This is a genomic window from Pantoea sp. Tr-811, from assembly GCF_011752535.1.
GTDB lineage: Bacteria > Pseudomonadota > Gammaproteobacteria > Pseudomonadales > Pseudomonadaceae > Aquipseudomonas.
On sequence record NZ_VWXJ01000009.1, the window covers coordinates 1 to 56,919 of the forward strand.

Annotated in this window: 55 protein-coding genes (1 of these 55 only partly in view); 20 read left to right on the plus strand and 35 right to left on the minus strand. The window is 60.1% G+C overall.

The genetic code is table 11. The annotated features are described in order from the left end of the window. Positions 1-103: 103 nt before the first annotated feature. Complete coding sequence (locus F3J44_RS14795; protein ID WP_255456965.1) at positions 104-343, plus strand: DUF3077 domain-containing protein; 240 nt, start codon at positions 104-106, stop codon at positions 341-343. Positions 344-419: 76 nt separating this feature from the next. Here F3J44_RS14795 and F3J44_RS14800 read toward each other — a convergent pair whose 3' ends face one another. The 3 genes from F3J44_RS14800 to F3J44_RS14810 form a co-directional block, all read right to left on the minus strand. Next, a complete protein-coding gene (locus F3J44_RS14800) occupies positions 420-1,412 on the minus strand; it encodes a restriction endonuclease (protein ID WP_240158390.1) in 993 nt (330 codons plus the stop codon). 465 nt (positions 1,413-1,877) lie between these two features. Then, positions 1,878-2,114 (minus strand): helix-turn-helix domain-containing protein, encoded by a 237-nt coding sequence (locus F3J44_RS14805; RefSeq protein WP_167273654.1) that lies wholly within the window; start codon positions 2,112-2,114, stop codon positions 1,878-1,880. A gap of 129 nt (positions 2,115-2,243) precedes the next feature. Then, positions 2,244-3,143 carry a Dam family site-specific DNA-(adenine-N6)-methyltransferase gene (locus F3J44_RS14810; RefSeq protein WP_205299902.1) on the minus strand — a complete coding sequence of 300 codons (900 nt, stop codon included), beginning with the start codon at positions 3,141-3,143 and terminating at the stop codon, positions 2,244-2,246. Positions 3,144-3,210: 67 nt separating this feature from the next. Between F3J44_RS14810 and F3J44_RS30380 the strand changes: the two genes are divergently transcribed. The 3 genes from F3J44_RS30380 (at position 3,211) to F3J44_RS14825 (ending at position 6,040) form a co-directional block, all read left to right on the plus strand. After that, positions 3,211-3,429: a helix-turn-helix transcriptional regulator gene (locus tag F3J44_RS30380; protein WP_167273656.1), complete on the plus strand. Its 219-nt coding sequence runs from the start codon at positions 3,211-3,213 to the stop codon at positions 3,427-3,429. Beyond that, positions 3,419-4,282 carry a hypothetical protein gene (locus F3J44_RS14820; protein ID WP_205299903.1) on the plus strand — a complete coding sequence of 288 codons (864 nt, stop codon included), beginning with the start codon at positions 3,419-3,421 and terminating at the stop codon, positions 4,280-4,282. Before F3J44_RS30380 ends, F3J44_RS14820 begins: the two co-directional genes overlap by 11 nt. A gap of 861 nt (positions 4,283-5,143) precedes the next feature. Then, a complete protein-coding gene (locus tag F3J44_RS14825; RefSeq protein ID WP_167273659.1) occupies positions 5,144-6,040 on the plus strand; it encodes an EcsC family protein in 897 nt (298 codons plus the stop codon). A gap of 83 nt (positions 6,041-6,123) precedes the next feature. Here F3J44_RS14825 and F3J44_RS14830 read toward each other — a convergent pair whose 3' ends face one another. The 3 genes from F3J44_RS14830 to F3J44_RS14840 all read right to left on the minus strand — a co-directional run bounded on the left by F3J44_RS14830 (position 6,124) and on the right by F3J44_RS14840 (position 8,561). Further along, positions 6,124-7,392: a hypothetical protein gene (locus F3J44_RS14830; RefSeq protein WP_167273661.1), complete on the minus strand. Its 1,269-nt coding sequence runs from the start codon at positions 7,390-7,392 to the stop codon at positions 6,124-6,126. 60 nt (positions 7,393-7,452) lie between these two features. Further along, positions 7,453-8,190 carry a hypothetical protein gene (locus F3J44_RS14835; RefSeq protein WP_167273664.1) on the minus strand — a complete coding sequence of 246 codons (738 nt, stop codon included), beginning with the start codon at positions 8,188-8,190 and terminating at the stop codon, positions 7,453-7,455. Between the two features lie 116 nt (positions 8,191-8,306). Continuing rightward, positions 8,307-8,561, minus strand: coding sequence for a hypothetical protein (locus tag F3J44_RS14840; protein ID WP_167273667.1), 255 nt, complete (start codon positions 8,559-8,561; stop codon positions 8,307-8,309). A gap of 493 nt (positions 8,562-9,054) precedes the next feature. On the opposite strand from F3J44_RS14840, the gene F3J44_RS14845 reads away from it, so the two are divergent. Together F3J44_RS14845 and F3J44_RS14850 are read left to right on the plus strand one after the other, a co-directional pair. Then, positions 9,055-9,801, plus strand: coding sequence for a hypothetical protein (locus F3J44_RS14845; RefSeq protein WP_167273670.1), 747 nt, complete (start codon positions 9,055-9,057; stop codon positions 9,799-9,801). A gap of 187 nt (positions 9,802-9,988) precedes the next feature. Further along, the gene (locus F3J44_RS14850; protein WP_167273672.1) at positions 9,989-11,848 is read left to right on the plus strand and encodes a DEAD/DEAH box helicase; all 1,860 of its coding nucleotides are present in this window, start codon (positions 9,989-9,991) and stop codon (positions 11,846-11,848) included. Between the two features lie 207 nt (positions 11,849-12,055). Here the strand turns inward: F3J44_RS14850 and F3J44_RS14855 are convergent, their stop codons facing one another. After that, positions 12,056-14,449 carry a TonB-dependent siderophore receptor gene (locus F3J44_RS14855; protein ID WP_167273675.1) on the minus strand — a complete coding sequence of 798 codons (2,394 nt, stop codon included), beginning with the start codon at positions 14,447-14,449 and terminating at the stop codon, positions 12,056-12,058. 371 nt (positions 14,450-14,820) lie between these two features. On the opposite strand from F3J44_RS14855, the gene F3J44_RS14860 reads away from it, so the two are divergent. The 9 genes from F3J44_RS14860 (at position 14,821) to F3J44_RS14900 (ending at position 22,745) form a co-directional block, all read left to right on the plus strand. Then, entirely contained in the window at positions 14,821-15,339 is a 519-nt protein-coding gene (locus F3J44_RS14860; RefSeq protein WP_167273678.1) for a type IV secretion protein IcmW, read from the plus strand. Continuing rightward, complete coding sequence (locus F3J44_RS14865; RefSeq protein ID WP_167273680.1) at positions 15,332-16,150, plus strand: hypothetical protein; 819 nt, start codon at positions 15,332-15,334, stop codon at positions 16,148-16,150. The genes F3J44_RS14860 and F3J44_RS14865 overlap by 8 nt, the downstream gene beginning before the upstream one ends. A gap of 12 nt (positions 16,151-16,162) precedes the next feature. Further along, the gene (locus F3J44_RS14870; RefSeq protein WP_167273683.1) at positions 16,163-16,918 is read left to right on the plus strand and encodes a hypothetical protein; all 756 of its coding nucleotides are present in this window, start codon (positions 16,163-16,165) and stop codon (positions 16,916-16,918) included. 46 nt (positions 16,919-16,964) lie between these two features. Next, positions 16,965-18,056 carry a hypothetical protein gene (locus tag F3J44_RS14875; protein WP_240158384.1) on the plus strand — a complete coding sequence of 364 codons (1,092 nt, stop codon included), beginning with the start codon at positions 16,965-16,967 and terminating at the stop codon, positions 18,054-18,056. A 7-nt stretch (positions 18,057-18,063) separates the two neighbouring features. After that, on the plus strand, positions 18,064-19,239 hold the full coding sequence (locus tag F3J44_RS14880; RefSeq protein WP_167273688.1) for a hypothetical protein: 1,176 nt from the start codon (positions 18,064-18,066) through the stop codon (positions 19,237-19,239). 13 nt (positions 19,240-19,252) lie between these two features. Beyond that, positions 19,253-20,386 (plus strand): M23 family metallopeptidase, encoded by a 1,134-nt coding sequence (locus F3J44_RS14885; RefSeq protein ID WP_167273691.1) that lies wholly within the window; start codon positions 19,253-19,255, stop codon positions 20,384-20,386. A gap of 27 nt (positions 20,387-20,413) precedes the next feature. Next, on the plus strand, positions 20,414-21,760 hold the full coding sequence (locus F3J44_RS14890) for a hypothetical protein (RefSeq protein ID WP_167273694.1): 1,347 nt from the start codon (positions 20,414-20,416) through the stop codon (positions 21,758-21,760). An 85-nt stretch (positions 21,761-21,845) separates the two neighbouring features. Next, entirely contained in the window at positions 21,846-22,271 is a 426-nt protein-coding gene (locus F3J44_RS14895; protein WP_167273696.1) for a hypothetical protein, read from the plus strand. 15 nt (positions 22,272-22,286) lie between these two features. Continuing rightward, on the plus strand, positions 22,287-22,745 hold the full coding sequence (locus F3J44_RS14900) for a hypothetical protein (RefSeq protein ID WP_167273699.1): 459 nt from the start codon (positions 22,287-22,289) through the stop codon (positions 22,743-22,745). A 39-nt stretch (positions 22,746-22,784) separates the two neighbouring features. On the opposite strand, the gene F3J44_RS14905 is transcribed toward F3J44_RS14900, so the two are convergent. After that, entirely contained in the window at positions 22,785-23,534 is a 750-nt protein-coding gene (locus F3J44_RS14905; RefSeq protein WP_167273701.1) for a hypothetical protein, read from the minus strand. Positions 23,535-23,559: 25 nt separating this feature from the next. After that, entirely contained in the window at positions 23,560-24,171 is a 612-nt protein-coding gene (locus F3J44_RS14910; RefSeq protein ID WP_167273704.1) for a hypothetical protein, read from the minus strand. A 113-nt stretch (positions 24,172-24,284) separates the two neighbouring features. Between F3J44_RS14910 and F3J44_RS14915 the strand changes: the two genes are divergently transcribed. Beyond that, positions 24,285-24,632, plus strand: a complete 348-nt coding sequence (locus F3J44_RS14915) for a hypothetical protein (RefSeq protein ID WP_167273706.1) — start codon at positions 24,285-24,287, stop codon at positions 24,630-24,632. Between the two features lie 21 nt (positions 24,633-24,653). On the opposite strand, the gene F3J44_RS14920 is transcribed toward F3J44_RS14915, so the two are convergent. Continuing rightward, positions 24,654-25,310 carry an OmpA family protein gene (locus F3J44_RS14920; protein ID WP_167273709.1) on the minus strand — a complete coding sequence of 219 codons (657 nt, stop codon included), beginning with the start codon at positions 25,308-25,310 and terminating at the stop codon, positions 24,654-24,656. Further along, positions 25,307-25,798, minus strand: coding sequence for a hypothetical protein (locus F3J44_RS14925; RefSeq protein WP_167273711.1), 492 nt, complete (start codon positions 25,796-25,798; stop codon positions 25,307-25,309). Before F3J44_RS14925 ends, F3J44_RS14920 begins: the two co-directional genes overlap by 4 nt. Before the next feature lie 308 nt (positions 25,799-26,106). Between F3J44_RS14925 and F3J44_RS14930 the strand changes: the two genes are divergently transcribed. Together F3J44_RS14930 and F3J44_RS14935 are read left to right on the plus strand one after the other, a co-directional pair. Beyond that, a complete protein-coding gene (locus F3J44_RS14930) occupies positions 26,107-26,640 on the plus strand; it encodes a hypothetical protein (RefSeq protein WP_167273714.1) in 534 nt (177 codons plus the stop codon). A gap of 38 nt (positions 26,641-26,678) precedes the next feature. After that, on the plus strand, positions 26,679-27,932 hold the full coding sequence (locus F3J44_RS14935; RefSeq protein ID WP_167273717.1) for a DUF6685 family protein: 1,254 nt from the start codon (positions 26,679-26,681) through the stop codon (positions 27,930-27,932). A gap of 16 nt (positions 27,933-27,948) precedes the next feature. Here the strand turns inward: F3J44_RS14935 and F3J44_RS14940 are convergent, their stop codons facing one another. The 5 genes from F3J44_RS14940 to F3J44_RS14960 form a co-directional block, all read right to left on the minus strand. Continuing rightward, entirely contained in the window at positions 27,949-28,383 is a 435-nt protein-coding gene (locus F3J44_RS14940; RefSeq protein WP_167273719.1) for a hypothetical protein, read from the minus strand. Positions 28,384-28,507: 124 nt separating this feature from the next. After that, a complete protein-coding gene (locus tag F3J44_RS14945; protein WP_167273722.1) occupies positions 28,508-30,334 on the minus strand; it encodes a DUF2235 domain-containing protein in 1,827 nt (608 codons plus the stop codon). Between the two features lie 28 nt (positions 30,335-30,362). After that, entirely contained in the window at positions 30,363-30,815 is a 453-nt protein-coding gene (locus F3J44_RS14950) for a hypothetical protein (RefSeq protein ID WP_167273725.1), read from the minus strand. Between the two features lie 43 nt (positions 30,816-30,858). Then, positions 30,859-31,260 (minus strand): hypothetical protein, encoded by a 402-nt coding sequence (locus F3J44_RS14955; RefSeq protein WP_167273727.1) that lies wholly within the window; start codon positions 31,258-31,260, stop codon positions 30,859-30,861. A gap of 170 nt (positions 31,261-31,430) precedes the next feature. Then, entirely contained in the window at positions 31,431-34,379 is a 2,949-nt protein-coding gene (locus tag F3J44_RS14960) for a DotA/TraY family protein (protein WP_167273730.1), read from the minus strand. Between the two features lie 931 nt (positions 34,380-35,310). Between F3J44_RS14960 and F3J44_RS14965 the strand changes: the two genes are divergently transcribed. After that, a complete protein-coding gene (locus tag F3J44_RS14965) occupies positions 35,311-35,856 on the plus strand; it encodes a hypothetical protein (protein ID WP_205299905.1) in 546 nt (181 codons plus the stop codon). Positions 35,857-35,871: 15 nt separating this feature from the next. Further along, positions 35,872-36,225, plus strand: coding sequence for a hypothetical protein (locus tag F3J44_RS14970; RefSeq protein WP_167273734.1), 354 nt, complete (start codon positions 35,872-35,874; stop codon positions 36,223-36,225). A 709-nt stretch (positions 36,226-36,934) separates the two neighbouring features. On the opposite strand, the gene F3J44_RS14975 is transcribed toward F3J44_RS14970, so the two are convergent. From F3J44_RS14975 to F3J44_RS15065, 19 genes are all read right to left on the minus strand, one after another. Beyond that, the gene (locus F3J44_RS14975) at positions 36,935-37,795 is read right to left on the minus strand and encodes a hypothetical protein (RefSeq protein ID WP_167273737.1); all 861 of its coding nucleotides are present in this window, start codon (positions 37,793-37,795) and stop codon (positions 36,935-36,937) included. A gap of 37 nt (positions 37,796-37,832) precedes the next feature. Beyond that, the gene (locus tag F3J44_RS14980) at positions 37,833-38,411 is read right to left on the minus strand and encodes a hypothetical protein (RefSeq protein WP_205299906.1); all 579 of its coding nucleotides are present in this window, start codon (positions 38,409-38,411) and stop codon (positions 37,833-37,835) included. Beyond that, the gene (locus F3J44_RS14985) at positions 38,411-39,337 is read right to left on the minus strand and encodes a hypothetical protein (protein WP_205299907.1); all 927 of its coding nucleotides are present in this window, start codon (positions 39,335-39,337) and stop codon (positions 38,411-38,413) included. The genes F3J44_RS14980 and F3J44_RS14985 overlap by 1 nt, the downstream gene beginning before the upstream one ends. 92 nt (positions 39,338-39,429) lie before the next feature. Beyond that, positions 39,430-40,224 carry a hypothetical protein gene (locus F3J44_RS14990; protein WP_167273740.1) on the minus strand — a complete coding sequence of 265 codons (795 nt, stop codon included), beginning with the start codon at positions 40,222-40,224 and terminating at the stop codon, positions 39,430-39,432. 12 nt (positions 40,225-40,236) lie between these two features. Continuing rightward, entirely contained in the window at positions 40,237-41,205 is a 969-nt protein-coding gene (locus tag F3J44_RS14995) for a hypothetical protein (protein WP_167273742.1), read from the minus strand. 133 nt (positions 41,206-41,338) lie between these two features. Then, on the minus strand, positions 41,339-42,655 hold the full coding sequence (locus tag F3J44_RS15000; RefSeq protein ID WP_167273745.1) for a type IV secretion protein: 1,317 nt from the start codon (positions 42,653-42,655) through the stop codon (positions 41,339-41,341). A 55-nt stretch (positions 42,656-42,710) separates the two neighbouring features. After that, on the minus strand, positions 42,711-42,929 hold the full coding sequence (locus tag F3J44_RS15005) for a hypothetical protein (RefSeq protein WP_167273748.1): 219 nt from the start codon (positions 42,927-42,929) through the stop codon (positions 42,711-42,713). 97 nt (positions 42,930-43,026) lie between these two features. Further along, positions 43,027-44,226, minus strand: coding sequence for an ATPase, T2SS/T4P/T4SS family (locus F3J44_RS15010; RefSeq protein ID WP_167273750.1), 1,200 nt, complete (start codon positions 44,224-44,226; stop codon positions 43,027-43,029). Beyond that, positions 44,223-45,170, minus strand: coding sequence for a type IV secretory system conjugative DNA transfer family protein (locus F3J44_RS15015; protein WP_240158386.1), 948 nt, complete (start codon positions 45,168-45,170; stop codon positions 44,223-44,225). Before F3J44_RS15015 ends, F3J44_RS15010 begins: the two co-directional genes overlap by 4 nt. 2 nt (positions 45,171-45,172) lie before the next feature. After that, a complete protein-coding gene (locus tag F3J44_RS15020; protein ID WP_205299908.1) occupies positions 45,173-45,673 on the minus strand; it encodes a DotD/TraH family lipoprotein in 501 nt (166 codons plus the stop codon). Between the two features lie 83 nt (positions 45,674-45,756). Next, entirely contained in the window at positions 45,757-46,281 is a 525-nt protein-coding gene (locus F3J44_RS15025; RefSeq protein ID WP_167273754.1) for a transglycosylase SLT domain-containing protein, read from the minus strand. A 2-nt stretch (positions 46,282-46,283) separates the two neighbouring features. Beyond that, positions 46,284-46,901 carry a hypothetical protein gene (locus F3J44_RS15030; protein WP_167273757.1) on the minus strand — a complete coding sequence of 206 codons (618 nt, stop codon included), beginning with the start codon at positions 46,899-46,901 and terminating at the stop codon, positions 46,284-46,286. Between the two features lie 116 nt (positions 46,902-47,017). Continuing rightward, positions 47,018-49,954: a type IV secretion protein DotL gene (locus F3J44_RS15035; RefSeq protein ID WP_167273760.1), complete on the minus strand. Its 2,937-nt coding sequence runs from the start codon at positions 49,952-49,954 to the stop codon at positions 47,018-47,020. An 11-nt stretch (positions 49,955-49,965) separates the two neighbouring features. Next, a complete protein-coding gene (locus tag F3J44_RS15040; RefSeq protein WP_167273761.1) occupies positions 49,966-53,028 on the minus strand; it encodes a type IV secretion protein DotO in 3,063 nt (1,020 codons plus the stop codon). A 63-nt stretch (positions 53,029-53,091) separates the two neighbouring features. After that, positions 53,092-53,799, minus strand: a complete 708-nt coding sequence (locus tag F3J44_RS15045) for an HNH endonuclease (protein WP_205299909.1) — start codon at positions 53,797-53,799, stop codon at positions 53,092-53,094. Positions 53,800-53,910: 111 nt separating this feature from the next. Next, positions 53,911-54,291 carry a hypothetical protein gene (locus F3J44_RS15050; protein WP_167273764.1) on the minus strand — a complete coding sequence of 127 codons (381 nt, stop codon included), beginning with the start codon at positions 54,289-54,291 and terminating at the stop codon, positions 53,911-53,913. A gap of 37 nt (positions 54,292-54,328) precedes the next feature. Then, positions 54,329-54,913 carry a type IV secretion protein DotIE gene (locus F3J44_RS15055; protein ID WP_167273766.1) on the minus strand — a complete coding sequence of 195 codons (585 nt, stop codon included), beginning with the start codon at positions 54,911-54,913 and terminating at the stop codon, positions 54,329-54,331. A 14-nt stretch (positions 54,914-54,927) separates the two neighbouring features. Then, the gene (locus F3J44_RS15060) at positions 54,928-55,551 is read right to left on the minus strand and encodes a type IV secretion protein DotF (protein ID WP_167273768.1); all 624 of its coding nucleotides are present in this window, start codon (positions 55,549-55,551) and stop codon (positions 54,928-54,930) included. 10 nt (positions 55,552-55,561) lie between these two features. Beyond that, a protein-coding gene (locus F3J44_RS15065; protein ID WP_167273769.1) for a DotG/IcmE/VirB10 family protein crosses the window boundary here: on the minus strand, positions 55,562-56,919 show its 3' portion. The gene runs 70 nt beyond the window's last position; the window shows 1,358 of its 1,428 coding nt (coding positions 71-1,428); its start codon lies beyond the right edge, outside the window — the gene reads right to left on this strand; it ends in the stop codon at positions 55,562-55,564.

Sequence of the window (56,919 nt, forward strand, 5' to 3'; positions counted from 1 at the left end):
GTAGAGGTAGACTGTTTCGACTTTGGCGTCGGGTCGCATCATGGTCGGCGGGCTCCGGAAAGAAATCGGGAGCACAGCATCCGGGATCAGTTGAGCGCTTTGAATGTGGGGTTCATGGAGCGCTTACCAACTATTCATCGCCAACCCTGGGATAGACGTGATGGTCGCCAAAGAGCATGCGACGAAAATCATGGACTGCGCACGCTATCTCAACCACACCGGAGTGATGCTGGGTGACCATCGCAAGATCGCAGCTTCCTACCACCTTAACGAGATGGTTCGAGTGCTTGTAAGCGAGATGGAGTTGCAATCATCGACGAACGCGCGTTGTCGCCAGAGCTGAGCGGCAGCTTCGAGGGAGCAAGCGTCAGCAGTGGCCATATCTCCACACTGAATCTGGACATGACGCCATCCGAGCTTTACGCGGGCACGTAAAAGTAGCTCAACGGTACCAACCGCTTAGTCTCAGGATCAGTGGCTGGGTAATGCGCCATCAACGTCCGAGCCAGCTCATCTAGCGTCCACATCGTGAGATGGACATTAGCCCTCTCGCCCTCATACAGCGCTTCTTTGGTAAATCCGCCAGTACTGACATACAGCCCACGATCATCTTTGTGCCTACCGCCCAAAAAGCTACGGATTTCGTTACTCCCCATCCGAGCGCTTCGATGCTTCACCTCCACGACAATACGTGGTGGCTCAAATCCAAAACCATCGGGCGAAGCTATGATGTCTTTACCCCGATCAGCACCAGCTGGCGATACGAGCGTCTTGTATCCCATTGCTCGCAAAATTCCAGCTACTAGCTCCTGCATTTCAGCCCAATCCAGGCTGTTGATTTGGTCTTTGATTCGCTCGAATGCGATCTCTTGAACCCCCTTCAGCGGGTCTTCCAGGGCTTCTGGATCCTCAGTCAAGTCTTTCGGAGTAGCTGAGACGCTTTTCCCAGTAGCGAGGGCCAGCAATTCCTTCTGAGCGTCCTCCGCAACATTGAACACGGTCAACGTAGATCCCAGGCTGTTTCTACTCGCGCCGGTGAGCTTGTCGCGATCAACCTCCTGCGGGTACCAGTCAACAGGCCTGGCTAGAGACATCCCATCATCAGCTAGATCAGGGCGAAGCTGGCAGGCTCCGGTGAAGCGGCCGACCAGATAGGTGCGATTCGCAGGTGAGTAAGTAACGACCGAATCACCGATGCTGATTTCGTTAACGAAACGGAATACCTGTGAGGCGCCTGATACGGCGCTTGCGTCTTTTATCCCTGGCTGCAGCTCTTTATAGGCTTGGATCAATGCCTTGCGGGACACACCTGGCTTGGCTTCGAGCGCTAACTGAGCCCACCCAATTGCTGCGATGTTGCGATCTCTGAAATCGTCATAGAGACGGCCACCGTCACCTCGGATCATCCACATCGCTGGCATGCTGACACTCGTTGTTTTCGTGAATTCGAGGCAAGACTTTACCAATGGTGATCGTCTGTGTGAACGAGAACACGGCATCGCTGCAGAACGTGATTGGAGCTGGGCGGTTCTCTGGTAGCCGAAGCGCTAGCCCCCTTGAATTTCGTAAACCTACATGGCAACTGAATTGGTGAACGTCGCCATTTTTCAGCCCGCTATCAGCTTTCAGCCAAAGCCCTCGTGTAGATGAGAGAAGACTCGAAAGTGCTGGTATTCACAGCACCCAGGTGGCCCGCGCCTTCAAGCTGAGATCACTTCCGCGGTAGTTCTCCCTAAAGGGGATTCATATCCGAAGGTCGCCCGATCACCTTCCCTGCGATGGGAACTCTTGAATCTCATAGGCTTCGTGCGCCACCTACACAGACTGCGCTCTAATAACAGTACCCATGTGTGCCCAGGACGTGATGGTGAACTTATTCAGATCAGACCAAATTCCGTAATTTTCTTTCGAAATGTAGCCCTACTAATACCTAACACTTTCGTTGCTAGGCTCTGATTCTCTCCGCAATGCCGAAACACAAAGCTAAACAGTTCACGCTCAACCTCACCAGTAACAACCTTGTAAATTCCACCATTTGGAATCTCACCATCAAGAATATCCAAATAACTAGTAACAGCTATAACAACCGAATTTCTAAGATTCACATTATGCATAATTAACTCATACCTAAACATTACAAGCTAACAGCAATCCATATTTACCACCCAAAACTTAAATGGAGTGCCATTCATTTGACAATATGCTTATAAAAGGCCCCTAAACAATCAGCCCGAGACACTTTCTTAGTACGTTAACAGCAACCGATCTGTGACTAAGTGACCTTCTAAACTCTTTCCATCCATTTGGAATCGCTTCAGCATTGAACGACCAACATTTATGAACACTTCTTGCTCAAACAATCCTTCAGGCACATCCACATCACATAGTTTCTTTCCGGAAAACTTCGTTCCATCAATACTCAACGCAACATAAACACCACGACGTTTACATTCATCTATTTTTTTGAACAAGCGGCTGAGAGAGAAGGACTGAGCACCATATAAAATTGCTTGGCTATCAACATAAGGCGGATCGCAATAAACCAAATCACCTCGTTTGGCTTTATCCATCGACTCTTCAAAGTCACATAAGAAGAACTCAACACCTTTTGTTCTCTCGCTCCACAAGTCAACCCTTTGAGAAAACTTTTCAGGCGGCATAGGGTTGTGAGCCCCGCAAGGGGTGGACATAAAACCATCTTTTTTCCGGAATCTCACTACCCCGCCGTAGCAGGAGCGAAGTATAAAGACGAGATCAGCACCGTTAGGATTGGAATTATAAGAATCCAGAACCTTCTTATATGCTTCTTTTTTTCCTAATGCAGCAATTAACTCATGTCGATCCTGATACCATTTCTTAAGCGACTCTTTGTCACTGTGTAACGCCGTCCAAATTTCTATAAGCGGGGGAAACACGTCACTTGCTATAGCCTTGGCTGGATTTAAAGTTCCAAGGACACCCCCACTCCCCAAAAACGGTTCGAAATATGTGCCGTAACGTTCAGGAAAATAACTAATAATATCTTCAGCTTGCTTTTGCTTATTTCCTACCCATTTCAGTAGTTGGCTCTTGAACGCTTTGGATTTTAGAGGCAGGGGTTTCAGTTCCTCTGCCTCAAAAAAATCTCGCTGTATTTGCCCCAATTTGCCGCTCCCGCACTGATCAATATTCTGATTTTGAATATCCTACCAGATATTTTATATTCCGTAAATGGCCAAAATTCATAGATATCACTTACTTCTTCGCCAATATCGTCTTGAGAGTGGGATTACTCAAGCGCAACTCGCTGAGCGAATCAATGAAACACAATCGTTTGTCAGTAAATACGAAAGCGGCGAACAGCGATTAGATTTGTATGAGCTAGAAAAAATTTGCGATGCTATTGGAGTACCATTAATGGATTTTATAAGGAAATACCTTGAAAGCTGATATCCGTTTTTTGAGCCAGACTAAAGAGTTTTGGGCCAATGTTCGCACTATTAGCCAGGAAGTCGGTTATACAGACAGAGCCAGCAAAACCATTCTTATACCCAACCGACAGCAACTACACCAAGCTTTCAATAAGCTGGATTTATCATTAGCTCATATTGAAGACTCTCACGGAAATTTTACACAATTTGGCAATGTATTGATCGACTACTTCACTTACCGTTCTGAGATATTGAACAACTTTGTTCGTGGCAATTTGATGAACAAAGTACAAGCGGAAGAAGCCTTCAACCAGCTTTATGACCAACTTCGGCCCAATTGCCCATTGCCGCTGAATAAACAGAAGGCCGAAAAGAAAAATTACGCCTTCCTTACTGGCATGGTTAATATGTTGGTTGAGGCAAATATCGGGGCGCACAGTTGCGACTACGACCCAAGAAGCTTGACCACTGTTACTCACAACCGCATGCCTTTGAGAACACTTTCACGTAGGGTAGACGGCGCATTTCCAGCTGTAATTAATCCCATCGCCATATGGGAAATCAAAGAATATTATTACACAACCACTTTCGGCAGCCGTGTTGCTGACGGTGTGTATGAATCTCTATTAGATGGCATGGAACTCACCGAATTAGAACAAGCAGGGCATCAGCGAGTCCATCACATGTTAGTAGTCGATGACTACTTTACGTGGTGGGAATGCGGCCGATCTTACCTGTGTAGAATCATTGATATGCTGCATATGGGGTATATTGATGAAGTGATTTTTGGCCGAGAAGTTCTCCATCGACTTCCTGTTCTTGTTAGAGAGTGGAGAAAAGAACTTGAAGCACGCCAAGTATTCATGCGCTAATATTTCCCCCGCATAAAACCCTTGCCAGATTGCGCAACACTGTTTACTTGGGGCCGCAAAGTGGCTCTGGCGATTTCAAGTGAACAGTATTCCGCAAAATGCCGGGGTTTTTATTGTCAAATAAAACTCAAAGCGCGACAATGTAATGCACCAAAATAGACCACTTTAAAAAAATGGCAGCTCGATTGAGTACCAATTTCAGTTTATGTAATTAATTATGAAGCTAGCGTATAACGCCAGGACCCTCAAGGCCAAAGCTATCACTTCTTTACGTCAGGGATGCAGGCTTTTATTTGGTTCTTTACGGAGTCCAGGGAAAGGCATAAAAGACTGCCGGTTTGATTGATGATGTTCGTGCGAGCAAACACATCTATAAACCAGCGTTCTTGTATACGATACTAATACGTTCTTGCCCTTTTAGGAGGCATTCTCTGTCATCGTCACCTGAGGATCAAAGCACGATTATCATCATATGATAGCGCCAACCCGTCGGTACGACATTGCTTTTCTTAGATTCAAAAAACCCTCAACTCGGTATTGCTAAGCCGGATGGCATTCCAACTGGCACTCCAACACCAAAATTGAATTGATTCTAGTTACAAAAAACAATCATATACAGAGCCAATACAACTTCCCCCGTGCTCCGATTCCCTTTGCCCCACTCACGCCATCCAAAAATGCTTATCTGCTAGCCCTCCCAAACCACACCGCACACACCGCCACTTCAATCCCTCAAGCCCTCAAGCCCTCAAGCCCTTCATCCCGCCCACATCCCCACATCCCCCCATCACAATCCCAATCACCCAAGGCATAATGGCATTTAGAAATCACTGAAGATTGCCCGCCCACCAAGGACCCCGCATGTCAACCCTGACCAAGTACGAAAAAAACGCCCTCAAAGAAATCCACACCTGGAAGGAGCCCGACAGCAGCTGGTTCGGCCAGGCACTCAAGGTCATCAACCAGCCGCTGGACAAAGCCGGCGAGCTTCTCTTCAACGCACCCGGTGTTGGCCCAGCGATCAGGGGCGCCGTGGAAGGCCTGACCAGCGTATGCCATGACGCCGCCCAGTGGAGCGTACGGCCTGAAGCGATTTTTGAAGAGTTCCGCAATGACGGCCACACCAAAGTCACTACCCATAAAGACATCCACGATCTGGAACTGGAACAAATCGACAAAGTCGTTGGCTTCCTCGGCGCCAAGTACAAAGGCCTCGCCCTGGTAGAAGGCGCAGGCGCAGGCGCCGTGGGCATCGCCGGCCTGGCGGTCGACATCCCCACGTTGATCACCCTTAACCTTCGCGCAATCGGCGAGTATGCGGCCTATTACGGTTTTGACACCTCACGCCAAGAGGAACGGCTGTTCGCTTTCAACGTGCTAGGCCTGGCCTCCTCTCCCACCGACAGCTCCAAGGCGCTCGCCATGGCTCAGCTGATCAAGATCTCCCAGGATGTCGCAAAGAAAGCGACATGGCAGGAGCTGGAGAAAAGCGCCTTCGTGAAAATCATCCAGGAGATTGCCAAAGCGTTGGGTATCCGCCTTACCAAAGCGAAGCTGGCACAAGCAATTCCCGCCTTGGGGGCGGCGGTAGGTGGCGGTTTCAATGCCTACTTCACCATGAAAGTCTGCGATGCCGCCTTCTATCTCTATCGGGAGCGCTTCCTGGCGCAGAAACATGGTGCCGATGTGATCGACGTGACCGTAAAACCTGCCAACGACTACGCCCCGAACTACGCAGAAGCCTCGCAAGCGGTGTGAAGTACTGCCGTTGAACGGATGTAGGCCCGGGCTCGTTCAAGCGCCCGGGTCTGCAGGCGTGGAACGTGGGTCAATGATAAGGCTCATCGCCCATCCGCTCTCACGTCATACCCAATCATGAACAGCGCACGCTCCCAATCCGTCAGGGTGGTTGCAACCCCTCTGCTCGCAACATTGCCTACAGCCTGCCGCAGGATCCTGCTCGAAAGCCGAACGAGCGTAGCCCAGCGCTGGTCTCTATCCGCCGATTGGGTATAAAGCGAAGCGAAACGATAGTCGCCCACAGACGGGTTGCGCGTTTCCTCCGGATTGGCGGCTGTCTTGATGTTAGGCCCCCAGCGAAATGCCAGGGCTGCCGGTACAGCTGTACGTTGGTTAGCGCTCAACCAGCTGCGCGCCAGCAATCCCAGAGCTGCGCCCACACGGCCGTCATACATGATGATGCTGCCAGGGTCTGCCGCTGTATAAACCTTGGTCATGGCCGAGTTCATCAACAAGTCATCGCCATCGAACGCAGTTAAAGCTCCGTCTCCCTGTGCCTTGAGAAGGCTCACGGCTCGGCGAATCGAATCACACAATGTGCCAGCGTCTGCCTGCGCGCACACCCACAGCAGCGATGGGTCGCTTGGCTTGCGGGCGACGCCGCCCCAACGGAAAATTTTCTTGCAACTGCTCAAGGCCAGCGAATCATCATTGTCATCGAGCGCCTTGCGCAGCGTTATCGACAAGCTGGCAAAGTCATTCGGCGGGTCCAACTCTGGCCAGGCATAGTGCTGCGCCGCCTGCGAGAGGTTTGAACACCACCAGGCGTCGTCATTTGCCCGTGCACGCCAGGCACTCCATACGCGGTGCCGGCTAATGCCATAACGGTGCGCGAAGCCAGGCTCTGCGCCATCCCACAGGCTGCTCAAGTGGCAGGCAAAGGCCTGTTGGTCCTCTGTCAGCCCAGCATGCGTATCGGTTAGCCATACCGTTGACGGTTTACCCTCACCGATGGCTGCAATGCCGAAATGCGCCAGGATGGGGAGGATGTAGGTGATGTTCCGCGCGCCGTAAGTCCCGGATGGCATCCGCCGTGATGCCAGGCACAACGGGCCCGCTTTAGCAGGCTCATTATCGGCGCCGATCACGCATGGGTGGCCTGCGTAATGGCCGTTTGCATGGAGATGATTCAGTGCAGCCTCGAAGGAAGCCCTGGAAATCGACAACTGACTTTTGCCGAAGGCCACCTTGAGCTGCTCATGCCCTACCTTGACGACCTGAAAGGCCGAGCGGCCTGAAGGTGTGCGCAGCGTGCCTAATGTGCTTATCAACGGCCAGAGTGTCGAGATGGCGGTGGGTGTCGTTTGCATCATCAAACCCTTGTTCCAATTACAGGCTCAATCATGAGCAACCTGACTGCAGTTCAGCCTTCACTTACGCAACAGCTCATGCCGAAAACGCGCCTCCAGCGATGGAATTTCCAGCAGCACGTCTTCATCCTCGTAAACATCATACGAACGCACCATGTCGATATCCCCTGCCATGAACGCTTCATCGAACGGCGCATCCTCGTCGATCTCTTCGTACAGTGCGGAGGTATACCCCTTGATCCAAAGCTTGCGCTTGTCTGCACTGACGACGTAACCCGAGGTGGATTCAGTACCTGCCAGCCGATCAGGCATCGCAGTTCCCTTGCGTGCCAGCCCGGTAATGGCAATCACCAAGTGCGCCAGCTCATCCATGTCTGGGCAAACGGACTCATGGAAGGCCGGCCAAAACTCACGGTCGCCGTCCGAAGCCCGCCACCCTTTGATGTCGTTGACCTCGCTCAGGTCCTCATACGGGTGCGAATGGAACGTGCCGATAAGCTCAAGCTGCGGCCAATACTCACCGAAGAAATCGCGCTTCATCGCGATGGACTCGAAATCAGGCCGCACCCAGTCGGTGTGCCTCAGTGCCGAAGTCTCGACAGTGGCTACCACCGCGACCAAGCGGGCTGGCACACCTTCGCGTACAGGCAACGCATAGCCCCAGAGCAAGCCGAAGGTTTCCAGCTTCTTGTTGCTTCGGCTCCGCGCATGGGCTCGGTGAGACACCTCATAGGCCTCAATGGCAGAGGTGAGTAATTGAGGCAGAACGTGATCCTCAATGATGATCTGTGTGCGCATTTCATCTTCCTTGGATTGTGCAGACGGCTGCCATGGTCTTTGTGGGTTCAATGACAGTAGTGGCAAATTGCCGCAATCATAACCTTTTCACCAGCTCGCACACCGAGCAAATGGCCTCAATGTGCTTTCACCTGCTCGGCGAATTTGCTCAGCGAATGCTGCAGCTCCCGCACCCGCTTGCGCTCGGCATTCAAACTGCGCTTGAGCTCACGGTTCTCACTTTCGAAAATCCGCGCCCAGCGCAGCGCCTCGCGGCACCGGCTGAGCCCAGCCCACAAGTCCCGCAGCTTGATGTACTGCATCAGCAACACCACCAGAATGACCGTGATCATTCCCATGGCGCCCGCTGCAACCCATTCATAGATACCCATGTGTGTCTCCTTCCAGGTAAGTCAAAGTGCCTTCATGCCAGACAGAAGATATGTCGTCTAACACGACAGGTCTACAGTGTAGACCCATACAGGTAAAGAAATGGCACACATGGGGGGGCTCATCAAATGCGAACAGTTCTTCGCCCAGGTCCTCTGGGAAATGGCAGTTCGCTCTCGACTGATCGAAGCAGTTTTCTGCAGGAAAGGCCGTCTGGCCACGGGGCAGCTGATGCAGGGCTTTGGAATCAGTCACTGGTAGGCCGCGAAAAACATCAATACCGACATTGGCGCGCATGCGTCTAAAAACTTTACACATGCAAAGCAGCTATAGGGTCCGACGTTGGTTATCGAATGAGCGACCTAAAAAGGGGTTTCCGCTGCGCTGCTATCAGGATGGCCATTAGCCATAGCACCGTGTTTAGACCTTGGCTAAAGTAGCGCCCTTCGCAAATTGGCAGCATGCCACGCCGCGCCACCTATCAAGGACGCCCCAATGACCACCAGCGGAACCCTAACCTTCGCCATCATGATGCTCCTCGGCGCCATCAGTTTCCTGATGCCCCCCGACGGCGCTGTCCTGGCGGTCGCCCTGGCCTGCCTGTTCTCCTTCGCCTACTTCGTCTACTACATCATCTACCGCGACCTGCACCACGACATCATCGGCGGTGTGCTGTTGGCGCTTCTGGTCATGGCCCTGGTCGCCATTCCCGTCATTGGCTGGCTGATTCTGCTGGCCTTCGTGTTCTACAACATCGCCAAGGCGTTGGAAGGGTTGAAGGCCCTGACGCCAGACATCATCACCAGCTTCGGCATCTATGGCCTCCTGTGCGCGCACAGCTTCCTTAACCTGAAGGAAGCGGCAGCAGTGATCGCCTTCGCCGCTGTCTACACCGTGGCTGCCCTCGCCTACTGCCGGCAGCTCAACCGGCTGCCGCTGCGCGAAGCGTTGTTCAAGCTGAGCGTGATGTGGCTGGCGATTCCTTTTGCGGTGCTGATGGTGATTTCGATCTTCTCCAGCCTGGCGAATTTGTTTAAGGCGGTGAGCTCCACGATTACTCGCACAGTGATCACGCCGCAGGCGGTTTCTGCCCATGTGCGTGGGGGTGTGGAGGTTGCGGCCTATACGCGCAATGTCACCAGCACGGTGACGTCGACGGTGACCAACTATGTGCCGGGGTCGGGGGCGCTGACTTCAGCGGTTACCAAGGAAGTGGCACAGGCGGCCAAGACGCGGGACTGAGTTTTCGGTTGGGGGCGGATAATCAGCGCCGAGCCAATGAGCAAAAGCGCACGAACAATGGGTTAGCGACCGCCCCCCCAAACGCCCCTAGGGGAACGATTAAATGGCCCATAGCCACCATTCCATTTGCATCACACGCCATTAAATCCTACCGTGGCGCGTCGTTATGGATATGGACAATAAGGATATGGCCCTACACTTCCCCGCCCTCGGCGCGTGCCGCTTCGACTCCCAAGGTGAAAGACGCCTGGCCGAGCGCTTCGAGAAAAAACTCTCCGATGACTGGCTGTGCTGGTTCAACGTGCCCGTTGGCCCGAAAGGCCTGCAACCCGATTTCGTGCTCCTGCACCCGAAACAGGGACTTCTGGTGCTGGAGGTCAAAGACTGGAAAGTCACCTCGTTGGTCGAGTTGACGGCCAACGAGGTGAAAAAGTACGAAGACGGCCAGGTACGCACCGTCATCAACCCGTTGGCCCAGGCTCGCAAGAATGCCTTCGAGACAGTGCAGGCACTGGAAAAAGACAGCGCCCTCACACAGGGCCCCGAGGCATACCGGCCAGGCAAACTCATCATGCCGTATAGCTGGGGCGCGGTGCTCACCGAGATCACGCGCAAGGAATTCAATGCCCTTGGGTTGAGTGGTGCACTGGAGGGCAAGCGCGTCATCTGCAAAGACGAGATGTACGAAACCGCTGATAGCACTGAGTTCGAGCAGCGCATTCTCGATATGTTCGCCCACCAGTTTCCGGTGGACCTCACATCGGAACAGATCGATCGGGTGCGTTACCACTTGTTCCCTGAAATCCGCCTGAACCCTGCACGGGCGCAGTTTGGCCTGTTCAGCGAACAGGATGCGCCGGTGCCCAGCCTGCTCAAAGTGATGGACCTGCAGCAGGAGCAACTGGCGCGCTCCATGGGCAATGGCCACCGGGTGATCCACGGCGTCGCGGGCAGCGGTAAAACCATGGTGCTGGTCTACCGCAGCCTGCACCTGGCACGCTCAAGCACCAAGCCGGTGCTTGTGCTGTGCTACAACAAAACCCTCGCCGCCCGTTTGAACCAGGTGCTGCAGCAGCATCGCCCAGACAACAAAGTCACGGCCAAGAGCTTCCATGCCTGGTGCCACAGCCTGCTGATGGATGCGAACCTGCCCATCCCGCAACTCAAAGGCACCAAGTTCATCAAGGCACTGGAAGAAGAGGTGCTGCGGCACATGCAAAGCGGTGCGCTGGCGCCCGAAAAGTATGGCGCCATCCTGATCGACGAAGGCCATGACTTCAAACCCGAATGGTTTCGCCTGGTGGTGCATCAACTCGATCAGCAACGTGAAGACCTGCTGGTGCTGTATGACGATGCCCAAGCCATTTATCGCGGCAAGCCCGCACAGCCGGCGAAGATGGGCTTCAGCTTCGCCAGCGTAGGCATCAAGGCCGCGGGCCGTACCACCGTGTTGCGGATCAACTACCGCAATACCCTGGAGGTGCTGTCCGTGGCACATGCGTTCTCCAGGGAACTGCTCAGCGCCCGCGACGCCGAAGAAGACGCCATTCCCGTACTTGCCCCGCAAAGCGCCGGGCGGCGGGGCGAGATGCCACAGCTGCTGAGCCTCGAGGGGCCAGAGCAAGAGGCGCAATGCCTGGTCGCCCGGCTCAGAGCGGAACATGAAAATGGCCGGGCCTGGGACGACATGGCCGTCCTTTACCGGCGCACCGAGCAGGCTCCCTGGATTGAGGACGCACTCAAGGCAGCACGCATTCCCTACACCACGGCGCGGGTCAGCACGCAACGCAACAAGCTGTATGCGCACAACTCGGTGAAGGTGGTGAGCATGCATTCGAGCAAGGGGTTGGAGTTTGGCTTCGTCGTGATCCCGCGCCTGCATGAAATGCCGGCCCAAGGGGAGGACGAAGTGGATGAGATGCGCTTGCTGTATGTGGCCATGACGCGCGGGGTGGACCGGTTGGTGATGAGCCACCAGGGCGCCTCGGGTTTCACCGAGCGCCTTGGCGAGGCACTGACGCAGGTTCGCGCCGTCCTTTCTATCTGATTTAACAAGCCCGCGCCTACAGGAAGGCGCGTTTTCATCCGGTTACGGTGGGCCCGGTAGGAGCGAGCGCAGCTCGCGATGGGCTGCAAAGCAGCCCCAGCATCTTGTGCGTGGGGCTGAAAATTTGGGGCCGCTGCGCGCCCCATCGCGAGCTGCGCTCGCTCCTACCAGGTTGGCGTAAGCCTGTTGAATCTGGCTGCGCGAAAGTTACCAGCTGTAGCTGAGTTTCGCGGTCACTTCACGGCCTGGGTTGTAGTAGTTCGCTGTGCCGGAACCTACTACATGCTGCTCATCAAACAGGTTGCTGACGTTCAGGGCCAGGTCCGTACCCTTGGCAATCTTGTAGTTCAGCGCCGCATCGAACAACGTAGTGCCGTCGCTTTTCTTGGTATTGGCAGCATCCATGTAGTACCCGCCCACATACCGCGCACCCAAGCCGACGCTTACGTCGGTGGCAGGAATGTCGTAGTAGCTCCACAGCGACGCAGTGTGCTTGGGCGCCACGGTGAATTCCTTGCCCTTGAGCGACGTGCCGTTGTACAGCGAGCCGCGCAGTACCTCGGTTTCCATGTAGGAGTACGCACCGATCAGGCTCAGGTTCGGGGTGATCTGCGCCTTGCCTTCCAGGTCCAGGCCGCGGGCATGGGACTCGCCCACGGTTTGCTGCTCGATAATGCCGCTCGGCAGCACCACGGCGATGGTCACGTTCTGTTGGGTCAGGTCATACACAGCAGCGGAGAACAGTGCGTCCATGCCCAGCGGCGAGTACTTCACGCCCACTTCGTACTGCCGGCCGGTCTGCGGGGTCACGCCTACCTGCGGAGGGGAAACCGATTCCACCATGCTCACGTAGGTGGATACCTCGTCGTTGACGATGTAAGTCAGCGCGCCGCGGTAGGAGGTTTCAGAGAAGTTGTCGCTCTGCTTGGTCGGGCCGCCGACATATTCGGTGCTGGACAGGTCCATGGAGTCGTTGCGCACGCCGGCCGTTGCGATCAGGCGGTCATAGAAAGACAGGTTCTGCTGCAGGAACACCGCCTTGGTGGTCGCGTCGTTCTTCTTGCGGGTATACGGCGTAACGCCACCCGGAACGCCGGTGTACACCGGGTGGGCGATGTCGATGGACGGCGCCAGGCTGTACACCGAACTTTGCTTGGTGGTGGAGTCGAGGTATTCGACGCCCACCAGGGTGCTGCTGTCGACATGCTCGAACTGGGCATCGTACTGCAGCATCAGGTTGCCGTTGAGCTGGTCGGCATCGCTGTCGGTGCCGAACACGTAGCGCGGGATGACGGTGCCCACGCGCGAGGCGCTGTCGCTCAGGTAGACGTAGCCGAAGTCGTCGCTCAGCTCGCTGTAGCGCAGGTTGCCGCGCAGCACGAAGCCGTTGTCGAAGTCGTGGGTGATGTTGCCGCTGAGGCTGGTGCGCTCTACATCATGGAAGTTGTAGCTGGGCTCGCCGAAGAAGTCGCTGCGGTCGTATTCCTTGTCCAGCGGGTAGCCGCCGCTGTTGGGCGAGCTGTTGGTCTTCAGGTAGTCGAGGATCACCGTGGCCGAGGTGTAGTCGGTCGGTGCCCAGGTCAGGCCGCCCATCACGAAGCGGTTATCGTCCTGGGAGTGGTCGTACTCGCGGTCGCTGTTCTGCATCTTGGCGGTGAAGCGGCCGGCCAGGGTTTGCTCGTCGTTCAGCGAATCGCCCACGTCGATGCCGGTTTCGGCATGGTTGTAGGAGCCGTAGGTGACGTAGCCCTGGCCGAATTTTTCGAAGCGCGGCTGCTTGGTCACGAAGTTCACCGAGCCCCCCGGGTCGGCCGGGCCGAACAGGGTGGAGTTGGCGCCGCGCAGAATTTCGATGCGCTCGTAGGCATACGGGTCTTCGCGCACGCCACGCATCGAGCTCAGGGTCAGGCCGTCGCGGTAGGTGGTGGCCTGGAAGCCGCGGATCTGGAAGTAGTCGTTACGGTCGTCCGAGCCATAGAAGTCGCTGACCACGCCCGGGGTGTACTGCAGCGCCTCTTCGGTGGTGCTGACGCTGCGCTGTTCCATCTCCTTGCGGGTGACCACGGAAACGGACGCCGGCGTGTTACGGATGCTGGTCGCCACCTTGCCGCCCACCCACAGCTCCTGGGCGACCACCGAGTTCAGGTCGTCGTCAGCGCTGGCCTTGACCTTGGCATTGATGATCACCGGTGCAAGCCGGTAGTCCTCGGTCGCCCCCAGCTCCAGTGGGGCTTGGGGCTGGGGCTGCGGCAGCACCAGGTAGGCGCCAGGCCCTTGCTGCTCGGACTGCAAGCCGGTTCCCTGCAACAGCGCTTGCAGCGCGGTCGAGGTGTCCAGCGCGCCCTGTACCCCTGCGGTAGTGCGCCCGGCCACGTTCTGCGCATCGAACGACAGGCTGATCCCGGCCTGGCGTGCAAAGCGGTCGAGCGCCGGCTGCAGTGGGCCGCCTGGGATATTCCATTGCTGGAGTTGGCGGCTTTGGTCGGCACTCGACGGCTGCGCCAGCGACGGCAGCGCGTAGCTGCTGACTACCAGGCCCAGGAAGGCGCCGTGCAAGGCGCGGTTCAAGGGATGGCGCAGTGGAACCGGGGTAGAACTCATTTTCTCGCTCCGTAAAGGGGTCGGCAGACTGGCCTGTACTTCGGCCTTTTCTACATGCCGAACGAGAATGAGAAAACACCTCATTTATTTTTCGCCCGTTGCGCTTCATCACGCAGCTGTACCTCCACCGGCAAACCTATCGGTGGCTGCATAACGCCACGCTGCTGACCCCCGACGACGCTGTTTTCCGATCGAGACCCCTGCCGCAAGTCCATGAGGTTCAGCGCTCCCCCCCTAAACGGTGGCAAATTGCCCACCTACGACCTTCACTATTTCCTTGTCAAAAAGTTGATACGCCAGTCTTTTTGATACAGAATTAGAAACAGGATGCATTTTAGCGTATTTACGTATGCTTCAAGCGAGTGCAGGGAATGGACGAAATCAAAATATCCGATGCGGGTACTCCGCCCATCGACCAGCTTGACCTCACGGCACATGGCGTTCTAGGCCATTTCGCCAAGTCGTCACGCAATGCACAGCTCGTGAACTTCCTCATGTCCATGGACCGCCTTGACCGCTGGGCGGTGGACTTCAACGAGGATGCCCCCGCGCAGCAGTTCGAGATCCAACTGCTGATGCAGGAAATCCAGGCCTTCGTCGAGTCCTGCGCGCGCGCCCTGCACCGGGTGCCGCGGCCATTCGCCGAGCTATTGGCCCACCTCACCTCGTCGCGCTGCGTCTACCTGATGCGCTATGTCGCGCAGCACAACGAAACCTTCAGCGGGGCGCTGGCAGCGCTGCTGGAAAGCGATCCGAACACCTCCGCAGACCTCAAGGCATTTCGCCATCGCCTGGATGCCTTCAGCAAGGCACGCCTGCTCGGCGAAATTTTCTCCGGCCCGCGGCTACGCGAGATATCACAGATCATGGAGAGCTACGCAGATGTATAAGGGACGACTGAACCCTGTCGCCACGGCGATGGGCAAATCTGTGGGCAAGCGCGCAGTGCTGGGCGGTATCCTGGGGGCGTGGCTGCTCCTGGCAGGGCCTGCAGGCGCAGCAACCAGCAGCCTGATTTCCGAACAGGATTCGGTGGTCGCCGACGCCATCAAAGCCGATGCGCAGGACTGCGCCGAGGGCACCAAGGAAGGCACCATCGGTGCATCCATCAGCGATGCATTGAAAATCCACACCGAACTGGCAGCGGCAACCCCCAATGTCGAGTCGCTCTTCAGCGCCACGGCAGACTGCTTCGGCGGCTTGAGCAGCCTGTTCGACCTGTCCGGCTCCATCCCTAGCCTGGGTGGCATCCTGGCCTCGGCGCAGGCAGCCGTCCTGCAATATGCACAGAAGAAAGTGTGTACGGCGATCCAGCAAGTCGCCTCGATGGTCACCAGCCCGATCAACCAGGCAATCAGCAAGGTCAGCAGTGGCACCTCGCTGGCCGACCTGAACGGCCTGAGCAACGGCTTGGTCAGCAAGGGCATGAGCTCGCTGGACCCTGAGCTGGGCTCCAGTTACCACAACGCCGCAGCCGGTTACGAAACCACCTACACCATCGATGTGAACCCGTTCAACACCGTGCAAACCGACTTCGGCGGCGGCACGGGCACGGGCACCACTACCAGCAGCGCAGCGTCCACCAGCACCGTCGCGCCAGCAACCAGCACCACCTCCGGCAGTTCATCCAGCAGCAGCGGCAGCTCTTCTTCCAGTTCGAGCAGTGGAACGTCCAGTTCAGCTGCCGGCCTGTTCAACTAAGGGGAGCCCAGGATGAAAAAGGTCGCGGCGGCACTGGCCGTAGGGCTGGGGCTTGGGGTGACGGCATTGCCGGCCCAGGCTCTGTCCTGGGCCTCGGTGCTTGAGTTCATCAGCACCATGCAGACCGAGATGAGCGCCTGGTCAGTGACAGTCAAGCAAACCGCCCTGTCAGCCAACGTCGTCTCGCAGATGGACAGCGATTCAAAGAAGCAGCTGGCCAACGCGGTGGGTGCCATCGATATGTCCGACCGGGCGATGAAGGCCGTGACATCCTTCGACTCGGCCGTCGGGCAGCCCGTCACCATCAAGTGCACCGCCCAGGAACAAGGCAAGCTCTTCGTCGAAGCCCTGTCGCAACGTGACAAGGATACGGCGCACTTGATGGCGACCTTCGCCTCCCAGCGTGTGGGCTCCAGGGCATCGGCCGACCAATCGGCCTTGTCCATGCACCGCGATACCTACTGCACGGTTTCCGAAGCCAGGCAAGGCATGTGCACGCTCAACGCCAATGGCATGCAGGGTTGGGATGTGGATTACGCAGGCCCCTTCAGCGAAAAGACCCTCGCCCCCGAAGGCGAGGCTGCCGCGTACGCCTACACCGCGATGATCACCGACCAACGGGCCGAAGCGCACATCGATTGTGCCACGGTCGCCTGCAAGGTCGCCCAGTCGCAGCAACTCGCAAGCTCGGCGATGAGCGCGATGGCTGCCAATTCTCTCGTCGGGCAAGTGACGGACCGTCGCGTGCCCATGCTCACAGGGCAGTGATATGAACTTTCGGCTTAAGTTAGCCAGTATCGTCGTGGGATCGACGATGCTTTCGGGTGTTTCCTATGGCGCCCTGTACGGTTTCGGCCCGGCAGAAGCCTGGACTGAGCTGCAGATCGGCCTGCTGACAACCTCGGCCACCACCAACATCGCCGCGTTCGGTACCAGCTTCGGTGCGCAGATGACCTACAAGTTCGAGCAGATCATCTCGGCTGTGGCCATCGCGACCAAACAAGAGGCGTTGTCTGCCAACGTGGTCGCGGACAACAACCGGCAAACCTCCGAACAGCTGGTCAATGCGGTCAACGCCCAGCAGCAGAACAGCGCCATGGCCAAGGCCTATCTCGATTTCAACGGCGCCACCGGCCAGGGCTTCGACCCCTGTGGAACCGTGGCGAAGAACAAGTCGATGGATATCGCCTTCACCACCATGGCTGCCAAGGCGAAGGTGGCCGTCGGTTCGCTGGACGCCTCGCCTGGCCGGCTGGTGCCTTCGACGGCCCAGGCCATGCAGCAACGCCTCAAGGAGCACCGCGACAAGTTCTGCAGCGCTGCCGAAGCGGATGCCGGGTTGTGCACGCTCAGCACCTTGCCGGGCGGTGATACCAACGCCGCCTTGCTGTTCGAGCCCGCCGACGAGAACTCGCTGACCACCGAAGCACGTACGGCGTATATCCAGCATGTGATGGGGCCACCAGACGAGGCGCTGAGCAAGGCGGCTGGCGCCACGCCTGCCGGTGAAGCCTACATGGCGCAGAAAAACCGCAAGGACTCGCTGTTGTCGGTGCCGGCCTACAGCCTGTCGATGATCAACGCGGCCAACACCCGCAGCACCGAGTTCGGCGGCAAGTCACCGAACGAAGTGCTCAAGTTGCGCGTGAACCAATACTTTGGCGGCAAGGAGGCTGCCCAATGGTCGGGCAACATGGCCCGCCAGACCCAGCGCGGCCTGTTGGTGGAAGCGGCCAAGATGGGCGGCCTCGAAGTCTGGATCCATCAGCAGCAATACGAACAGAACCAACGCCTGATGGCGAACCTGGCAACCCTGGTCATCGCCTCTTCCGAGCGCCTCGAAGCGCCGCTGGAATCGCGTTATCAGAAGGTCTTGTCTGAAAACGCCACGCGCACGATGCAGTGAGGTAGCCATGAAAAAGGATTTCGACGAAGCGCGAGAGTCGCGTAAATGGAAGGTATCGCTCGGTGCCTCCCTGGCCCTCACCTCCACGCTGGCCTGGGCCTATTGCCCACCTCAGTACCAGGAAACCATGGTGTCGCCGGCGTTCACCGCGGCCGGCCAGGCGATCAGCGCAGCGCTCAGCGCGGTGGATGCTTCCCTCTCGGCCATTCTAGAAACCGAAAGCCAGCGCCTGACCTCGGCCATTGCGGTACTGACCAAGCAGAAAGCCCTGGCGGCGAACACCGTTGCCGAAGCCGGGCGCAACTCGGCCCAGCAAACGGCTACGGCGCTCAAGGTGATGGCGCAAACCCAACGGGTCAAACAGGCGCGTTTCGACTACGGCGGCGAGTTCGGCCAGGGTTATTCACCTTGCAAGGTCTACGCGACACGCACGTTGATCGCCAGCCGCGACGCCGACATGGGCACCGAAGTGCGCCAGCGGGTCAAGGCCGAGATCGTCGCAGCGCCAGGCACCTATGCCGAGCCGATCAGCGCCCGGGCCGCACTGAACAAGGCACGGCAGAACTTCTGCACCCAGGACCAGGCGGATTCGGGCCTGTGCAAATCGGCGGGCGCGCTGCCGGGCGCAGACCTGAGCGTGGCGACCCTGTTCGAACCTTCCATGGAAAACGAGCCGCTGTATGAAGCCAAGGTGGGGTTCGTCAACAACATCGCCGGCCTGCCCGACGGCCCAGTGCCGCAAGCGGCCGGCAAGTCGTCGGCTGCCGAGGATTATGCCCTGACCAAGGCACGCAAGGACGCGCTGGTGTCCCCTGCCCTCTCCAGCCTCAAGGCCATCCAGCTCGACTACTCGGGCGTGGAAGGCACGGAAACCGGCTCCGACCTGCCGTTGGCCGAGCACTTTCGCAAAGAGGTCAAGCGCTACTCGGGCAACACGGCCGAGTACGACACCTGGTCCAAGGTGATGTCCGCCCAGAACGAACGCGGCGCGCTGGTGGAACTGCTGAAGATCAAGGCCCTGGACCTGGCCATTCAGGAAAAACAGTACCGGCAGTACGAAAGCATGGAAGCGCAGCTGGCCTCGCTGGTGTCGCTGGAGGTCAGCGCAAGCGGTGCGCAGAACCGGACATCCGAAGCGGCAGCGGACGCGGCCAAGCAGAACGTGATGAAGAGCGTGCAGTGATGGGGCTCAAGGGATGAACAAAACGATCTTGCAAGGCGTTGCTACCCTCGGGTTGCTGGCCAGTGCCCAGTGGGCCATTGCGGACACCTGCATGGTATCGCCGACCGACAAGGAAATTGTGTCCGGGCGTTTCGGCAAATTCCGCGGTGGCGGCTCGGGCAACTTCGGCTCGGCCAACAAGAAGGCGCACATGCACGATGGCCTGGACTTTTCCACCAGCGGTGCCTCGCAGCCTGTGTATGCCACCACCGAGGGTGAAATCACCTTTGCCGGGTCTCGCGGGTCGGCAGGTAACGCCGTGCTGATCAAACGCGCCAGCGGCGACATCGTTGCCTACTACCACCTTAGCGGTTTCGCCAATGGCGTAAAACGCGGCGCCACGGTGAAGCCGGGGCAGCAGCTGGGCCTTTCGGGGAACACGCCAAGCACCTCGATGGTAAAGCACCTGCACTTTACCTACGGCACCGCCACGAAAGATGCGGCAAGGGCCAAGGCCTTCTCCGAGAATGCCCAACGTGGGCCGTTCAACCCCGCGCAGCTGGCCCCGGTGTTCAATCGCCAGGATGGCATCGGCTGGAAGACTGACCCGGCGCCCTATTTCTGCCAAACTTACGCCATTCAGGATGGACACCCGGAGCACTACCCGATCCTGGGCAAGGATACCAAGGCGCAGCACCAGATCCTGTTTGGCAGCGTGCCTTCGGGCGGCGTTGCTCCGGACAATACCGTCGAGCCGGTTCAGGTAGCAGCAGCCAATGCCGATGCTGCCCTGGCCGAAGCAGATGGCAAAACTCCTGCGATGTACTTGTCGGACTCCGATGGCTATGGTGCCTTGCCAACGGCACCCATCGGTGGCTACGACACCCTGTCGGTTTCGGAAATGATGATGACTGAAGCAACCCGACGCTTCAGCGATGCCGAGTGGAATACCAGCATCACCCATGTTTCCAGCCGCGCCCTGTGGGTTGACTACAACCGGGCCATTGGTGTCAGCAATTACTTGTCGGAAGCGATTTATCGCAAGAAAGAAAAAGTTGAAGCATTGCTTGCCGTTTACGCGTCGCAGAAATTGGCAGGTCAAAGGGCACAGACCGAATGGGCGCATGAGCGTGCTCAGAAAGGAGCTGTGTCCAGATCCATTGAATAATGCGGCGCCCACGAAAGGTAATCACAGATGGAACCCAAAGAACTCGATAAGCCTGATCCAGCCGTCGCTGACTCTGCTGCCGGGCAACGTGCCCAGCCAGGGCAGAGTTACGCAGGCATCGTGGTTCATCATGGCGCGACGCCCCTGAACAATGATGCGGCCAACAAGAACGTCTACAGCGTTACCTTGCAAACGGCCGCTGGCATCCAAACCCTGTGGGACTCCGGGCTGGAGCAGGCCGTGAGCAATACCCAGGTGCAGCCGGGCGACGCCTTGCGCCTGGACCGCCAGGGCCAGGCCTGGACCGCGCAAGCAATCGATGCGGCGGCCCTGCAGGCGTACAGCGCCGAGGCGGGTCAGCAGCAGCCCGTGGCTAGCGTGCAAGCCGCTGAAAGCGCAACGCACAAGGCCGCCGCGGACATCGACCCAAGCGCCTTCGATGCGTTGATGAAAGTGGTCGGCGAAATGAAAACCAAGGGGGCCTCACTCGACCCAGAGGAAGTACGGCGCATCAATGAAGCCCTGCACGAACAGGGCAATACGAACGGTTCGCCAGCCGCACCGGGCGCACAACGCGAACCGAATGGTATCGAGTCCCTGGTCAAGGGCAGCGCCGAGCTGGTTAGCGGTGTGGCCTCGTTGACCGGCGCCGCCCTGCAAGGCCTGGGCAAAGGTGCCCAGAGCCTGGCCAAGGCCTGGGATACAACCCCCAAGGCCCAGGGTAGCGATGCTTCGCCGGCGCAAACCGCCACAGCTGCCGACACGGGCGCGGCCCTTTCAGAGGAAATGGCTGGCCGGGTGCAGGTACTGCCACGCCTGTCCGAATACCGCGTCGACCAGGTCGAGAAAGCTGCCAGCAATTACGAAAAAGCGCACACGGCCTTCTGGAATTCAGGCGGCCTGCCCCAGGTGCGCGAGCAGATCGAAGCGCGTGCCGAGCAAACCGGCCTGAGCGTGCCGGAAGTGATCGAAAAGATGAAACCCGACGGTGAGTACACCGACCTGCACGCCGAGTTCGTCGGCGCCGTAGGCCAGTCACCGGAGGCGCAGAGCAGCAAGAAAGCCATGGACAAGGCCCTTACCGGCTGGACCCGCCAGTATGGGCGCGCCCAGGAAGAGTTGCTGAACCCCGAAACCGAAGGCAACCCGCATTACGACAAGCTCAAGAACCGGCTCGAAGAATCCAGCGAGAACATCCACAACAATGCGGCCAACACGCCGGCGTTCGAAGGGGAATCGCACTCGCACCTGGAACGCCTGAAAGAGTCCATGCAGCGTATTTTCGAGCGCCTCAAGGAAGTGCTGCAAGGTATCGGCAACATGGTCCGCAACACATTCTCCGGCTCATCCAACGACAACGACGCCGCGCCCTGAGCGCCGCCTCGTCGCCGCCGCAGGCCAGTCAACCTCTCTATGGCGCCATGAAGGCCCCCACATTCATTCAAGCAAGGAGAACGGAATGCAAGAGTACAACAACTGGAAAGAAGTCTCGGGCACCCCTGAAGCGCACCGGGACTTCCTGCGGGTGGTCGATGCCAAGCTCGAAGAAGGCCTGGGAGGCAAGAACCTCTACGAGCGCCTGAGCAAGGAGATCACGGTAGACGGCAAGCCGTTCAGCCAGGCTTTCCACCTCAACAACCTCGAATCGAACTCCACCAACTGGGACACCGACGAAACGCCGGACCCAGTGAAGCTGGAAATCGTCGAGCTGACCTCGAAGATCAAGGCCGCAGACCCGGGCTATGACCTTGAGCACTTCATGGTGGGTTACGAATACATGATCAGCGAGATGAAGGAGCGCGGCGTCGAAGTGAATGCGGGCCTTGACCACAGCGAACCTGCGCCCGCTAACCGCAGTGGCTCGGACTACGAACCTGGCCTGTAACGCCTGGAGGTGCCCGTGAAAATGTCCCTGTCGAGCATGCTGGCGTTCAGCGTACTGGCCATGGCGAGCAGCGCCTACGCTCAAGGCGCCCCGGAGGCGGGCGAAGAGCAATGGCGGGAGCTGCCGCGCAACACCACCATCTACGTGCCTGTTCCCAAGCAGGTCACGCCCGTTGCTGCTTACCGCTCCTGCTCGAACCGCTACGAAGGTGAAAGCTGCGACTTCTCGACGCCTCAGCAGGGCGTGGTCGAAGGGACGTGCCAGGCACCGGAAATACGCCAGCCGCCCGCCTATGGCTATCAAGTGCAACAGTACCCTGCCCCGGTACGAACGGCCTTGGTGTGCGCGCCTGTCGGCGGCCCGCCACCCGATGGCCCGGGTGGGCCTGGCAACGACCCGGCCAACCCCGGCCACGAAACGCCATACGCCCCTGCGCCGGACGCGCCCGTTCCGGCACCGCCGCCAAGCCAATAACCGGCAGGCGCTCGCAGGCCAGGCACGCCGGCCCAGCGCCTAGGGCGCTGGGTCTGGGCTATCAACGTCCGCGTCAGGTGCAGCAGACTGCTGCATGCGCACGATGAACTGCTGTATCACCGGCAGTTGCTTCTCGAAGGCCACATCCTGCTCCGGTGGCAGCTGGATATCGCCATCGCGCAGGCTTGCGGCCACCTGCGCCTGATAGTGCTCCACGAAGCGCTGACGAAGCTGCTGTGCATCCGGCCCCTCGCCTGCGGTAAGCGCTTCCAACAGGCCATGCACCGCCCTGGTGAACACGAGGGTACGCTGGTACTGCTCGCTTCTGAGATTGGACTGTTCGACCGTAGCCTTGAAATGCCCATCCATCACATCGACCCTGGCCTGCAGCAGCTGGTTGGCACTTTTCAGTGCTGCCACCCCGTCGGACGCATCGGCCTGCTGTTCCGCCCTGGCCGCGTTGGCCTTGGCCACTTGCGACAGTTGCTCGTACATCAAGTCGATCATCGTTTGTTGCCGCTGCACGACGGCCCTGAGCTCAACGGCTTCCTCGAAATACTGCCGAACGTAGGCCCTCAAGGGCGCGAGCTTTTCGTTGGCACAGGCCGCACCGGCATCCCAACCTTGCGCATAGCCCTGCGACTGCCCCTCGTCGAAGCCCTCCTGATGCCCAGCCTCGCGCCCTTGGCGGCGGCCGACATGCAGGTTGGAAATCGCGTGGTCGATCGAGCCGATGTACCCGCCGTCCAGGCCGCCATTGCCCCGGCCTGCGCCCCAGTTATGGTCCATTGCATCACCTCCTTGAATTGCGCCCTCAGCGGGTGGTCTTGAGCTCGGCGCCCGCTGCTTGCAGGGCATCGGCCTGCGGCAGGGCGAATTCAGCCAGCCGGTGTACGGCAACCGCTACCCAGTCCCCACCGAAGCGCTCGTCTTCCAATACAGACTTCAGCGCCAGGATGGGCACACAATGCCCTGCCTCGCCTTGGACATAAAATGCTGCCATCCATTCGGGCAGTAGATGCCTTGAATCATCATGGGTTTCCACGGTGAACATCAATGCCAGCATACCAGGCATGGCCTTGACCTCACGGCTAGGCAATGCATCGGCCAGCCAGAAGGCCACGTCCGCCAGCTGGTTGGCTTGGATCGGCAGCAGTGCGATGACCTTGTGCCCATCGCGGTCGACCACGATGCCCGGCTCCAGGTCCAGTACCTGCGCGCCATAACCGAGCGCTTCCTGGCGAATGGGCAATGACTTCAGAAAGTGTTCGAGCAGCGTGTACATCTCGAACGCGACCGGAATGTCTTTCTGGATAGCCGGCGCGCTGTTCGCCATCACGCTGACGAAACCGCCCCCTGCCTGGGCAAGGATATCGCCACTGATGGCCTGCGCCACGAAAGCTTCCAGTTCATACCGTGAATACATGGTCCCACTACCTCTTGGCGGCTCGACTAGACTGAACTTGGCCCTACTTGAAGGTCCAAGCTGTAGCCGTTCATGTTTGCATGTTTGCATGCCCTAACTTCAAGGATGTACCCATGACCCATCAGTTTCACTGTGCATTTCACCCCACGCCCGACGACCAGGGCGGTGTGCTGAACATCGGCCCAGCCTCGGTCAGCATCGACCTGGAAAACCTTCGCCTGTTCGCCAACGTGGTTGGGCAGATCGAAAAACGTCGTGCAGCCAGTGCCGCGAGGTCGGAAATTCTTGGCCAGTGGGCCGGCAGTGAAAACATCGACTGGGCTCATATCAGCTTCCACCCCTGCCGCGAAAGCTACAGCCTGCGTTACAACGGCGTAGCCTGGGAGGCACCTGCCGACGCCACCATCGCCGCCGCCGCCGAGGCCCGGTTGTTCCTCGACAACATGCGCCTGCAGGCCTGACCCCGGGCGCGACCCTCGCGGTTACTGCGCGGGGGCCGCGCTTGCATGGTACTGGCCGAAAAAGTCGAACTCGACACGGCGGTTGGTAGCACGCCCGGCTGCCGTGTCATTCGAGGCGATGTAGTGCCCTTCCTGGCCCTCGGCACTGATCTTTGCAGCCGCGATACCACGCCGAATCAGGTATGTCTTCGCCGCCTGCGCCCGCAACAACGCCACGCGACGATTGGCCTCCACCGTGCCGACGCCATCGGTGTAGCCGACGATCCTGACCTGCAGCGCATCCCGGGCCGAGCGCACCAGCACGTCGCCGTCTTCGCGGCCGGGGCTGAAACGTGAGTGGCCGAACGCGAAGTTGAGGGTCATCTGGTTGATCGAAGACTGGATGTTCTCCTGCCGCGCCCGGATGGCCAGCAGCTCCTGGCGGCTGCCATTGGCATCGGCTTCCGCGGCCGCCAAGCGAACTCGCAGGCTCTGGATCTCGGCATTGAGCGCATTGATGGTCTGCTGCATGTGCGCAGTGTCCTGGCCCTGGGGCGAGGACGACACATAGGGAACCGGTGCTGCCGGGCTTTCGACCAGCTCGAACCCTGCAAAAGCCTGTGGGGCGAGTGCTGCAGACCATGCGGCCAGTACCAACGGCAGCAGCCGCCTGCGGGGGGTGGCGATCAGGGTGCTCATACGTTTCTCCAATACCGCAGAATCACGAAAACAATGACCGACCAGGCATACCCCAACACCAAGCTGAGCATGCCCGCCAGTAAATAGATACGCAAAGGATCGATGGCCTCCTGGCCCAGCGGCTTCAGCCCAGGGAAAAGGGTGGCCGGGAACCAGGCGAACAACAGCGCCACCAGCGGCGCGATCCACAAGCCAAGGCGCAGGCGGCGCAGGTCACCGCCACGGGTCCACCAGGCGAACCAGCCCAGGCTGAGCAGGTAGGCCGGCAACAGCATGACGCTTAGCAGCAAGGCGGAAAAAGACAGCGCAGCGGCGTAGAAACGGGGTGAGCCCTTGGGCATCTCCCCCATCGCGGTAGCAACCACCGCAATCGCGAAAGCGATGAGCACCCCCATCAGCGGTACCGCCAGCAGCCACAAGGCGACGCGGCGATCGGCCACCGCCCTCTGGCCCGGCCCCACGGCAAGTGGAGGTATTGGGTAGGACATGCCTGAAAAACTCCTTGTAAGGGACAGCTGAACGAACAGGCTCAGAACACCTGGCGCAGCCAACTGCGGCCCAAGCCTGACAACAGCGTCCAACATCCTGCTGATTATCAAATCAGCCTGTTAGAAAAATGTTGATATGGATGGTGAGTATGTAGTTGAGGCCTTTGCCCGTCAAGGTTTCACTCACCGCCCTGCACAGCCGCTCACTTGACCAAGCGCGAGGCGTGGCGCACACTCACAGCATCCAAAAAACATTTTTCTAACAAGCAAAATTGATAGCACTTTGTCATCCAGGAAGGATTTGACGCATGAAAGCATTGCAGTTCGCGATTCCCCTGCTGGTTTCCCTCACCTGCGCCACGGCCCAGGCAGCGGAAGTGGACCCGTCCGAAGCCAACGCCCGCCTCGCCCAGGTGCTTACCTGCGAGCGCAGCGTCACCCCGGAACAATTCGAAGCACTGGTAAAGGCGGCCAACGGCAAAGCCATCGTGCAGGCATCGGACCTGTCCGACGGTGAGTACACCGTACCGAATGCACTGGATGTCTACGGCCGCTCGATCACCCGCCTGTCGATGCACCCAGGCTCCAATGGCGAAGGCGACTTCGACACCTATGCCGGGGCATTCACCGGCGAAAGCATTCAGGCCGTCGCCAAGCTGGCCGACATCCCCAAGGACGACCTGGGTGATTACCGCAAGGAAGTCGGCAACCACGACCTTTCGTTGTATGCCGATGGCGGCGACACCTACATCAGCTGCGCCAACAACATGCGCACGGTAGCCAAGACCATCAAGCGCACAGCGCGCGAAGCCGCGGATGCAGTCAAGCGCGCCACCCAGTAACACCCCACGTACCTACAGGCACTGAAGGGAGTCACGCCATGAGTTTCAGAACGCTGGCTGCGAAGTTTCTGGAAACGGTCAAGGATGACCTGGGCATTCCCGCCCGGTTGCGCCGGGTCATCGCCGATACACCGAACATTCGGGCACGGGTGGACGACACCCCGGCCGTCATCGCGTCATCGTGCGTGGTCCGCTGGCATGAATGGTCGCAGCGGATCGGTGCTAGCCAAGGCAGCGAAACCAACGGTGACGTGCGCGGCTGGCGCGCCAGCGACGGCCACTACCAGAGCGAGCATCGGCACATCCCGGCGCTTGCCCGCCTGGGCAGCACCGAAACCACACCCGCATTTGCCTTCGACATCACCGACGTGACCGGCCTGGCTGCATCGAAGTCCGAGCTGCAGCGCTTTTTCTCCCTGCAGCAGATGGCAGAACAGGCCTGCCAGGCCTTTACCCAGGACATCAGCCAGGAGGGGCTTGCGCAGAACCTGCGCTGGCCGGAAATCGGCATCGTTCACGGCACCAGCGACTTCATGGTGCAGTATGCCTGGGACGATGGCCTGTACCTGGCCAACAGCGGCGGTTCCCACCATTTCGTCGCGGCCCAGCATATCGCCAGGCAACTGCAGCAACCTGTTTCACTGCAAGGTCGCCTCGTGCACTACGGCCTCGATGCCCAGGCCGCCAGCGAATTGAACGAAGAGTACGCCATCTACGCCGTCGCCAAGGATGTGTTCTTTTCCGAAGCGCTCGATGCGCTGCGCGACTTCAAGGCCACCCACTACTGGGGCGACCTGCCGCAGCCTTACGACAACAGCGTGGCAGTGTTCCTGCCAAGGGCTGAAGCACGCTCAAGCAAGGTTGCGCAGATTTTCGCCAGTGAAGGCTTCACCGATGTGGGCGAGCTGTTGATGGAGCTGGCCTCACCGACTGCAGCGGTCGAGCGGCGGGCCCGCCAGGATGAGATGCGCGAACGCATTGAAGCGTTGCCAGGGCTCGAAGCGAAGGCCGGCGCGGCCTACCTGTTCGGCAAGCATGCGGCTGCCGCTGTGGGTGATGGCCTGGCCACCCAGGTGGACTGGCAAATCGTGGAGCAGGCAACCCTGGACGAAGCCTTCGGTGCCCACCAGCTAGACGCCCAGAGCGTGTACCAGGCGCTGGCCCAGCACAGCCCTGGCGCCACCTCCAGGCAGGCCCTCGAAACCTTGCGCGCCACCGTCGATGGCTATGCGGCGCTGCATGAGCGCCAACTGGCAAAGCAAGCCAGCCCGCAGGCACCGAGCCCAGACTGATCGAAGGGCGCGTAGATCAGCCCGCGCAATACTGCCCGGCAAGCTGGTGAATACGTGCCGCCGATTGCGCCTGGGCCTGGGCCTGTTCGCAGGCCCATACCAGCGTCGCGGCGTCGGGAACAGCCTGCGCAGGGCTCGCACGCTTCGCCACGAACCACAGCGCCCGCATGACGAACAGTGGGTCGTGATCCAGGCGCTGGTCTCCTGCGGCGCGCAGGTGCGCGACCAGCGCCTGGGTGGCCTTGGCCAATCCCCTGCCCTGGCTGAACGTCACCAGGCTGCCTAGCTCCTGCGGGTTCATGGACGGATGAATGGTCAACGGCGTGCAAAGTGCCGGGTCGAGCAAATCCCAAAACGTCACGCCGTCCTTGCAGACCATTGCCACGCGGCGCCCACCCGCCATGTCATCGATCTCGATGAAAGTGCCTGGCTGGTATTTGTGGATTTTCATCTTGTGCCCTTACGGATTGACTGACCGACCCTCGTCGGCAATGGGTGCATTCTAAGCAATGGCGGGCGCAAAAGCGTTACCGCCGGTACGTGCGAAACCATGTTTCGGCGCCAGCCCAGCCAACTCAGGGCTCTGGCGCTTCCCAGGCAACGGCCTTCTGCAGCTCGGGAACGGCCGGGTTGGCCAGCGTTGCTTTAACCGCGGGCTTGCCATCCACGCCTGATACTTCGTACTGGTCTTTCAGCGTGCCTTGTGGGCGTTCGGCAATCCACTCGGAGGCCTGCTTGAAACCATCGTAAAGCACGCCTGCCTGCGCCGCCGGGTCCACGTTCTGTAGGTTGATCGCAATTTGCACGCCACGCTCGGCGTCGAATGCAGGCACCTCGTGCACCGCCTCCAGCGTACCCACGACGTTGCCATTGGTGTCGTGCAGCAGGAACGGGTCATCGACCCCCAAGGGGGCTCTGGCCAGGGCGCCGATCGCCGCATCGGCGACGATTCGGCTGGCCTCGTATTCGAAGCCCAGGTCGCTGAATGCCGCCGAGCCTTCGGGGTCGATACGCACCACCGCATAGCTGGGCGGCTTCACGGGCCGGGGCGCAGGGCCAGCGCCAGGCACAGGCACAGGCACCGGTTCGAGCGCCAGGCCTTCGAGGTAAGCCTTGTTGGGTTTGGAGTCGGCCAACGAAGCCGACAGTTGCGCAACCTGCTCGCGCACCGCGGCCTGGCGTTGTGCGGCCTGGGCCTCGTAGTCCTGCGACCTGGAGGCCATCGCTTCATTCAGGCTCGGCCCTGGCTCGACGACCATAGGCTTACCGTTGACCAGCTTGCTGGCCCAGCCGGTGAGCCATTGGCCCGCCTTCTCACCCATGCGCTGGATGGCAGGCCTGGAAAGCGAATCGTCATTCTCGAAAATGACCCTGCGCCCTTCAACTTCGTGCTGGAAGGGCCGGGTCTGCCGATCGCGATAGTTGAACGTGGCACGCTCGAAAGGAAACGGCGCGTTATCGACGACCGTGTATTGGCCATCAGCGCTTCGCTGGAAGGCATCGTTACCTTTGGACAGGCGCGAATCGATCAGCGCTTCCTGCAACTGCGCGGGGTCCTTTATCAACACGTTGTACTGTTCAACGCGCTTCACGTCTTCGGGCAGCATCGGCCGCATTTCGATGCCGGCGGTCTGCAGGCGGTCGTACATCACGGCCAGCGGGCCGGCGGCAAGCACATCGTGCTTATAGCCACCACCCACCTGCGAATGCGCACCGGCGAATTTCAACTCTTCGATCCGCGAGTTGTCGTCATTGCGCAAGGCACTGGTCAACGGGAAGGTGTCTCGGTACTCATTCATCGCCACCAGGTGGGTGGTCGAATCGATGTTCCCGCTGATCTCCAGGTTCTTGTTCAAGTGCGTGTCGGTTTTCGCATTGCCGAACGAGGCGACGGTGTCGAAGATCCCCAGTTTGTTGACATGGGGCTGGCCGGGTGGAATCAGGTACTGATCCGTCACCCGGAACTGGCTGTCCAGCATCGGCACGCCACGGTCGATGAATACGTTGGCCAGCGCCCGGGCCTGGGCCGCTCCCCGGCTGAAACCCACCACATTCACATCGACGGCCAGGTCGGGGTACTTGTTATGGAAGGCGACAAGCGTGTCATAGGCCTGCTCGATACGGCTCTGGCCACCGGCCCCGGTCGCACCTTCGAAAACCATGCCCAGCGGGTTGTTCTTCTGGCTGCCAACGCCGTCGATGTAGACTTTCTCCGATTGACCAGAGCGCGCACTGGCGTCGTACTGTTGCGGTTTGCCCCCTGAGTTGCGGGCAAGGTTGGTGCCTTGGGCGGTATCGAGGTCATACAGCCGCGCAACGTTGGTGTGGGCACCCTCGGGGGCATCGTTGTCCTTGTTGTTGCGCGTACCGTCGAGGTACACCGTGATATGCAAGTCACTCATTTCATATCCCTATGAACGATCGCCGCGGTCAGGCCTGGTTCAGCGTCAACACATGATCGCGAACGGCTTCTCCCGCCTGGTACATGAAGGTTTCATAAAAGCCTTTGCCCAGCTCCAGCAAGGGTGACCCACCCAGGGAGTCGGCCGCTGCGTTCAGCGCAATGACGCCAACCTTTTCCGCAACATGCCTGATGTTGTTGTCATGCAGGGTTGGGTCGTCAGCGGGCTGTTGATGGCAGGTGGAAATCAGGTATTGGATACCTTCATTCTCGAAGTCGGCATTCAGGTGGCTGCTCAGCGCGATCAGCGTCTCGCGTATCAACCCCGGGTCTACCCCCTGCGCCGACAGCAGGCGCGCTATGCGCGCGTCGGCAACGGCCAGCAGGTCCTTGTGGGTGTAACCCGGCATCGGAGGAAATACGCCAGGTGGCAATTCGATTGCAGGGCCAGCTTCCTCGCCCGAGTAGTTTTCATCCTGCATAGGAAATTCCTTCTCTCACGTTAATAGGGCGGGGCCGCAGCGGCTAATCACCGACAGGTTCGTCGCCTTGCGCAAGCCCTTGTGCGGCAGCGTGGTAAAGCAGCGTCAGGTCCTGCCTGGCATCCAGTACTTCAGCATGGAAGACGGCAGAAACAAAAGGCGCGACCCTGGAAAATTCCGGCAGCACCTGGGGCCGGCGGGCATGAATCGGGAAAATCGGATTGGCCGGCGCAGCCAGCTGGAACGCATAACCGAACCCACCCAACCCGGCGCGTACCGACAGCGCCTGAGCGAGGCACAGCACCGCCACCAGCCCGATATCCGCCACATCGTCGGCATACAGCTCGCCGCCGTCGTAGATGAACTGCTCACCGCGCACGATGGCCTGGTCAGCCAGCCCGGTAAGCAGCCGTCGAAGCTGGTCTTCCAGTTGATTCTCATCCATACGAAACCTCCGCCAAGCGATCCGAGTCGCGTATCAAGATGCGTACACCATTGCGCGTCATCGTCCAAGACCGCCAGCGAGGCGGAAAATTCCCACTCCACCGGGCGACGCCCAAACGGCAACGACCTCCACTCAGTGCCAGCTCAGGTGCGGCACCAGACCGCCCCGGCTTATCGCCCCTCGTCATCGCTGCCTTGGTTACCCGCCGAGCGTGCGCCGGCAGGCAACCCTGCATCGTTGAACTGGGCATCTTTCACGCTGCTGTCCTGGCCAGGGCCACCTGGCGATTGCGTTTCAGGCTGCTGTGCGGCCGCGTCGCTCCCGGCGGGCGCTGCGCCACCGCTGAGCGACTCCTTGTACGCCTGAATACGCGCATCGGCACCTTCGTTGTAAGCCGCCTTGCCCTCGGACTTGGCCGTCGAGTAGGCCTGCTTGAAATCAGCACCGGCCGCAAGCCCGGCCGATGCCAGCCCCGCACCGGCCGTCAGCGCGCCATTGGTTACCGCATCACGCATCCGCCCGCCCATGGAGGCCGAGCCCGATTCGCGGTAAGACTCCACACCGGCACGCCCTGCCGAAAGCGCGGCACCGCCCACGTTGCGCATGGCCCTGGCGGTGGATGACGCGCCGCCGGTAATCGCCCGGCCCAACGCCACACCTGCAGCATCAACGCGCTTTTCGCCGAGGGTACGTTTGTCCTTGGACTCCGCCTTGGCGCCGGAGTCCTGGCCGCCACCGCCGCCAGCGCCCTGGTTGTTGGCACTGAGCAACGCCGCGCCACCATCCGAACCGCCACGTGGCCCGCCGCCTTTTTTACCGCCACCACCCGGCGAGGTGCCATCCGGCGGTGGCAGCTTGCCCTTGCCGCCCCCCAGGCGCATGCCGGTACCGCCGCGAATGCTGCCTGCCGCCTCTGTCACGCCACTTCGCATCTGGCCAACGGCACTGGTTTCACCCAGGTCACTGACCCCGGCGCCGATCCAGCGCAGCACTTGGTCAGGCAAGGTCTGCGGCAGGCCGAAGGTCATGTACAACACCGGCAGCAGGGTCAGGCCGAACACCATGAACCACCAGGCGAAGGTCAGAAACTCCGAAATCGCGCCAACGCCACCCGATGACGTCACCACCGCCCCTCGCATCGCGAAGAAGCCCTTAGCGATGTAGTCGATCACCGGGTCCGACACCAGCACGGCAGCGAACAGCCCGAGAATGGCCAGCGCCGGACGGGCGAACAGCGATAGCAGCAACAGGTAACCTTGGGTCTGGGAGCCTACGAACGTGCGGTCCGGCGTCATGTGCATGACCGCCCACAGCGGCGCGGCGATGATCGACTGCAACACCGCCAGCAGCCAGCCGACGAAGACGATCATGAAAATCGTGTAGGGCAGGCTAGGCAGGAACACCGCGAAGTAGAACGCCATCGGCTCGATGTAGTTGGCCATCAGCGCAAGCTGCTTGATCGGCACTTCCAGCACCCACTCCCACAGCGGCGTCACGATCTTGTCCAAGTCCAGGCCGTTACCCAGCCCTTTGATCGACGAAAGCGTACCCGCGATCACCCGCACCGCAGTGGCTGCAGTCTTGATCGCGACATCGGCCACCATGATGCTTGCACGCGCAACGCTCAGGTAATCACCCACGCACTTCATGCGATTGAGCGAGCCCCCCATTTGCCCTGCGGTTCCGCACAGGGGCGTCTGCCCGTTGCTGCCGGCGCCGGTCGCGATCTCTACCACGTTCAGCATCAAGCCATTGACGTACGACGACATCTTGGCGTCCATGTCCGACTTCAGGGAGCCCAGGTTGATATCGCTCTTGGGGTCCTTGGGAATGAGGCTGGCAAGGTCGTCGGCCTTGACCTGTCTGGACGTGGAATAGTCCGAGCTCTCTTCCGCCTTCTTGTTGACCGCCTCGGTGACCGTGGTCACGCTGTTGACCAACAGCGTGGCACGCGAGTCCGCAGGCAAGCCAGACAGCGAAGGGGCGCCAACGGTGCCCACCGATTCGGCCAGCACCCCGGCGATCTGCCCACGGACCATGCCTACGCGCTGGAACCAGCCACCGGCTGCCGCCCAGCCGTCTTCGGTCAACGTATCAATGAAGGCTTTCAGGCCATTGTCAACGCCGTTCTGCCCTGCATCCACCTGGCTGGAGAGCTGGGTGACGATCTGCTTTTCCCACTTGTCGACAATCGTGTTGAAGTTGGCGGACTTGACGTTTTCCCACCCTGCATCATTGAGGGTCGCCGGCCAGGCGTTAACCCAAACATCCAGCTCCCTCATCATTTGCGTCGCGGCATTGATCTTCACGGTCTGGACGTTGGCGCGCAGTTGCTCCAGCGCCTGCGGAATCGGCTCGTCCTTGGTCTGGGCCTCGTAGCTGGCTAACGTGACGGTGCCGCAGATCGGCGCACCACCGGCCAGGTTGGTCTGCCCGTTGCGGTCCATGAGGTAGAAGGTCATCTCCCGACGCCCATCGACCACGGTGTTCTTGTCGGGCTCGGACGCCGCCGAGCTGCCGCTGCTGCCTGCGCCAACCTCGGGCCTGTCGGCCCCGGTGCTGTCGGCGTAGATCGAGTTCGCAGCATGGGCGCAGTAGGCGGCCGCCACGTACTGCCGGGCAAAATCACGCAGGCCGTAGAAGTTGCCCGGCGCATTGACCCCTTGAACGATACCGTCCGGCGACAGCACCCCCATGGTCATGCCAGCCTTGTAGGTACCATTGGCAAAACCGATTCCCCACAGCGAACACATCAGCACGATCAGCTGAATGAAAGAGAAACCGCTGGTGGTCGGCAAAAGCACCGCACCGCCGGCCACGATCCGAACCGGCGTCCAGAGCGAAGACCAGCCCTTGCCCATCGCTTCACCGTCGTTGGCGGTGTTCAACACGCCCATCACCGCGACATAGGAAACGATGAGGGAGCCGATGATCAGGATCCCGCTGTTGAAAAAGCCGAACATGGTGGCAAGGATGTTCGCGCTTGCTTCCACCCCGTTGGGGTCAGTGCCTTTGACCAAGGAAGTGATAACCGGGCCGAATATCCGAGTTAGCATCTCGACTGACTGGTCAGAACAGCTGCCTGCATCGCTGCACGGGGAGAACGGCATTTGAGCCATTGAGAGTACCTACCTGAATCGAGTTGCGGACGGTTGATCTAAATCGTTCGCGACGAATTCCCCTTGGAATGCTCCGTCGTCCTTGAGTTGGCTCAAGCGCCCACGGCAGGTGACGGCCTGCACATGAATGCGTTCGAGCTCGAGCACGGTATCCCGCCAAGGCATGAGCCGATGGATGGATAAGGCTGGCCAATGTTAACCAGATAACGCCAATTTATCAAAAAAATGTTACGAAAGAAAACTAACAAAACCCTTTGCCCCACCCCTCAGGCTCGTTAAACAACGTTGTAAGCCGCTATCCTAAAATCATCATACAAGCACTAAAAACGCTGATAAATCAGCTAAAAAAGCGCGAAAAACATGCAAAAAATAGGCTGACTAAAAGACCTCGCACGTCTCGAAGCGCTCTATTCAGATACCCCTGGAAGCCCCCAGAAACCGCCGAATCATCGGCCATGCAGGCCACTGGCGGCCCTAGAAATGCCGTTTTTTCGGACAAAAACGACCGCTAAAGCCAGTTTGCAAACCAGGCGCCGCAAACGCTCGAATGGCCGATTCATACCCGATTTACGGGCTTTTAAAGCTCAAGACCTATCACGGCGCGGCAGAACTGGACGCACAGGTCCGGGGGATGCCAGGCATACCCTAATCGAGTAAAAAAATGATTTATCAAACTCAAGCACAAGAAAAAAGACAATAGAAATGCTATGGTCACTTGTACAGGCGAACCCAGGGTTCGCGAAGAATCACTCCACGCACGCCAGCGCAGGCCCAGCCAGGCTTCCTGCCCCTTGCGCGCGAATGGAGTACAGCCATGCGGAAGGCGCCAAAACCGACTGAATCGGGCACGTTCACGCCCTGTGAGAAATGACGGACTTAGATGCAGCTATCAATACGCGATGCGAGCCGATTCGTGATCGGCGCCGGGCTCATGCAACAGAAAGCCATTGAAACCTCAGGCAACCCGGCAATCAGTTTCGAGCATGTTGCGCAAGCCGCCCTGCGCGGCGGCCCTGACGGCCAAAAAATCCGCCAGACCATCGACACCCTCGCTGAACACGAGGCGCAATGGCTGCGCAACACACCGCCCCATACCTTGAAATCCGACCGGGTCATGCAGAGCCGCAAGGCCGAGGTGAGCGCATTCACGGCCATCCACCAGGCCGTCATCAGTACCGTGGCCTTCGAAGCGGCAGGCCCGGCTGAAAAGCCTGAGGCAGAGCGCGGCCTGCACCAAGCGCTGCAAGGGGCTTACGAAGCGATCGACAACAGCCCAGGCTCGCGAGGCGACCGCGAAGGCTTGCTGGCAAGCATGCGCGACCAGGTAGCCGCCTGCACGTCGGACGATACGTTCATCCAACGCACCCTGCGCGACAGTGAACGCACCTACCTGGCCGCCGACCTGGACAAGACGCTCGCCCGCTACAACAGCCCCACGCTGCCGCGCAGCGAGGGGCTCGACGATTACAGCCTGTAAAGGACGACACGCCATATGCCAAACGCACAGGACTTCCAGAGCTTCACCGCCTCCGTATTCCCGTCCCAAACCACGGAAATCGTGATCGCCAAGCAACCCGCCCTGGCGGAACACGGCCAAGAGCTGCGCAGCGCCATCAATCAGCTCCCACCTGAAGCGTCGCGAACGTTGCTCGGCGAATATGGCGCGGCAACCCCGGCACTGGTAGGCATGCTGGAAGACGCCATTGTGCAGCGCGAGTTCGCCCATGAGCATGCGGCCCAGCAGGCCAACCTCAGCCAGGATTGGCTGAATGCGGCCGACCTGCAGCGCACCGGCATCGATGAATCGGTGGCAGCGGCGGACGATGCCTGGAACATGGCCCCGTGATAACGGGCATAAAAAGACCGGACTGAGTCCTAATGCTGTTCACTTAAGCGCGATGTGACATTGTTGGGGCTGCTTCGCAGCCCATCGCAGGCAAGCCAGCTCCTACAGGACCGCGAAATTCTCGAAGTTTGCGCTGTATCTGTAGGAGATCACCCAGCCCTTGCGGGCTGCGCAGTCGCGCAGGAACCATTGCTCGCAAGCGCGCCGCAATTACCTGTAGGAGCGGGCTTGCCCCGCGAACACCGGCGCAGCCGGTGCCATGCACCGCGTCGCCTGCTTCGCGGGACAAGCCCGCTCCTACAAGGATTCTCTGTTAAATCAGATATTTGCGATTTGTTCGATGAGAGCCTACCCAGCCCTACGGGCTGCGCTGTCGCGCAGGGAACAGTGCCAGCAGCCGCGCCGCGATGCCCTGTAGGAGCGGGCTTGCCCCGCGAACACCGGCGCAGCCGGTGCCATACACCGCGTCGCCTGCTTCGCGGGACAAGCCCGCTCCTACAAGGATTCTCTGTTAAATCAGATATTTGCGATTTGTTCGATGAGAGCCTACCCAGCCCTACGGGCTGCGCTGTCGCGCAGGGAACCGTGCCAGCAGTCGCGCTGCAGTTCCCTGTGGGAGCTGGCTTGCCTGCGATGGGCTGCGAAGCAGCCCCAACAATGTCACATCGTACTTAAGTGAACAGCATTAGGGCTCAGCCTAGGCTTCGCCTCACTGCGCAGCAGCCTGCTGCGAAGCGCTCTTGAACTCGTACAGGCTGTTCTTGCACCCCATCGAAGCCACCGTGAATCGCACTTCATAACGGGAATAGTCCCGCGCTGAAACGTTCGCAGGCTTACGCCCCTTGTCGACAGCGCCATTGTAGGCCAGCACCGCATCGCAGGTGCTCATGTCGCCGACCTTGGTGTTGAGCCTTGCAGCCTTCGAGCGCATCTGCGCCTCGAAACCGGCATCGTTGATCACGACCGGGGTACGCATAGGCGTCGTCGCCAAGGCGACATCCTGCCCCCGGCCTGCGCCGAGGAAGCCCACCACCATGGTGATCTGGCCATCGCTACCCACACGCGGCAGCCCGGTGAAACGGGTCGCGAACTGCCCCGTCCCGGCCAGCTGGCTGATGGTTTGCCCCGTCATCTGTGCCCAGTAGGCTTGCGGCGGATTGGCTGCATCGTAAGCAGGAGCGGCCCTGTTGTAGGGTTTGCCAGCCATCTTGAGGGCCTGCTGCCTGCTGAAGTAGCGGTCACGGCAGGTATTGCTGGTTTGCGTGTCCATCGGCTGGCTGGATTTCGCGCTGTAGAGCAACGCAGCCGCGCACTCATAGTCGTACTGGCCGGCGAAATACAGGAACTGGCCACTGTTAAGCGGGCTTCTGGTGGGCATCAGGTCCAGGCCGCTGCCACCCCCGCCCGCCATGCCGGTAGCGACACTGGTGGGCACCAGCGATGCCAACGAACTGGTAGTTTCATCCGAGAAGCGAATCTTGGTGGTGCCATCGGGCATCCGCTCAGTGGTTACACACCCCGCCATCGCGACGGTAGCCAGCATGGGCAGAATGAGTTTGAACTTGGTCATGCGCGTGTCCTTACTTTGAAAATCGGCTTGAGTGCGATCAGAAGAAGCGACCCATGTCTTGCTGCTTGATTCTCGCCTGCTGGCGTTCCTTCAATTGCTGCACGACATCGCCTTGGCGTATTTCGACAGGCTCGCCAATCGGTTCGCCCACCTCAACGACATACCCATCGCGCACGATTACCTGCACGAACCGGACCTCGCGGGCCGATGCCATGAGCGCACGCTTGCTGCTTTCATCGACGAAAATCCCGAGGGACAAGGCAGGAATGCGAGCATCCATCAGGCTGACCGCCTCGACCGAGAGGTAGAGGCGATCGGAAATGTAGGCGGCCTGGAACGGCATGAACGCAACCCAGGCCGCCTCGAATGGCTGAACCCCTACATAAAGGGTAGCGTCATCGACCGCAAAGCTGAAACGGCCACTTTGCATCGGTGAGAGCAGCATCACACGTTCATGATTGGGGTGATTCAGCACTTCATCCCGCTTGAAGTTCGCAGCCCAGCGAAGAAAGTTGGTGTAGGCCACTACCTGCTTGGCAGCTCGCGCCACACGCCCCCTATCTTCTGCACTGATTGCCGGCCCGCCATCCTTATGGCCCTGAATACCCATCTCCATCAACCCTCGTGTTTTTTGCGCTTGTCCAGCATTCCGAAGAAGTCATCCAGAATCTTGTTCAGCATCTTCTGCGGCGTATGGCCAAAGTTCTTGGCATGTTCCGACACCCGCTCATGGTTGTCATTGCGCAGGGTGTAGGAGTTCGACGGGTCCTTCTTGCGGTTGCGGAAGGATATAAGCCCCGAACGGCGCGCCATCGACATCATGCGCTCGTAATCGGTGTGCGAAATGCTGAACTTCTTGCGAATATCGACCTTGGTCAGCCGCTCATCCGCCTTCATCAGGCGCACGGATTCGACCATCAGGTTATGCAATTGATTCAACTTCACCAAGTGGTTGAAACCACTGTCGATTTGCCCTCGCTCCACGGCCCCGCGATCAGTGTCCGGCCGGGCCAGCCCGCTGGACAGGTTCTTCAGTACGACCTCATCAGACAGGTCAAGCGGGTTTCGGTTCTTCTTGGTTTCCTTGAAATCAGGCGATTCACCGCTCAGGTAGTACACCGACCCCTGCTTGGCGATTTCCACTTCCAGGAACGAACAGGCCACCATGAAAATGTCTTCAGTGCACAACTTGCGCGACACCCCTTGCTGAATCACCTCGCGGCTCATCGGCTCGCCGGCGGCGCGCAGGGCAGCCTGGGTGTGCTTGGCCCGCTGAATATCCTGGACCATGTTGAAATACGACTTCAGTGGCAGCACCTTGTCGGACAAGTTGACCAGCGGGTGCAACTCTTTGACGGTGTCTGCCAGAACATCCGGCGAGGGGACCAGCAGCGACCTCAGGCCTTGGGCAAGCGACAACAATTTAGCCCCATCTTTAACTTCATTCGCTGGTCGCATATAGATACCTAAGGTTCTCCAATCCAAAATAGTCTTCAAGTGCTCGAAAGGGCGTAACGCCCCATCAAGCAGGACAGCAGCCAAGGGCCTTGTGAGCCCCGCCTGCTCTCAGTTCCAATCCTGGAAAAGAGCCTCCATCGGCAACTGCATGGCCGCGAAGATGTAAGCCGCACCCATCATTGCGGCGCCAGACACCCAAGGTCTCCGCCTTGACCAGGGTCGAGCCCCATGGATTGCAGCGTCTGCTTGGTCAGTTCCACCTGTGCCTTGATCGACTCAGGGTCATTGGCCATCTGTTGCGCGACAGCATTTTCAATCGGGGACTGCAGGGAAGCAAGATGCGAAATCGTCGCCAGGGCAGCGATCACCAGCACCGGTGGCAGCACCCAGGCCATGACTGTCTTGCGCTTGCGCGCCCTGGCCTGGCGCTCGGCATCATTGGCAGCCTGCTCACGCAGCGCCTTGCGCGACGGCTGGGCCGCAGCGCCTGGGTACTGCGAGGCGGTAAACGGCACGGCGTGCACAGGTTCCGGCAACACGCCCGCCGCTTGCACCTCACCGCGCTGAAAGCATTCATTGAGTGCTTCACCCAGGCACTCCGACAGCGCCTGGCGCACCGTGTAGGCGACCTGCGCCGGGTCGATGTGGGTCAGCGTACCTTTGCGGTCGGCCTCGGCGTGGAACACCAACTGCAACGTCGCAAGCTCATGGCTGACCTGAAGGCCAGCATCGTCCTGGGTTACCAGGCTGACGCGACCGCGAAGCGAGCGCTGGTGGCCTTCGTCTTCGGCCGAGTCGAAACCGCTCACGTCCAGCCAGAGCTGCTCGAATGCCTTGGGAATACGCACGGTACGCGCGGCCCGCTGCATGTCATTGGGGCTCTGGCTGTCGAACACCACCAACAGGTGTTCACCCGAGCCGAAAATGCGAAGGCTGGGGTCGAACGCGAAGTTCGCCGCTTTGGCTTTCATAGACGTTGCTCCTTAAAGTTTCCCAAAGATGTCTTCAAGCACGACCGCCTGCGAAAGGCCGGTCATCATCCTTGGCTTCCCTGTACGGTGATCGATGAAAAAGGCTGCCGGGACACCCGCTTGTTCCTTGCCGTTGTTTTCGAACGCGGCGAACAGGAATGCCAGGTTGGTGCTCAGCTGCTCGACGGTTTGGGCCGAGGGCTCGGAGCGGATCTGCTCATGCTTGCCCAGCACCCGCGCCAAGGTCTTCTGGTCCTTGGCCTGCAGAATCGTGGCGGCCAGCGGCACGCCGTCTTCCGGGTTGCCCAACGCGGCGGACGGAATCCATTTGATGGAGTGGCCCTTTGCCGCGTATGCCCTTGTTAAGTTGTACGCCTCCCGGCAGAACGGGCAGCGCGGGTCGATGATGATGTAGACAGTATCGCCAATGCTGCCCTTGCCTTCCTTGATGCCTGCCAACGAGTCGACCGTTTTCATCGACTCCGGAATGGCGCCTTTGAAGTTGCCGTCCATGGCCGCCGCCTGCCGCACGTTCGCGGTTTCCAGCGGGGACATCAGCGCAGCGGCCGGGGCAGAAGGCACTGCGGCAGCTGGCGGCGGCGGGGTAACGGCCTTGGCCACACCCGGCAGGAAGGCATCGGAGATGTTGGCACCGGTCGCGGCATTCCAGGCGACACCGGTGAACAGCACCGCCGAGTCCGGGGTGCTGAACAACACCACCTGGTGGCCATTCTTCTCCACGGTCCAGGCGGTCAGGCCACCCAGGCCCACAGGCTGGGCACTGACGATACGGCCGTAGCGCGATACCCGCTGCGCAGTCAGGTCATCGAGCTCCTGCTGCGCAGGATTTCCTGGCGCAGCAGCCTGAGCGGTGATGAAGGAAGAAAGGTCCGTCGTCTGCGTCGGGGCGGCATGGGCAACTGAAATGCCCGCCGCAAGCGCCGCCAGCATGGCGACAGGTCTTGCAATCACACCACTCATGATTCGATATCCATATTAAGAATCCAATACGATCGTATTCTAACAAAAAAGCAAACAAAGGCACTAAAAAAACAAAAAAGGGCCATCTTTTCAGACGACCCTCATGCCACTCGCTGTGCTCGCGCTCGCTAATTCACTGCGCCGATTCGGCACGTGCTGCCACCAAGGCCGCCGCATGCTGTTCCTGCTCCAGCGCCTCATAGCGCTTGCGGTCGGCATCGGAGTATTTGTACACGCCCATGGCCAACTCAAGGCCATTGACGGCCTTGTCCAGCTGCGGCTCGGCCAGTGAAACCCCCGCTTTGCACTCATACAGGAAGTGCGACAGGATGCCCGGCGCCTCCGGGAACCCCGCCTGGCGGCCGATCGTCTGCAGCGCATACCACATGTCCCGGTCGAAGAACCGCAGCCAGCGCATTTCAGCCGGTGGCAACACCCCCAGGCGCCGTGCCTGGAAGAACATGGCGAAGATAATGGTCCTGACGAACGCATGGGCGTGCAGGATGGCGCTGGCATTGGGGTGCTTGATGTACTTCTGGATGATTGCCCGCGGCACGTCCAGCGCCAACTCAGGCGTGAGCCAGGCATAAGGCTCTGATGCCTCGCCCTTGCCTTCGCGCCCCGCCGGTGCTTTGAACTGGTCCCAGCACCAGGCAATCATGAAGTCGCTGTCGGCCATCGCCGCCTTGAAGGCGCTGTCATCGAGCGCGGTATCCGTGGCCACTACCCGTGGCAGGGCGATCGCCACCAGCAGGGTTTCGGCAGGAGAAAGGTTGCCAACCCGGGTCCAGTGCTGGCCCAGCTGGCGCCGCAATACTTCGGTGGCTTTCTCGCGGTCCAGGGTCGGTGCCCAGCTGCGGTCCGATTGCGCTTGCCAGCCGCTGATCAGCAGGTGCCGGTAGACGAACTGGCGTGAAGTCTGCGACATGCCAAACACCGGGTGATCCAGCGGCTGGGCGATCAGGTCGAGCGCTGCGAACATCCGCAGGTGCGGGTACTGGGCCTTGTTCTCTTGCACGAAACTCTTGATGTCGTGGGTCTTGGTGAACTTGAGCTTGGGGTGGGTCTTGTTCACGCGCATGAACATGCGCACGGCGAACACCACCATCAGCACCAGCAGGAAGCCGTTGATGAACAGGGACGATGAGGTGATCTCCCCCCACGCCACGCTCGAAAAATCACGCTGGCAGGCACCGACGATACCGTCGGGTGCGCACATGCGCCCCACCCACTCGCTGATCGACGAAAGACCCGGAATCTCCGCCAGGCCGCCGAGCACGCTCGGCACCCACAGTTCCACATAGCGGATATAGGTGTAGGCGGTGGAAATCTTGTCGTGGGCGAAGTACCAGGCCCCCCACCCTGCCAGGTAGAGCACGACCATGATGCCCAGCAAAATGGCGGGGTCATCCCAGGTGAAGCTCTTCTGCCCGCCTCCTTGATGTTTCATTCTTTGCCTCCTCTGGCCACCACAACGCGCTTGCTGGTCATGCTCACCCTGCCTGTTACCTGATCAGCTCTTTGAGAATGTTGTGGGTGGTGCGTACACGCCCCACCAGAAACACCCCGGCCTGGCGGCAAACCGCACGCACGGTCATCTTCTTCACCACTTCGATGTACACCAGGCCAACGGTCATGACCAGCGCCAGCGGCAGCAGGAATTTCCAGAATGCTGGCACCAGCAACAACATCAACCAAGGCAAGGCGGCACTTGCATTGATCACGAAGAAACGCGCCGGCGGAGCGCTTCTGCTCCAGTGATACCGTCCAGTTGCCATAACCTCTCCCAGAATTCATTGCACTTGCCATTGCCTGGCCCGTTCAGCCATGACGCAAATCGCGGGCCGTGGCTTCGTTGATCAAACCCGCTGCCAGCAAGCGGTCCGCTTCGGCGGCGAAGGTATGCCCTTCATCACGCACGAACTCGGCGACGCGCTGGGTGACCCGGCCCATGTCGGTCAGGTCCATCAAGGTATCGCGCACCTGTTCGGTGAAACGCAGCCACGAACGCGCCGCAGTGCGCTTGCCATCGACGGTGGGTACCAGCTTCTGCGCCATCATGAATCGGCTGGTATCGACCAGGTCATAGATGGCGGTGGCCCGCTCCTGTTCGGGGAAACGGGAAATCATCCGGCGCATGATCGCCGCCACATCCTTGGCGTGGACCGTGCCGAACACCGGGTGCCCGGTCAGCGACAGCTCCACCGCGGCGCGAATGGTTTCCTGGTCGCGCAGCTCGCCGATCACGCACAGGCCGGGTGCCCGGCGCATGGCCTCGCGGTTGGCGCGGTAGAAATCCTTGAAGTGCGTGGGGATCTGCGACTGCACGAAGATCGAATGCTTGCTCTGGATCTTGTCGTAGGTGAACTCGATCGGCTCTTCGTGGCTGATCAGGTTGCCCTTGATCGGCGTCTCGTTCTCCAGGATGAACCGGTTGATGGCGGCGAAGGTGGTGGTCTTGCCGTGGCCGGTGGCCCCGGCCACATAGACGATGCCATCGCGCGGCGTGGCCATTCGCACGATGTCCTCGCTCAGGCCCACATCCTGGATGCGCGGCGGGTCATCGGGGATGGCCCGGATGACGATCTGGCAAGAGGTGTCGCCATGGCAGGCAATGGGCGAGGCGTTGACCCGGTAGGCATAGCGCAGGCGCGCGCCGCGGGCATCCTTGCGCTGCGGGTCGAACAGCTCATAGCGCTCGTTGACCGCCGTGCCGGAAACGATATCGGTGGTGGCGGTGTCGCGATTGGCCGCCATCTTCAACAGCTCGTTGACCTCGCCGACATCCAGCGCCCGCCGGGTGACCGCATACAGCCGCCCGTACTTTTTCACCACCACCGGCAAGGCCGGCTGGATGAAGATGTCACTGACGCCGTGGGACAACGTTTCCAGCATCATCGCCTTGAACTGGTCAGCGCGATCAAAGCGAAACGGGTCTTCATAGCTGGTCAGCCGCTCCAGGCGCTCGATCAAGGCGCCTGGCTCCAGCATCATCACGTCGTCGTGAAAATCCTGTTTCATTGCCGCTTGCCTTCAGCGCCTGCAGGCGGCGCGCTCAGCTGGCTGCCAGCGGGCGCAGCGAACGCCTTGGCCGCTGCCGGGCTGGCCGCGCTGGCGGGGTTAGCCGAGCGTACGGGCGCGCTACGGCGAACTGGATCAGCCGTGGTCGACGTGGCGATCGAGCTGCGCCACGCGCTCATGTTGTCGTTGAATGCCGGCAGCGTGGTGATACGCAGCAAGGTTTCATCCACCGCCATCGAGCGGCCTTCTTTGGTTACCGGGATCGCCGCACCCGAGATGATCGGCAGGGTGACCTGGCCATGGCGGGCGAACTCGCTGAAGCGGCGCATGCCGTCGATATCGCGGTTCATCCGGTCGAAGCCGTAGGCCAGCATCAGGTTGGCCTGCTCGATACCCTGTTTCCAGCCTTCGCGCACGGCCAGCTTCCAGACTCGCTCTTCTTCGCTGGAGCGCGGCACCAGCGCCGACACCAGCGAGGTACGGTCGTAACTGGGCAGCGGGAAGTTCAGGTAATCGCGCCAGCTCGGCGGCACGGAGGAAAAGCGTGCCTGCGATTCGATCTTGTAGGCGGCCCCGGAAAGCCGCAGCGTGTAGTCGCCGTCCTGGTTGTACAGGTGGCGCGCCTCGGTGATCACCGGCGGCACTACCCGGTCCTGGATCATCAGGGTGCCGAAATCGTAGACCGTATCGAACTCGCGTTCACGCAACTTCAGGGCGTTGTTGATGTTGGTGAGCTGCCAGGCCAAGCCCGCTTTCACCCCCACCTGCAGCGCTGCGTCCAGAATGGCCTCGCCGCGTGCGGCCGAGGCCTGGTTCTTCTCGTCACGCATGGCCTCGACTGCCGACTTGGCATCGCCAGTGTCATCCTGCTGCCGAACGTAGGCTGGCTTGTCGTACAGGCGCTCGGCGTCCTGCAGGCTCATCGGCGGCATGTCCATCGCCATGTTCAGCTCCTCCCCAATGCCAATGGCACGGGCTTGTAGATCAGGCGCAGGGTGTTGGTGCTCTTGTCGAGTACCACGTCGGCACCGGTATCGATCTGCACGCCCACGTCCTTGAGCACATTGATCGGTGTGGCCTTGCGTACCCACACGTTGATGGGCTTGAGGTCCACAGGTTTTCCGCTTTCGACATAGGCGTAGCCATAGCGGCTGGCGAAGGTCTGCAGCAGTTCCTGCGGCTTGCCGATGAAATCGATGTCGACCTGGTCGGTATCTACCGCCGCTTGCCGGGAAGCGGCCTGCACGCGGTCGGCGTTGAGCCGGGAAACATAGTTGTGCTGGGAGTTGACCGCTACCGACACCTTGTCGGCGATGATCCGGCTGGCAAACGCCTCGGTATCTTCGGTGGTCGGCTTGGCGGTGCTGGCGCAGCCCCCAAGCGCCAGCAGTGCCAACAGCACGCTCCCAGCCTGGTAGCGGCGCGCACCCATGAGCATTCCTTTCATCTAAAAACTCCTGAAGTTGTCAATCTGTTTGGCCGGGAAACCTCGCCAGGCCCGGCGGCATCGGCCATGTTGCGGCGGCCTGTCTACTGGTAGCTCACCACCAGCCCGGCGTGACGCTGTCGTTCAAGGTACTTGCCCCATTTCACCGCAAGCGGAATCAGGCCTTTCTTGTAGGCGTCATTGAACTTGCGGGTGCGGGAGTGATAGTTGGCCGCGCGGGTCCAGAAATCCTGCCCGTTGTTCTCTTCCAGCTTTTTCCGTAGCAGCCAGGCCGCCAGCTCGGCGTTGTAGCAACCGCGCCAGGCGACATCGGACTTGGTAATGGCCGGGTACGCGGCGAACACGCCCTTGGGGCCCCAGTGGGTGGTGTTGATCTGGAAGTGGCCAAGGTCGAACGTGCCGTTGTCGTTCGACACGCTCTGGCCGTTCTTGCCGCTTTCCTTGCTGGAAATGGCCAGCAGCACATTGGCCGGTACACCTTGGCGCTGGGCAGCCTGAACCACGCAGTCGATGTCTGCCGGGCGCACCGCATAGAAGTCATCGGCCTGCACCTGCGCGGCACCCAGCGCGAGCGACAGCAGCAGCCGGTAGAAGCCGTGGCGGGCCATGTTCAGATGATCCACTTCTGATGTTGAAACCAGAACCAGAACGCGCCCTGGACGAACAACTGCCCGGTTTTCACCTGCCAGCTGCGATAGGACTTCTTCATGCCGAACACCCACAGGGCGAACGCGATCGACAGCCAGTTCAAGGCGATCATGACCCCGGCACCGGTGGCCAGCAGGTAGACGAAGCCGATGACGGCGATCAGGCTGGCAATGAAGAACGCCCGGGAGTGCAGCTGGTGGTTGCGCGCGATGCGGTCCACCTCCTGCCGCTCGATGGTGGTCAGCTGCGCCTTGACCCGCTCGTTGCGGTAGTGCGTGGCATGGTCGCGGACCTTCTTCAGGTCGTCTTCTTCGAGCAAGGCGAAGTCGCAGTTGTTGCAGGTCCAGCTGTGAAGCTCGCGGACCTTGCCACCGGCACTCTGCTCGAACGACTGATAGTCGTCCTCGCCCCTGAGCAGGATGCCCCGCTCGCACTCCGGGCAGGCTGGGTTGAAGTTCGAGCGCCACAGCGCCTTGATGTGCTGGTTGCCCATGCGCAGCTGGTTCAAGCCCAATGCCGCCATGGGCATGGTGATGAACGCGAACTTCGCGGCTTTCTTCCCTGAGCTGAACAACCCCATCCTTTCACCCTAGCATGCAAAAATCATATATTTTGATTATCTGTCAGATATATATCGTCGTCAATTTATGACATTAGTTCGAGCCTCGGTGAACCACCGGTCCTGGCGCTTGCCGGCTAGCCATTGGGCTGATCCTTCATCAATGCCCGGCACTGGGCCTTCAGGTCATCCAGGCGCTCGCGCATGACGGCCACGTCCTGCGGCGGCGGCTCGGGCGAAACGCGGTAGGCGGTTTGCTGCGCAATGGCATCGCAGGTTTCCTTGATCCGCTCCTGGGCCGCCCACTTGTCGGGCAGCGATGCGAACCCTTCGCCGCGGGCCACCAGCTCCATGGCGAGCATCTGCTGTGGCAGCTCCATCGCCAGCTCACGCGCCCATTCATCGTCCATGGCCTGCTCATCGACAGCCTCGACCGCCGCCATCACCGGCGCAGCGGCCATCTCGCCCAACAGGTCGGCTACCGCCAGCAAGCTCGCTTCGATCGCGGCGGGGCTTGCTGGATCGACCTGCGGCGCCGCTGCAACCGGCTGCGCCGCGCTGGCCTGGGGCACCGGCTTTTCAGCCGCTGGCGCTGCGGGGGCGGGCTTCTTCAAGCCGCCCGAGAGGTAAGCGCCAAGCACGGCGAACGAGGTGTCCATGCGCCCCAGCAGCGGCCGGTCGGGGTTGGCATAGTTGTGTTCGAACGCGCTGTGCATGCGTGCGAAGGTCGGATCGCCTTTCACCACAGCCCGCACACGCTTGGCGAACGAGCCGTCTTTCAGGCTGTCGACGAACGCATGGCGCGACTGCCGGTTCTGCGGCAGGTCCGAAGGCTCCGGCGGCTCCACCGGAATGAAGTCGTTGATGCGCATTTCCTTCGGCGCAGGGCCTGCGGTGTAGAAGCCAAGGCCGCGAATCAGCGCCACGCCACCGGTTTTGCCATTCTGCGATTTCTTGCCGATCAGGAAGGTGAACTCGCCATTCTCCTGCATCGCCACATCGTCGTAGTTCAGCCGGCTGCGCTGTTCGATAGCGATGTTGTCGGACTGGCGCAACTTCTCATTGCCTGCGGTACGCTCGAAATTGCCCAGCATGGCCTGCGACGATTCGGCCGCCGCACCCTGCACGCGCCGCCAGGTTTCGGACTCAGTGCCTGAGGTCAGGCGGCCGACGGCGCGAATGTTGGTGTTTTCCCAGGTGGCATCGGCCTCTTCGGCACTGGATTTCTTCAACGAGGAGAAATCCTGAGCCGCGAAGGTGACGCTGAAGCCCAGGCTCCGCGCCTGCGCCGGCGCCACCGCGAAGCCAACCACCGCGTAGTAGCCGTATTCGTCGAGGATGGTATAGAACGGGAACTTCGACCCCGTCGGCCGGCTGTCGATGATCTCCCGCACCACCCCTTCGACCCGGTTGCCCAGGCAGCCCGCCATCATCTGCTTGATGCTGCCGACGATCATCTTGCCGAGCATGCGCATGCTGTCGGGGGCACGTTCCAGTGCCGGCAACAGCACCACCAGCAGGCGGCGGTTGATCACCACGTCGTAGAAGTCCACATCGCCCACACGGGTCTTGAAGATATGCCCGTAGTTGAATGTCAGGTCGTTGAAGATCCGCCCCAGCTGCATGACGATGTAGCCGTGCTGTTCCAGGGTCTTGGTTTCCTGCTTCTTGAACTTGGCCTTCTGGTAGCCCGGCAAGGTCAGCAGGTACGAGCGCAGCGGGGCGACGATGACATCGAACATCTCGCCGTACTTGCCGCCGTGCTCCCACACCAGTTCCTCGATGACGTTCAGCTCGAAGTATTCCAGGTACTTTTCAGGGGACAGGTTGATGTAGCCCTTGTCCCGCAGGTACGTCAGCGGCCGCGTCAAGGCAGCGACGAACATGATCGCGCGGCCCTTCCACATGTCGCCGCCACCGCCGGAATCGTCCATCAGCGACACGATCAGCTCGATCAACATGCCCGACGAGGTGTTCCCCATCATGTTCATGTTGTTGGTGACCTTGTCGACCTGCTTCTCGACGAAGTCGCGGCCGGAGGTGATGAAGTTGATGATCAGCAAGTCATCTTCGCGCCCCAGGTAACGGGACAGGCGGAAAATTTCCTTCTGCAGCTTGGGGTCGCCCTTGCCGTCGACATAGATGAAGCCGGTGTTCTGCACCAGGGCGTTGAACACGATGCCAAGCAACAGCTCGGTGTTGTGGGTCACCAGGCTGTCGTCGGTGATGTACAGGTGATGCGGGTGATCGATTTCAATGCACTGGCAAGGCGCCTGGCCGGCAGCACTCACCTTCCACACTTGCGCCCAGCCATTGAACTTGGCAGAGCCACGTTTCTTGCGCACCTTGGGCAGCATCACCACGACGCCACGCGCCAGCAGTTCGCGGATGGCATCGGTGGTCACGGTATGGGCCTGTTCGGCGCCATCCTCGTCACGGGTCAGCACCCGCCACAGGTGGTCACCGGTGGCCTGGGCCCTGCGTCCGTCGCGGGTCGCCACGGTCCAGATCGGCTGCACACCCTGGTCGATCACCCGCAGCACCGCCGCATGCTTGCCATCGGGCGTGCACACGCTGTCGCCGACCTGAACCTGGCCCATCTGCACCCAGCCTTTGGGCGTGAGCACCTTGGCGTGCTTGGGTTGCGGCTTGCCGGAACCGGTGGTGCCCAGCACCAGTTGGTGGGTCCGCAGGTCGCTGTCACCGGCGTAGATCTGCTCCTTGGTTTCCAGGTCATTGCCGAAAAGGGTAACGCCCTCGCCTTTCTTCTTGCCCTTGTACGAACCGTCGTTGACATCCGCCAGCTTCGGCACCCGGTAAGGGAAATCGAATGTGCGGTTATCCACGTCGACGAACTTACGCTTGAACGCCCAGGCCAGCAGCAACAGCAGCTCACCGGAAAAAGGCACCTTGATCGTGATCAGCGCCAGCACCGGCAAGGCGAAGATGCCAAATACCGCGCCGTCGGCAGACTGGAAGAAATCACTGAAGCGCTGCCCGGCCAGGCGGGTGTCCTTGCGTCGCCGGGTGCTGCTGATTTCATGCTGACGGGATGCGCCCTTGTACTGAGCCATCGGTCACTTCCTCACACTACGTCTTCGAATGCACTGGCGCTGATGTAGTCAGCAACCAGGTCCTTGGCGATTCGCGCAATCACCGACTGTTCCATGTCGTCATCGACGAACTCGACGTCCTTGAACGTTTCGCGCTTGAGCCGCTCGACCATGTCCTTGCAGCCACCGGAGGGGAAGCGGCGGGCCAGCAGGGCCAGGGCCTCGGGGCGTGGCATGTGCTCGTAGAGCATGGTGCGCAGCTTGCGGTCTTCGGCGGTGGTGGTCAGTGCCCACAGGCGCATGGGCCCTGCCGACATGGTGAACAGCTGGCTGTAGGTGGCGTTCTTGGTTTCGAAGCGCGCCAGGAAGGTACAACCGTGCTTGTTCGCACCGTGCACGAAGTTGACCAGCGCGTGTTCTTCGGTGTCGGACAGGCCGATGTTCTGCCGCAGCCAGTCGCGGGTTTCCTTGGTGCCCGAATCCAGAATGAAGGTGGCCGTGGCGATCTTGGTCAGCTGGCCGAAGTCTTCCATCAACTGGGAGGCCAGAATGATCTCCATGTTCCACTTGCGCGCCTCGCGGCCATCGGTCTGCATCTGCTCCTGCAAGCCCACATGGCCACCGGTCTTGTGGAATTCGTCCATGCACATGACCTTGTATTCATCCACCAGGTCCGCCACCAGGCGCTCGTAGAACGGCAGGTACTTCTCGGTGAAGAACGGGAAGTCTTCCTTGGAGAAGGCAACCTTCTTCATGAAGCACTGACGGGCGATCATGTACATCAGGGCCGTCTGCTTCTTGGCCGATGCCGAGCCTTGCAACGCCACGTCCTGCAGGTCGAGGGCCACGATGCGGGCACTGCCTACGTCGAAGCGGGTGTGGTCGGAGAACACCGGGAAGTCGCCGACAGCCTCGCGAATACCCAGGATGAACGCATCCACCAGGCTACGCCCGACCTCGCCGGAACCTTCATACTCAGCGCGCACCTCTTCGGTGGAGGCCACCGCCACCAGGTCGTTGAGGGTCGGCACCGCATAGCGCTGGGTCACTTCAGCCTCATACACCATGCCAGCGTCGAACATCGCGTCGACCAGTTCCCAATAGGTGGTCGCCGGCAGGATGCGGTAGCCCAGCTGCGCCACGGCAGTGTCCACCACATCGTTGTGGCCTGGCTTGTAGGTTTCCGGGCTGGCCCGCTCGATCTTGTCATCCTTGCGCCGGTAGGCCAGGTCGACCATGCGGCCAACGAAGTTGCTCATCCCCTCGTAGGGCTTATCGCGCTCAGGCGGGGTCACCAGGATGGTCAAGAAGTTCTTGTTGAACTCGCGGTCCTTGGGCAGCGGGTAGCGTTGGCCCAACGGGGTGTCCAGTGGGTTGATGCAGTCTTTGCGGGCGTTCTGCAAACGTTTGTACACCACCAGGTGATGAAGCCTTGGTGGCAGGTTGTCGCGCACCAGGTCGCAGAAGCCGGACGAGGAAATCCCGATGTCGGTGATGCCGATGTACGGCAAGCCGGTCAGGCCAGGCATCAGGCAGGACTCGAAATGGTTGTTGTTCATCAGCACCGACTTGCCCGAACCCGGCTTGCCGGCGATCAGGGTGATCCAGGTCGTCTGCTGCGAAGAAAAGCGCTGGTACTTGAGAATCTTGCCGTCCAGGCTTCGGTAGATGGTCGAACCTTCCTGGAATGGCGAAGCCGGCCGGGTCAGCGGCAACATGGCCACTGCATCGCCCAAGGGGGCCGCGGCAGGGTCGCCCAGGTGCTTGGTGGTCAAGGCCAGGCAGTTGGACTGGAAGGCCTGCATCGGGTTGCCGGTACGCTCGATGAACACGGGCTGGCCCCAGGCTTCCAGGGTACGCCAGAGCTTCGACTTGCGCAGCGCCAGCTCCTTCACGCCCTTCTCATCCGGGCTGGCCCAGGTCATCGCGGCGATCTGCAGCTTGACCATGCACTCACCATCGCGCACCCGCTCGCGCAGCTCCTTGGTGGCAAGGTTGATGTTGCGGTTCTGCTCGGAGGTCACCGACAGCAACTGGGCGAACAGGCTCTTCCAGGCCAGCACGCTCATGCCATCGGACGACAGCATGATCGACACCGAATAGGGCAAGGCCCGCGACACTCCGTTTTCCTGGGTTTCAGCACGGTTCAGGCTGTTGAACAGGGTATTGAAGTATTGCGGCTCGGCCGGTGGAATCGTCATCAGCAAGGGCGCATACACACGTGCGCCCACCCGCACGCTGGTTGGGTCCGGCAGCAGCCCGGTCCGCTGGCCGCTGCCGATTTCGCCAGCCGTGACCATGATCTGGCTGGGCAGCGTGGGGTACATGAACTCGGACTTGTCGTCCTTGCGCTTGTTGGTTTTCCAGCGCATGGGAATCGCAGTGCCGGGAATGTAGGGCTTCCAGGTGCGCGGGGTAATATCGGGGTTCACCTTGGCACGGATGGCGCGGATCGCTTCGCTGACATCCAGCACATCGGCCGAGCAGCCGAATTCGGGCGAGGCCAGGTCTTCGGAGATCTTGGTGACGAAGGAAAGGTGGCGGTCCTTGAGGTAGGAAATCGGCCGCAGCAGGTTTTGCGCTTGCGCCGTCGCAGGCCACTGCGACGCTTTCCTGAACTCGTTGAGGGCCTCACGCGCCATGGCCCGCTCGGTCTGGTCGAGCAGCGCCGGACGCGACCAGAACACCAGGTAGCATTCTTCGTCGTACACATACTGGGCGTACTTGCTGACACCCTCGTTGATCAGGTGGCGCACGTTCAGGTTCAGCCGCTCGGCCGTGGCCGCCTGCTGCAGGGCATTTTGCTCCAGCGGCGCGGTGGCATCGAGGTCGCGGCTGAACACAATCTGCAGGTGATGGCCGCGTACCTTGAAGTACACCGACAGCGAGGCTTCCAGCAGGCTCACCAGGCGCTCGAACTGCTCGCGGCCGAGCACGCTCTTGGTCCCGTTGAAGCGCACGATGGAGGCCAGCGAACCGTCGTTGGCGACGATGCATTGCCCGCCGTCGACCGTTTCAAGGTCGCAGTAATCCTGCACGTCGGCCTTGAGCTGGCTCAGAACCGTCAGGATCACCGCTTCGAGTTTGTTAAACATGTCCTTGTTCTCCCTTGAAAACGTTCCCAACGGCGAGGCTGATCAGCGCTGCAGGCGAATGCATTAATCGAAATTCTTGAGTAGCTGGCTGGCCAGTGCGGACCAGTTTTCGGGCAGGAACAGCGCGCGGTTGTTCGCCGCGTAATATTCAAGTTGCCCATCCTTGAACGCTTGCTTGGTGGGGAACAGCCGCAACGGCGCCAACCACTCGGCACGTCGCTCATACTCTTCATCGCTGACCAGTGTCTTGCTGGCCAGGGTTTCCGCCACGCCCAAAACGGTGATGACCTCACCGCCGAACACTTCCTTGAGCGTGTCGTTGCCACGGAACTTGAACGCGGCCAACAGGCTGGTCAGTTTCTCGTTGGCGGCCACATCCTCCAGCCGTTCGCACACGTAGATGCAACGGGCGATATGGTTGATCTCGGTTTGCGTCAATTCCTGCACCGCAACGAAAAAGCCGGTGTCGTTCATGGCGCAGGCGCCCAGGTGATGCACCTGGCGGCACAGGTTGCAGGCCGTGATCAGGTTCTCCTTGGTGCAGTTGTCGGCATTGCCATCCAACGCATGAAGTTCCTGGTACTTGGCCGACTTGAAACCACAGAAGCGGCAGGTGTAGTTGTCGCGCTGCCACACCGACGTGCGCAGTTTGCTGTAGGCCTCACTGGACAGCTTGCGTTGGTCATCGTCAGAGCGCCACAGTGGCCGACGCACACCGAACTGCGGCTGATTGGCCGTTCGGCTGGTATAGCCACTCGCCATGGTGGGCACTGCCACAGGCCTGCCCTGAGGAGAGTTTGTTTCGCTCACGTCCGATATTCCCGAAACTGTCCTGTGAATGCGGGGCATGCGGCCCCGCCATGCGATCTAGGGCGCGGCGCCTTAGTTGACCACGGTGTTGCGCATGATCCACATCACGGTACCCACGCCAGCCATCAGGCCACCGATGAACAGGCCGACGATGGCCGACATCGGCTTCTCGCGCTCGTCCTTGGACGCTTTCCACAGGGTGTACAGCGAGATCGCGACCACAACGAAACCACCGACCGATACCAGCGAGATCAGCAGCGTGGCGCCGCCCTGGGCAGTGTTGTCGATGTTGGTCATGACGTCGTCAGCGGTCTTGCCGCCCGAGGTGTCCTGGGTCAGGTCGGTCTTGTCGATGGCGAACGCCGAGGGTGCCGCCAGGGCAGTGACGGCAGCGGTAATGGCGCGGACTTTGGCCGAATCGTAAGCAGCTTTCAGGGTTTTGAGTGCTTTCATGAGTGACGCTCCTTGGGTTTCATTGTTTGAAAAGCCGTTACGACCACGGCGTGAAAAGACCAACCAGATTGAATCCGATTGTGTTGTTGAGTACATCGCTGAACCATTTGAAGTTCCACGCCAAGATCCCGCCGATGATCCATCCGCTGGCGGTACCCAAGCCGGCTTGAGACTGGTTGTTGTAATAACCGTTGATCGTCAGCCAGCCTTTCACCATGGCGATGAAGCCAACTACTTGCATGATGCCCAACAGGGCCAGTGTTGCCAGTTGCGCCTGCTCTTGCAGGGTGGTGCCGCTCGCGGAATAAGACAGCATGCGCGAGTTGGCATAATCACCCGTCAAGGTGCGCGACATGATGCCCATCCACTCGAGCGTGCCAATGGCCAGCAAGATGGCGCCAATCACAAGTTGCACGCAGGCGGAGCCGACAGAAAAGCGCTGTCGCCCGGCAACGTATTTCAATGCGTTATCGTGGGTGACCCCCCAGATTTCGATCAAGGCAGCGCCGGTCAGGTAAAGGCCGATCAACGCGGCGATACCCTGGCACATCATGATTGCGGTGGGGATTACTTTCCCGATATTGACCAGGACATCGACCAGGTCGGCAAATCCGGTTGCCATGACAACGTTCCTGTTTAACGAGCGGGTGAAGTAACGACGATGCCGCTGTCACGGTCGATCGCCACCACTTTCAATTCACGTTGCACCGGTGGCAACTTGTCGCCGGCCTTGATGCTGTCTTCGCTGTCACCGTTTTTCACCCAGGCCCGGTGGCCGACCACCGCCTGCACTTTGTAGCCGCTGGATTGCGGGATGGAGTGAGCACGGCTGGCCACGCCTTGCGCCGGCGCCACCAGGTGCGACTTGCGCGGCGGCTTGACGATTTCCACATGCTGACGGCTCTGCTCGTAATGCTGCATGCGCTTCTCAAGCCCAGCCAGGGTGGTGTCCATGGCCTTGATCTGGTTGAGCAGCAGCTGGGTATTTTGCTGCGACTCCTGGCGCACGATCTTCAATTGTTTCTCGCTGTTCTCCTGGGCTTGCAGGGCGGCTTGGGTCTGCTCCCGGGACTTGGCCAGCTCCAGGCTCAGCACATCCATGCGCGGTTGCTGCACCGTTTGAGCCTGGGTTTGCGCCACGCGCCGGGCACTTGCCGATGGCGACGAGCCCGCCTTGATCACAACCACGGCGATCAGGATGAGCGCCACGAAGCTACCGGCAAAGACGCCGATGAGTTTTCCGAACGACCAGTTCTTCATGTCGAACTCCTTATCGAGATTGATCGTGAACGTCTTGCAGGAAGAACAGGCCAAAGCCCTTGTTCGCAGGCGTTGCATAAGTGGCTGGGCGGTTGAAGCCGCGACGCACTTCCGAGGCGATCGCACTGCCCATTTCGCCCACCGACGAACCGATGACCTGCTTGGTCGAAGGCTCGGTCGTGGTCTGCGCCACTACGCCACTCGGGCTGATGATGGTGGTGCCCGACGTCTGCTGGTACGCCCGGCCGTAACCGGACAGCAGCGAGGCAGCGCCCAGCGCGAAATAGCGCGCCATGGTGTGGTGGTCCTTGGTTTCGGCGATACCTTGCTTGGCGTCGTCCTCGCGCAGCGCCACGGCACTGATGCGCATGGTCGGACGCGGGTCGTTCACGGGCGGCGCAAGAATGGTGAACTTCACCCGGATGTTGTCCGGGGCCTGCTCGACCTTGCCGATCAGCTTGGAACCGTTCCACTTGCCACCTCGAATGGTTGCAAGGACATCGCCACCGTCATCGGTGTTGACCTCCGCATCGAGCGTGGCGTACATGATGGTGCCGGTCTTGATGAGCAAGTCCCGGTCAGTGTCACCCACCGCCTCGATGGCATTGGCGTCTTTCTTCTCCTTGCCGGCACGCACGGCTACACCCTCACTCGCGCTGCCTGTGCGTTCGCTGGTGTAGTAGCTGACGGTGCTGAAACTGCTCTTCTCAGCGAACCCTTTCGCGCTCTCGGACTCACCCATCAGCTGCTTGATCGACTTGAGGGTTTCAGCCCGCAGCTCCTTGACGTAAAGGTCGCGCTGTTGCTCGGCCTTTTTCAGCTCGTCTTCCAGGCGCTTGCGCTCCTGATCCTGCGACTGGGCAGCGTTCGCACCCGCCTGAGCGACCGGCGCGGTATCGCGCGGCGCCTGCCCCGCGCCGATATAGATCGGCGGCTGCTGCGGGTTCGCACCGCCGTACGGTTGGCCTGGCACATTGAACTGAGCGTTCTGGCCCTGGGCATAATCCCGGCCGGTGCCCTGTACGATGTTCGGGTCGAAACCAGGCTGGTACGACATGCCGCGCTGGGCAGCCTGCTCGGCTTCCAGGGCACTGCGCTGGTTGCGGCGCTCGGCCTCGGCAGCGGAAATCGGGTCGACCGACACTTCTGGCTGCGGCGCACGCGGCACATCCACCTTGGCCGCCTTGGCCGTGGGCGCATCCTTGTTGTTCATGCCATTGAACGCCAGCGCGCCCAGGGCAACCACCGCCAGCCCGGCAGCGATCAACGAAATCTTGCCGACGCCGGTGCCGAACACGGCATGCAGGTTGCGCTGCATCTCATCGGACTTGCGCCCTTTCTTCGCCTTCTCGCCCGTGCGCCCGTCGC

Excerpts from the sequence above, each read along its gene's own strand:
- F3J44_RS14795 (WP_255456965.1), top strand. The coding sequence starts at position 104 with ATGTGGGGTTCATGGAGCGCTTACCAACTATTCATCGCCAACCCTGGG.
- F3J44_RS14800 (WP_240158390.1), bottom strand. The coding sequence starts at position 1,412 with ATGTGGATGATCCGAGGTGACGGTGGCCGTCTCTATGACGATTTCAGA.
- F3J44_RS14805 (WP_167273654.1), bottom strand. The coding sequence starts at position 2,114 with ATGCATAATGTGAATCTTAGAAATTCGGTTGTTATAGCTGTTACTAGT.
- F3J44_RS30380 (WP_167273656.1), top strand. The coding sequence starts at position 3,211 with ATGGCCAAAATTCATAGATATCACTTACTTCTTCGCCAATATCGTCTT.
- F3J44_RS14825 (WP_167273659.1), top strand. The coding sequence starts at position 5,144 with ATGTCAACCCTGACCAAGTACGAAAAAAACGCCCTCAAAGAAATCCAC.
- F3J44_RS14830 (WP_167273661.1), bottom strand. The coding sequence starts at position 7,392 with ATGCAAACGACACCCACCGCCATCTCGACACTCTGGCCGTTGATAAGC.
- F3J44_RS14835 (WP_167273664.1), bottom strand. The coding sequence starts at position 8,190 with ATGCGCACACAGATCATCATTGAGGATCACGTTCTGCCTCAATTACTC.
- F3J44_RS14840 (WP_167273667.1), bottom strand. The coding sequence starts at position 8,561 with ATGGGTATCTATGAATGGGTTGCAGCGGGCGCCATGGGAATGATCACG.
- F3J44_RS14845 (WP_167273670.1), top strand. The coding sequence starts at position 9,055 with ATGACCACCAGCGGAACCCTAACCTTCGCCATCATGATGCTCCTCGGC.
- F3J44_RS14850 (WP_167273672.1), top strand. The coding sequence starts at position 9,989 with ATGGCCCTACACTTCCCCGCCCTCGGCGCGTGCCGCTTCGACTCCCAA.
- F3J44_RS14855 (WP_167273675.1), bottom strand. The coding sequence starts at position 14,449 with ATGAGTTCTACCCCGGTTCCACTGCGCCATCCCTTGAACCGCGCCTTG.
- F3J44_RS14860 (WP_167273678.1), top strand. The coding sequence starts at position 14,821 with ATGGACGAAATCAAAATATCCGATGCGGGTACTCCGCCCATCGACCAG.
- F3J44_RS14865 (WP_167273680.1), top strand. The coding sequence starts at position 15,332 with ATGTATAAGGGACGACTGAACCCTGTCGCCACGGCGATGGGCAAATCT.
- F3J44_RS14870 (WP_167273683.1), top strand. The coding sequence starts at position 16,163 with ATGAAAAAGGTCGCGGCGGCACTGGCCGTAGGGCTGGGGCTTGGGGTG.
- F3J44_RS14875 (WP_240158384.1), top strand. The coding sequence starts at position 16,965 with ATGCTTTCGGGTGTTTCCTATGGCGCCCTGTACGGTTTCGGCCCGGCA.
- F3J44_RS14880 (WP_167273688.1), top strand. The coding sequence starts at position 18,064 with ATGAAAAAGGATTTCGACGAAGCGCGAGAGTCGCGTAAATGGAAGGTA.
- F3J44_RS14885 (WP_167273691.1), top strand. The coding sequence starts at position 19,253 with ATGAACAAAACGATCTTGCAAGGCGTTGCTACCCTCGGGTTGCTGGCC.
- F3J44_RS14890 (WP_167273694.1), top strand. The coding sequence starts at position 20,414 with ATGGAACCCAAAGAACTCGATAAGCCTGATCCAGCCGTCGCTGACTCT.
- F3J44_RS14895 (WP_167273696.1), top strand. The coding sequence starts at position 21,846 with ATGCAAGAGTACAACAACTGGAAAGAAGTCTCGGGCACCCCTGAAGCG.
- F3J44_RS14905 (WP_167273701.1), bottom strand. The coding sequence starts at position 23,534 with ATGGACCATAACTGGGGCGCAGGCCGGGGCAATGGCGGCCTGGACGGC.
- F3J44_RS14910 (WP_167273704.1), bottom strand. The coding sequence starts at position 24,171 with ATGTATTCACGGTATGAACTGGAAGCTTTCGTGGCGCAGGCCATCAGT.
- F3J44_RS14915 (WP_167273706.1), top strand. The coding sequence starts at position 24,285 with ATGACCCATCAGTTTCACTGTGCATTTCACCCCACGCCCGACGACCAG.
- F3J44_RS14920 (WP_167273709.1), bottom strand. The coding sequence starts at position 25,310 with ATGAGCACCCTGATCGCCACCCCCCGCAGGCGGCTGCTGCCGTTGGTA.
- F3J44_RS14925 (WP_167273711.1), bottom strand. The coding sequence starts at position 25,798 with ATGTCCTACCCAATACCTCCACTTGCCGTGGGGCCGGGCCAGAGGGCG.
- F3J44_RS14930 (WP_167273714.1), top strand. The coding sequence starts at position 26,107 with ATGAAAGCATTGCAGTTCGCGATTCCCCTGCTGGTTTCCCTCACCTGC.
- F3J44_RS14935 (WP_167273717.1), top strand. The coding sequence starts at position 26,679 with ATGAGTTTCAGAACGCTGGCTGCGAAGTTTCTGGAAACGGTCAAGGAT.
- F3J44_RS14940 (WP_167273719.1), bottom strand. The coding sequence starts at position 28,383 with ATGAAAATCCACAAATACCAGCCAGGCACTTTCATCGAGATCGATGAC.
- F3J44_RS14945 (WP_167273722.1), bottom strand. The coding sequence starts at position 30,334 with ATGAGTGACTTGCATATCACGGTGTACCTCGACGGTACGCGCAACAAC.
- F3J44_RS14950 (WP_167273725.1), bottom strand. The coding sequence starts at position 30,815 with ATGCAGGATGAAAACTACTCGGGCGAGGAAGCTGGCCCTGCAATCGAA.
- F3J44_RS14955 (WP_167273727.1), bottom strand. The coding sequence starts at position 31,260 with ATGGATGAGAATCAACTGGAAGACCAGCTTCGACGGCTGCTTACCGGG.
- F3J44_RS14960 (WP_167273730.1), bottom strand. The coding sequence starts at position 34,379 with ATGGCTCAAATGCCGTTCTCCCCGTGCAGCGATGCAGGCAGCTGTTCT.
- F3J44_RS14965 (WP_205299905.1), top strand. The coding sequence starts at position 35,311 with ATGCAACAGAAAGCCATTGAAACCTCAGGCAACCCGGCAATCAGTTTC.
- F3J44_RS14970 (WP_167273734.1), top strand. The coding sequence starts at position 35,872 with ATGCCAAACGCACAGGACTTCCAGAGCTTCACCGCCTCCGTATTCCCG.
- F3J44_RS14975 (WP_167273737.1), bottom strand. The coding sequence starts at position 37,795 with ATGACCAAGTTCAAACTCATTCTGCCCATGCTGGCTACCGTCGCGATG.
- F3J44_RS14980 (WP_205299906.1), bottom strand. The coding sequence starts at position 38,411 with ATGGAGATGGGTATTCAGGGCCATAAGGATGGCGGGCCGGCAATCAGT.
- F3J44_RS14990 (WP_167273740.1), bottom strand. The coding sequence starts at position 40,224 with ATGAAAGCCAAAGCGGCGAACTTCGCGTTCGACCCCAGCCTTCGCATT.
- F3J44_RS14995 (WP_167273742.1), bottom strand. The coding sequence starts at position 41,205 with ATGAGTGGTGTGATTGCAAGACCTGTCGCCATGCTGGCGGCGCTTGCG.
- F3J44_RS15000 (WP_167273745.1), bottom strand. The coding sequence starts at position 42,655 with ATGAAACATCAAGGAGGCGGGCAGAAGAGCTTCACCTGGGATGACCCC.
- F3J44_RS15010 (WP_167273750.1), bottom strand. The coding sequence starts at position 44,226 with ATGAAACAGGATTTTCACGACGACGTGATGATGCTGGAGCCAGGCGCC.
- F3J44_RS15015 (WP_240158386.1), bottom strand. The coding sequence starts at position 45,170 with ATGGCGATGGACATGCCGCCGATGAGCCTGCAGGACGCCGAGCGCCTG.
- F3J44_RS15020 (WP_205299908.1), bottom strand. The coding sequence starts at position 45,673 with ATGAAAGGAATGCTCATGGGTGCGCGCCGCTACCAGGCTGGGAGCGTG.
- F3J44_RS15025 (WP_167273754.1), bottom strand. The coding sequence starts at position 46,281 with ATGGCCCGCCACGGCTTCTACCGGCTGCTGCTGTCGCTCGCGCTGGGT.
- F3J44_RS15030 (WP_167273757.1), bottom strand. The coding sequence starts at position 46,901 with ATGGGGTTGTTCAGCTCAGGGAAGAAAGCCGCGAAGTTCGCGTTCATC.
- F3J44_RS15035 (WP_167273760.1), bottom strand. The coding sequence starts at position 49,954 with ATGGCTCAGTACAAGGGCGCATCCCGTCAGCATGAAATCAGCAGCACC.
- F3J44_RS15040 (WP_167273761.1), bottom strand. The coding sequence starts at position 53,028 with ATGTTTAACAAACTCGAAGCGGTGATCCTGACGGTTCTGAGCCAGCTC.
- F3J44_RS15050 (WP_167273764.1), bottom strand. The coding sequence starts at position 54,291 with ATGAAAGCACTCAAAACCCTGAAAGCTGCTTACGATTCGGCCAAAGTC.
- F3J44_RS15055 (WP_167273766.1), bottom strand. The coding sequence starts at position 54,913 with ATGGCAACCGGATTTGCCGACCTGGTCGATGTCCTGGTCAATATCGGG.
- F3J44_RS15060 (WP_167273768.1), bottom strand. The coding sequence starts at position 55,551 with ATGAAGAACTGGTCGTTCGGAAAACTCATCGGCGTCTTTGCCGGTAGC.